The following is a 57,671-nucleotide window of genomic DNA, read 5'->3' as shown; positions in this document are numbered from 1 at the left end:
CCAGGACCTTCAATGTAAAGCATGCTCAAATCATATTTATTAATAACACGATTTAGATGTGCATAAATAAAGTTTTGGCCCGGAATTGTGCCCCAGTGTCCAATAGGCTTAACCTTCACATCTGAATCTTTTAAAGGCTCTCTCAACAAAGGATTATCTTTTAAATACAGCTGACCTACCGAAATGTAGTTCGTTGCACGCCAATATGCATCAAGTTTTTCTAAATATGTTTTAGATGAATAATCTGCTAACACGGGTGATAACGACATGGTGTCCACTCCCTAAGTAGTTTTGTTTGTAATTTATTTCCGGAAATTTCATCTACATGTACATCATAACGCTACGCTGATTAAATTCAACCTTTTTCACAAGTGATACGGTCCAATTTTGTGAAATTTTGAACATACTATGAAATATAAATTAAAAAGACAGTAAAAAAGCTCTTACATTAAAATATATAGAAGTATAAACCAATAAAATTTGCAATAAACGAGGTAATAGCAGGCTCCAATCCTTTTCTCAAAACCATAAAAAAAAGACCGGAGAATTCTCCAGTCTTATCATTAGTGAACCGATACAAAGGTGTTAAATTTCAAATATTTGTAATGAAATCGCATATGAGAAAACTCAAATGGCGTACCGTTATCTAAAAAGAACACACCTTCCATAATACCTACAGGCTCATTTTCATTTAAATGTAGTAGCTTTTGATCATTCTCTTGAGACGGTTCTGCAAAAATGGATAAAAAAGATTTGGTGACAGCCAAGTTCCGTGAGTCTTCCAAATAATTAAAAATGGACCCCTCGATAATGGTCTGATTTAAATTCTGGACAATTTTAATGGGGATATAGCCCGTTTCAATCATAAAAGGATCATCATCAAACAGACGTAAGCGAACAATTTTGTAAACAAAATCATGAGTCTCCAAGAACAAATCGCGCTGTAACTCTTCTGTTGGCGGAATGACCTCAAAACTCAGTACTTTGATTTTCGGCTTTTTACCATGCATTTGAAAATTATCAGTGACCCCTAGATTAGAGCCTTCGTAGTTAAAGATAGATTCATTTCTTATGTATAATGGATTAATAAATGTCCCGGAACCTTGTTTTTTGAAAATGATTCCGACATTCTCCATTTTAGTCAGAGCACGTTTAATTGAACTACGACTAACCTGGTAAGTCTCACTAAGACTACGTTCATCTGGCAATCTCATATCTGCAAACTTTCCAGCAAAAATTTTCATCTTGAGATCGTCAATAATTTGCTTATAGACAAATTGTGTCATATAGTACTCCTCTTTCAGGTCTTCTATAACTCTATATAGTTTACCATAACTTGCCCATTTCATCTCATGTTTGTTTCTGTATGCTGAGTGGGCTTTCAGCGGATCGGAAGCTTCCTTGCTTTTACTTTACATCTCTATGCATAATACCATGATTACACATACATAACACCACTGAACGTACCTGCAAAACAACAGAAGATACAGAACCCCCACCTTAATATCGGTAATAAGACCAAGCCTGTTTCGAACCTGGAGGGATGTTTGACTAGACCAGGCTAAAATCCTTGAATACATTGTTATTATTTATCTTGTTCAAGCGTTTTCTAATAAAAATGGTGGGGGGGAGATCATATTGGCTATCCGCTACAGCATCATCATTCCAACCTATAATCGAGCCCAGCAATTGTTGCTTACACTCGCTTCATTTGAGACACAAACCTATCCAAAGCAACTATTCGAAGTCATTGTAGCTGATGACGGTTCTACAGACGGAACAAAAGAAATGGTCGAAGGCTTCAAAGCATCCTATCCTCTTATCTATGTGTCACATCAGGAACAACGCGGTCGATCTGCCGTTCGAAATTTGGGACTGCGCCGTGCAAAAGGGCTGTACATCATCTTCTGCGACGCTGACTTTGTAGTATTACCGGAATTCATTAGGATCGTGAGCCGTTATCACCATAAATATCCCAAGTCCGTGCTTTCAGGCATTCCTCACTCGTGGGACGATGCTTTTACCCATTATTACCCTGACTTTTCCCCTGAAGAAAAAGAACAATGTCGCAACATACTTACGCAGTCCAACTTATGGAATGCTGACTATGAAGCAGCGAACGAAATTACTCCGATCATAACCCCAGAAGATATCCTTCACCAAACGGGTGCACTGTCTAAAGTAGTTAGTCCCACAAGGGTTCCTCCCAATACGCAGAAACAATTTGCCTCAACGGACGTAGCCCCCTGGATGCTGCTAGTTACTCGTTGTGTAGCCATCAGACGCAGTCACTTGATTCGTATTAGAGGTTTCAATGAACGGTTTGTGCTGTATGGACTCGAAGACTGGGACCTTGGCTATAGACTACATCGCTTGAAAATCCCTTTTTATTGCATCAAAGAGGTGGTCGGATATCATCAGGAACATCCAACCTATCTTAGAGGTAACGTGTTAAATACGGAAAATCTGAGAATCATGTATGAAACCTACGGATTCAATGACTCCTCGTTAAATTTATTCGCCCTTATCCCTCCATCCGAGGATTTTGAGACCTACAAAAATACATTGCGGGTATTGCGCAGGGGATTCCGCTCTAGGTTAACACGCTCATCAGCCATGTTGTTGAGAAAAACATTACGCATTGCAGCCAAACAGTTCTACGATCAAAGCCATACTCATGCATACAAAAAATCATTACACTTGATAAAAAAGAAAGCAGCGAACCGGAAAAGTCGAGTCGCTCATGTGTTACGAGAAATGCTAGTGAAGTCTGAAAAGCTGGTGGAATAATAGTTACTCATTTACAGCTTACAAAATCGTGTGTATTGCGTCCTCCTTACGGGATAAAAAAACTCCTCCATAAAGGTGCGAGCCCAACTTGGCAAGCAGCTTTATGGAGGAGTCGAGGCCCTATGCGGAGAAGACGACAAGAATTGTCGTTACTAGTTTTCTATTCCTCATGATAGTTCAGCATGCTTTCTGATTATTCATTACATATGAGTTTTACCTACTGCTAAGAACTCAATATTTTAATGCTATCATCGCACCAGCTAATTAAACTGCTAAACTGACTCTTACCATAGCTCATTGTGATCATCCAATATTTGTGGTTATGGTCTTTATGCTCTACGTTGATAAGCCAACGTTCAAGTTCTTCAAAAATATGCAAGCTTTCCACTAGCTTTTCTTTATACTCCTGTATGTGCTTTATAATCGTTTCAGGCGAAGAATTGCCGCCAAAAAACACCCTCAACAGCAGCTCATTTTTTTTAAGCATCACCACATGCTCCATTGGCTGAGAAAGCCAGTCTGACAACGTCTGCCTTCCCTGATCGGTAATGCTGTAGAGTTTCTTGTCAGGCTTGCCTTTCTGTCGAATGACCTCGACTGCAATATCTTTTCGATCCAGTAGCTCTGCAAGGCTGGGATAGATCTGACCATAGTTCTCATTCCAAAAATAACTAGTGCTCTGCTCCATATGTTGCTTTATATCATAACCGGTATGAGGACCCAGACTCAGAATGCCTAATACCGCAAACATTGTATTGGTTTTTCCTGACTGTCTCGCCATTGTATATTATGCCTCCTAGTACCTCTAGCAAATCTCTGTAGTATGTCATGCTTTCATTAGACTAGACATAATTATAGCCCATTTAAACTAGCTTCACATCTAATCAATATATTATATAAATATATATTATTATAATAATTAGTGTTGACAAGGGTTTATCACCGTTTTATATTAACGATATCAACAAATACCAATGAGCTTGCCAAGATGAAGCCTTGGATACAGATATCATAAAGAATTCCAAGACATCGCTTGGTTAAACCTCAATAAGGAGATATCAGACCATGACCATGATCAGTGTAAATTATCCAGTAGGCCGCATAACGCTTGAACAGCGTCGTCTTTTGGCAGAAGGTTTGACGGATGCAGTTCTCGTTCCAGAGGTAGGTCAATATTGTCCGCCAGCAAGAGAAGGGTTTCAGGTCCATTTCACCGAACGTCCAATAGATTACATGGCAATTGGCGGGCAATTGCTGTCGGATCAGCCAGAACGTGATGTAATTACTGTCAATGTTCTGGTGATGGATGGTGACTGGCCTAACGACGTTCGCAAAAAAGTGCTTGAAAATATTCTTGGCAATTTGACTAAAGTACTTGGTGTACCGGAACCATCCCCGACTTGGTGGGTATCCTTCCAGGTCATTGAAGAAGGCAGCTGGGGTTCTCGCGGCGGCGTGCTCTCCATTCTAGACCTGCTGGATTCAGGAGTCTTCACTGAGGAGAAAATTAAGGCTATCAAGCAAAATATTACACGGGAAACACCCGGAAATCTAACGAAAAAACACCCATAAGGGTGTTCAGATTGTCGAGAAACCCCCTGTTTTTTTGCAGGGGGTTTAAAACTGTCTTAGTGGTCTAAAAACTAGGGTCCTCAGATCGTTTTAAATCGATTTTTGTTTTAAAAGATGCGTCTCCCCATATAAAAATAGAAGTGTCGAAAAGTCCTCTGGACTTTCTCGACACTCTGAACACCCATAAGGGTGTTCTTCATTTGTCCAAAGTAACATCCTTCAGTTTACATCATCTTAATGGCTAGCCAAATCATGCTCCAAAGCTTGAAGAGAAAGGCTATCCCTCGTACTGCCTCCCTCTCCCGGTCTCATATCAAAAATACGATCGGCAAATCGATTGACATCCAGCAGCATTGCTTTTCGTTCCTCCGAGGTTACACGCGGCACCGAGTAAAGAAGCTTAATCTCAGCATCCGAAAACTTAGCGAACCCAAACAAATTATCGTTCGCCGCGTAGAGCATATCTTTCTGACGTGATATACGAATATAGTCTTCTGAAGATCCTGTTGTAAAAATCGAGTAGGCTCTCTTGCCCTCAAGCCCATATACACCATTAGAAGAGCGTATGAGTCCTGTTGTGAACACTCTATCTATGTATCCTTTAATAACAGCGGGAAATCCGCCCCACCATACCGGTGAAATAATAATCAAGGCATCTGCCCACAATAAATCCTCCTGTTCTTTTACTATCTCCTCTGGCAATACGTTAGTGACCTTAGCCTCTAAATCCTTTAAGCCTACCGTCGGATTAAATGACATTTGGATTAAGTCTTTTACCTTAACATTCGCCCCTCGTACGTTAGGATGAGCGATCACCTGCTCCAAAATCGCTTTGTTAAAGCTCTTAGGATAAGGGTGACCGTATAGAATATTAATGTTCATCTTCTTCGCCCCTAGAATATTTTCATATGGCTTGTCAAAGCCTTGATGCTAATGTTTCCTGATATCACACAAGCGATGTTAACCAAGCAGCTAAGAGAATTAGAAGAAGACGGGTTTGTGCATCGGGAAGTATTCAAAGAAATCCCTCCCCGTGTTGAATACTCGCTAACAGGTCACGGGGCAAATTTCGTCCCCATATTGCGCAGTATGTATGATTGGGGGGAGGTTCATCTGGAGCACTCGAAAAAATGAAAACCCACTATGACCAATTTTGTCAAAGTGGGTTTGATCCTGTTTCCTCTGGGGGCGAAACAGCAGCCGTTTCGTTTACTGTTGTTTTCCAGTTAATGTTCTCACTTTAATAGGATGCAGATTCGCCTCGATTTGAGCCCGCTGCGGTTCATACCACTCTGGCAGCATTAATTTCTGCCCCAAAGATTCAGCAGGTTCATCGTTAGCAAATCCCGGTGGATCTGTAGCAATTTCAAATAATATGCCGCCCGCTTCTCTGAAATATATAGCATTAAAATATTGGCGGTCTATGATTGGAGTCGGCTGATAGCCATAATGCTGGACTGCGCTTCTCCATTCTTCATGTTGTTCGAAATCTTTTGCACGCCATGCAATGTGATGTACCGTGCCTGCTCCACCAAAGCCTAGACCCATTTTGGCGAGTGGAACATCCACGATGTTGCCGATTTCTCCTACGGACTGAAAACGCGCATATTCGGCGTCTTTAGCGATTTTTGTAAATCCGAGTATGCTCTCCAATGCATCCATCGTTCTCTGTGGATTGACACTAAATAGCACGGCACCTCCAAACCCCTTAATTGCTTTATCGGCTGAAATGCCACCGTAAGACCAAGTACTATTCGCTCCCTCTTCACGTTCAACAAGCTCAAGACGTAAGCCCTCATTATCCTCAAATTGAAGATATTGTTCAGAAAAACGGCTCGTTTTCGTAACTTGAATATCAAAGCTTTGCAAACGATGCTGCCAAAAATCAAGTGAACCTGGGGGTACCACATACGAGGTTATGCCCACCTGGCCACCTCCGAATCGCCCTTTGGGAGTTCCTGGTGCAGGGAAAAAAGTAATGATCGTTCCAGGACTTCCTGCATCGTTGCCAAAGTACAAGTGGTAAACCTCAGGAGCATCGAAGTTGATCGTTTTCTTCACTAACCGAAGTCCCAGGACGCCGGCATAGAAGTCGACATTTCCCTGCGGATTACTGGCAAAAGCTGTAATATGATGAATACCTGTAGTTTGAAGTGACATATGAAACCCTCCTTTAATTGTAGAAACCTTTGTTTTTTTATTGTTGATGACTTTTAATGACCTAAGTTCATGTATTAATTAAGGATTGCATCAATGGAATATGAACCTGCTCCTGTCAACGCAATACCTATTACGACTGCAATAAGAACTAGCGGATATTCATAGCCATTAGCTGTTGCCCAGATCCCATTTTGGCCATGTACTTTGAAAATTGCTCCAAGCATAGTCGCCGTAATCAACAATGCAGCCAGTGGAGTGAGCAATCCTACAGCAAATAGAGCTCCTCCCAACAATTCCATCAACCCAGCAGACACTGCCATGAATACCCCGGGCTTAATTCCGATCGATTCCATCCAACCGCCAGTACCTTTTGGGCCATAGCCGCCAAACCAGCCAAACAGTTTCTGTGCTCCGTGCCCCACCAATAACAATCCAACTACCAAACGTATCAGTAACAATCCACTTGCCAACATAAAAATCACCCTCCATATTATATTTATTATTTTAAGATATTTAATTTAGAGATATTTGATAGAATTAAATTCATGGTTTAGCGATTTGAGCCTGTTCCTTTTTCAGTTTTTCAGGCGTAACATCGTCTCCATTCGGATCATAAATCGTAGCATTCAAGAGAATGCTTTGTACAGAGCCCCGAAAGATTTGAAGGTATTCTTTACGAAGATCCGTTTGTTCCGTTTTTTCAATTTCAGTCAACCCAACTTCTTTCGCTTTTTTTGCAAACTGATTAATTCTTTCTAAAATGGTGATCATGTGTATACCTCCCTATTCAAAATTGCTGATTGCTCTTATCTTTAATTTATTTATCTTGATATAAAGATATAATACTTTTTTATTCTTGTCAACACTTATTCAAAAGAAAAGCAGCCAGAACACTTAGAGACACCTTTAAGCTACAAGTTGTGTAAAACCTCTTCATCTCAATTACTAGAGCCATAATAAAAAGCCACCAACCAGAATCACTGGCTGATGGCTTTCTCGTCTTACTCAAATGGAGGCGAACCGTGGCTGTTCAAAACCACAATTCGCCGATGCGTGTTTCCTGTGTGAGAGCCACACAACTATCCATCTTTATACACTATGCCTGCCAAGTTGATCAGTAAGTGCCTTCGCGGCGGAATAACCGGAGCTCCAGGCCCAGGCTCTTGATCAATCTTCGCTTCCTTCAGCAGGACGGAGACAATTTTCTTGTGTAGAAAACCGACGAAGGACTCCGCGACCGTTCGGTGCGCGAACGTCCCCAGTTCGTCTCCAGAAATTCGATAACCTCTTCCTCCGTGCGGTTCGGCATCAAATCGATGGATAGGGTAACGGTGTCCCCTTTCGCGAGATGAACGGCTGCCTTCCGCTAAGCTGTAGGATCGTTGGACCGGAGAAGCCATAATCAGTGTAGTGTATTTCGCCTGTTTCACTGCGGGCGACTTTGCCGTTCACGAGGATGTCGGCTCGTCCTTGGAGTTTGATGCCGCTTAGTGCCTTCTGATATATATATTTCACTTTCAATTGTACGAGGGCCGGAACAGGCTCCACCAAGGAATGCCCCATTCGTTGGGCGATTGTATATCCGGACCCATCCGTCCCCGCATTCTGGCAGGTATGAACACCCGTACAGAGAAACAGATATTCGCTAGTGTAGACCACCTGCTCCTCTGTTTCCGTTCGGCATGTAATTTTAAATCGCGGATGATCTGCAGATACGGTGACATCGAGCACTTTGTTTTTTAGGTATACCGGAATGTTCAGCTCCTCTAGAGCAAGCTCGAAAATATCCACCACAGATGCCGCCTGTAGTGACATCGGGTACATTAAACCCTCTTTTAATTTCGTAAGCGGCAGCCCGAGCACATGAAAGAAATCAATGGTTTGATCGATGCCGAATTGTTGTAGCACAGGCAGCGTAAATTCAGCCTGCCTGCTGTAATACTTGCGCAACAAAGCCACCGCTTCGTTATCCGTATCCACCACAGTGGAATCGTTCGTAATATTACAACGACCGTCGCCTGTCATGGAGATTTTCTTCCCAATCCGGTCATTCCCCTCCAGAACGGCGGTATCAACACCTAAATCTCACGCATTAACGGCGGCCATGAGTCCTGATGCGCCTGCACCGATTATAATTAATTTGTGGTGCAATACAGCCTGGTCATCGTGTATAGTTAGCCAATGTACTCCTTGTCCAATGAATTTATATATAGAAACGTGAAGTTTGATTTTTCAAAAGATATTGTACTTATTAATTATAACATAGGAGTATGCACCGCATAATCCTGCTAAAGTTTTCCTGGCAACACGTCTATTACAATTATGTCCTAAATATAGCAAAAACACCATCCTAATAGATGGTGTTCAGGCTGGTGGAGGTGAACCCCGGCTTAGCAAAAATACAATTGGCGTCATCATATAAGCAAGGATTTACCTAATATGCAAAAGGACTTTGTGAATAGTCTTTAGAAATATCCTCCGCATTACGGTTGATATGGTCGATGATATCTAAAATTCCTCGAGCCTTTGGAAGCTGGTCCTTGAACACAACCATGATGCCACCTACTGAACTAAACGGATCTTGCTGCAATGCCTGGCGTTCTAATGTGCCATTCTTAACGATGTAGTCAATGATCAACTCAACGAATTTCGTTTGTTGTAAGTTCAAATTCTGTTCAGAAATAAACGTTGAAAATGCTTCAACAGCGGCTTCGCGGTCAAGACCTACGATTTTACGAACGAGCATTGTTACCGGGGTATCGCCATAATCTTTTTCGTACTGTTCTTTGGAACCAAGTTCACTCCACAAAATTTGCTCTAAGTATTCCACATCTTGCTTCGTTAATGGTTTGTTGTTACGCAGCTTATAAATCGCTAATGTATTCTCATGTTGATGCTCTTTTAAGTAATGCTCTACCTTTTTTCGATAGCTTTGTAAGTCATTCACATTATAAATCGACGCATTTTCTGCAACAGTTAACACTTCATCTTGGAAATCCGTGTAGTAGATTTTCTGATTCGAACGCTCAATATAGCGAATTAAATCACGTAGTGCAATACGTACCCTTTCTAGATCAGCAAGCGAAGCCTCTTCCCAGAATTCCATCGTTCGTACATCATCAATCACATCTTTTTGTGCTAATACTTGTGGAATTGTCCCTAGTTTTGAAAGTGCTTCGGCTGTATCAATAACTCGGCGAATTGGCTTTGTGGCATTATTTGACTGCAAACTTGCTAATTCAATCGTCAGCATTAACAGATCAAAACGTTTGGCTAACTCATCATCTTCAATCGGTGTAATTAACGGTGAAATGTTTTCTTTCACTTCATTGGTCTGCACGACCGATAACGCTTGCCAGGTCTCCTCATTTTGATACCTGTGCACATATTGTAAGTATTGGCGCACTCGGAAATTTTCATCATTTAATGCTCGAACGTCCGATACGATCTCCTTCAATAGCTGTTCTCGATAAGATATAAACGGTGCTTCTTGATATTGAAGCGATTGTAATTCACGTACAATGTCAACCTTTGTGTTAAATAGCCTTTCCGTTAATGTTTGAGTTATTTTGACCTCTTCACCTTTTTCATTCACACGGAAATATTCAAAATTTCTTAAATAATCAAATATTAAGAAGTAGCCCTTATCCAATCCTGGTCCAAATAAGTCTATACGGAGACGTGTTCCGCGACCGACCATCTGCCAGAACTTCGTTTTCGAGCGCACCTTTTTGAAGAAGACTAAGTTTAATACATCAGGCACATCAATTCCCGTATCTAGCATATCAACCGAAATTGCAATTTGTGGCATCTTGTCCGGAGTTGAGAAGTCATCAATAAGCGTCTGATAATATTCCACACTATAGTCGATTACCTCAGCAAAATTACCATCGTATTCAGGGAATTTCAAATCGAAGCGTTCTTTAATGGCCATCGCATGCTTGTGGTTTTTGGCAAAAATAATAGTCTTCCCTAACTTGTCCCCACCTTCAACCTTCAAGCCATATTCCATTAAATCATTTAACACGTGATCAATTGTGTTCTTGTTAAATACAAAATGATTAATGGCTGAGCTATCAATATCCCTTACTTGCGGTTCATCTTCAAAAATCTCTTCAAATTCTTCTTTTTCGTCCTCGGATAAATCATCATAACGAATACCATCATCTAAAATTTTCAACGTTGTTTCTCGCGTGCGATAATCAACTAAGTAGCCATCCTCTACAGCCTTCGCTAATTCATAGGCAAAGGTCGGTACGCCGTTTTCTAAATCAAAAATCGTGTACGTATTTTTATCAAGTTCATCCTTTGGCGTTGCGGTTAAACCAACAAGCATCCCATCGAAATAATCGAAAATGCTTTTATACTTCTGATAAATTGAACGGTGTGATTCGTCAATAATAATTAAATCGAAATGCCCTATCGTAAATAAACGGTTGCCGTCCTTACGCTTCACTTCATCAATCGCATTCATCATCGTTGGATATGTCGAGAACACCATACGAGCAGCTTCAGGGTTCGAATTTTTTTCAAGCATATTGCTTAATGATAAGTTCGGAAGCAGTGTGTTGAAGTTACGAAAAGCTTGCTTCACTAAAGATGTACGATCCGCAAGAAACAGTACATTTTTTACCCAATAATTTTTCGTTAACACATCGACTAATGAGATCGCTGTACGTGTTTTACCACTGCCTGTTGCCATTACGAGTAAGCCTTTTCGTTGGTTGTTACTGAACGTATCACAAATCGCTAGAATCGCTTCTTTTTGATAATATCGGTTCGTAATATCATCATCTATTTCAATATTTGTTAAAGGCTGCTTGATTTGGCGACGGTCGATTAACAATTGTAGCTCATCTTGTGTATAGAAGCCTGACACTTTACGTGCTGCATAGTGTTCATGCCAAATATGCGTTTCAAAGCCGTTTGTATAAAAAATGACAGGTCGTATCCCCTGCACCTGCTCCACACAATCCGCGTACAGTTTTGCTTGGTTACGCCCTTCTTTGGGATCACGTGAAGTACGTTTTGCTTCAACAACAGCTAAAATTTTACCGTTCGTACCGCGTAACACATAATCTACGTAACCTTCGCCTTTTGCATTTGGCATACCTGTTACCGGATATTCTATCTCAACGTTTTTGCCAATTTCCCAACCAGCTAACTTTAAGTCTAAATCGATATAGCGTTTACGCGTCTCAAACTCTGAAATCGCATCGACATCAAAATCGTAATCTCGTTGTGAATCTACACGATTAGCCGTTAGTTGTGCCCGGAGTTCTTCATTCTGCTTACGAAGCTCTTCAAGTGACTGATCCTTAGCACTTAGCTTGTCATATAAATCACTTAGTTCCTCTGGACGCTCTCGCTTGTATACTGCATCATACAGTAACGCCTCATCAAACGTAGATACAGTATATTCCTCGGCGTAACAATAATCAATCCATGCCACAAACTGATGTAAATTATGTAAAGACAATACCGCTTCATCACGAGTAATTGCCACATTCGTATGTACAGCTGCATTACCAAGCTTCACCACATATTTCATCATCGGCAACAGTTCTTCATCAATGATGCCCAAAAAGTGACGATTATGAATCAAGCTTGAGAGGTTATCTTGATAGGGTATTCTCACATCATTATCAAACTGATACACCCATTTGACCGCAAGCTCAAGCGCACGGCGCGATAAAATCGCAACCGTGGCTGGGCTAACTTGCATCGCCTTTTCCGCTTCAAAACAGGCATTGGCAAAGCTAGTGAATAACTGTTTGTCCTTTAAAAAATCGAAGTTCAACATATACTTGTCTCCTATGCGAGATCGTTATTGTTCTGGAAATAGTTCACCTTTGAAGGCTTTTTGGAGTAGGGAATTGTATAAAGTATTCATTTCATCAAGACTATATTCTAACAGTTCTTTTTGTTTATTAATTTTTTTGATTTTCCCTACAAATTCACGCTGTGACTCAATTGCCGGTACTACAATAGACAAATCACTTATTTTTTTTATTGTTAACCGTTTTATGGCACCACCACTCATATTACTTAGAACATTTTCTTTCACACGTTGATTATTTAAATAATATACCAAGTAATGATTATTTAGTTGTTCGTCATTAGTTCTAATTAAAGCTAAACTTGATAACATGCTAAACTCAAAATTGTAATGATTTATACCTGCAATTCCCGTTGTGGCTCCATCTTTAATATATAAAACATCACCTTTAATCGGATCGCATCTCTTGTATATTTTGTCATGATCTTCTTTAGAAATATATGAAGGATTTGAATAAAAATCTAAGTATCCTTTGCCCAAATGTTTTGCAGAAATATATGGAATACCGGTTTCAACCATAGGAGGAGAATGATGTGTCCCATCAGTTATTTTAATACATAAATCCTTCAATGTTTTTAACGAATACTTTTTAGGATTCATGACTGGATCTCCAAACATCTCTAAAAACAAACTATGTCTTAATTTATCTAATGCTGTGATTTGGGATTGGCGTTTTTCTATAATATTATTGAGATTATCCAATACCATTACTACTTGTCTTTGCACCTCAATACTAGGGACAGGAACTTTAATTTCTTCAACGATTTTTTTAGAAATTTCTTTAAATGTAGCACCTCTTCCAAGACTATTTAAAAACTCTTTTTTATTTGATAACCAATATGCTAAATATTTAGGAATTACTTTATTCTCGTCACAAACGATATTTTTGAATCCTTGATTTGTACAAAATTCACTCCCTGCTATCGCGACCTTACCAATTGGCGCTCTGGAAGTAAGCAAAATTGTATTTTTAGGGAGTAGAGGTATGCTCTTTTTCCTTCTAGCTTCTTCGGTGATCTTTCTTTCAGAATGATATACATATTCCGGTTTTATACCATTGATCTCTGCAGGGGTATACCAATTTATTTCCCCTAAAAAGTTTTCACTACTCTTAGTATCTGGAGTTGTCCCTGAATAAACTGTGGCTACATCTTTAATTTTTAGAACTTCTATTTTACTCATTCTCTAACAACTCCTTAAGAACATTTAGATCATTAAGAACTTCTGTCTCAAGAGTTAGAATTTCATTAATAATAACTTTAGGCTTTTTATACTCCACTTCCTCATACTCAACCTCTTTATACTTATTAATCGACAAGTCATACACTTGCTCACGAATCTCATCCACTGGCACAAAGAATGATTGCTCTGTACGTTTACGTTCTACTTCACCTTGTAAGTTACTGAACCGTGTAATAATATCTTCACTATCATTCGCTTCAATTGGTGCGCGTTTATCATCTAATGAGTATCCATCAGCCTTCATATCATAGAACCATACGTGATCCGTTCCACCTGTACCTGTTTTCGTGAAAATCATAATACCTGTTGAAACCCCTGCATACGGCTTGAATACGCCACTTGGCATTGAAATGATCGCTTCTAACTTATTGTTATCGATAATTTCTTTACGAATGGCTTTATGCGCATTTGAACTGCCGAACAAAACGCCATCCGGTACGATCACAGCAGCACGTCCACCGGCCTTTAGCGTACGTAAAATAAGCGACACGAATAATAACTCTGTTTTCTTCGTTTTCGCTACTTTTAACAAGTCATTCGATACAGCATCATAGTCTAATGATCCTTTAAATGGTGGATTCGCTAGCACTAATGTGTATTTATCCTCATCTTTATTTTCCTCAGATAGTGAATCACGATAATCAATATTTGGAGCGTCTACCCCGTGCAACATCATGTTCATAGCTCCAATACGTAGCATCGTTGTATCCATATCATTCCCATAGAACATGTGGTTATGGAAGTGCTCGTTTAACCCTTGTACTAAAAACAGGTCTTGATGGTTCTTGCGTAAAAATTCACTTGCTGAAACAAGGAAACCCGCTGAACCCATTGCCGGATCGATAATGATATCTTCTGGTGACGGCTTCATGAGTTCTACCATCATATTGATAATATGGCGTGGTGTACGGAATTGACCGTTTGTACCCGCTTGTTGTAGCTTCGATAATAAGTACTCGTAAATGTCCCCTTTTGTATCACGCTCTTCCATTGGGATGCTATCAAGTGCTGTTACTACTTTTTGTAATGTAGCAGGTTTATTAATTTGGAACATTGCATCTTTCATGTACTTTGAGAATGCAGATTCTTCTTTACCACCTAACGTTTTGATGAATGGAAAAATCGTACTCACCATTACTTCATACATTTCTTGGGCAGGTAAGTTCTTAAACTGTGTCCAACGCATCATTGGCCAGTATTTCTTTTGCACTTCATTGAAGTCTGCTGGCATTTCCGAGAAAATCCCTTTATATTCAAGCCCTAAAAATTCCGCTTCGTTTTCTTTTTTTAGTTCACCTTCATCTAAGCCTTTAATGAAGAGTAAATATGTTAATTGCTCAATATTTGTTAAAGGGTTTGTATTTCCCTCTGTCCATAATGTTGTCCATATAATATCAATCTTGTTTTTGATCTCACCTGTAATCATGTTGTAACCCCCATTATATTAAGGTACCTATTGCAGACACCTTCTCTTACGATCTATTTTAAACTAAATGTGTGACCAGTGCCATTTGATTATAATCAATCATCTTGTACTATGTAAAAATCTGTTATAGTTCATTTTCAGCTCTAGTTCTTCTTTGAACAAGTCCTTGACGATTCCTTGTTGTTTCTACATCCAAATTACATTTCATCACTCATTATTAATAAATAAAACCCGCTCAGTGAGCGGGTTTTTAGAATGGAGGCGAGGGGAGTCGAACCCCTGTCCGAAGATAACGACACATAAGCTTCTACGGGTGTAGTGACAGTTTTGATGTCACCCTAGAAACTCCCTGTCACCGGATTCCCTTCGGGTCAGCCTGATTATCTTCTTCAGCTCACCGCAGGCGGAGATGAGACAGCGTATTCCACTATTTGTTAGCCCCTATCCCAGTCACATGGACGATGCTGGGTAGAAGCACGCACACAGTTTCTTAGGCTGCGAAAGCGTAGTTGTTTTGTTGTTTGCCGTTTAATAGGCTTTAGCGTTGATGAAGCGGACGCGTCCCCACTACCCGCTACCCATGCTCGAACTATCCCCGTCGAATCCATAAACGCCCCCTTATTATAAAAGGGCTCCACGGATAAAACCGGAAATACCGGAGCATAAGCATGCATAATATCAAAAGCTGAATCCTAGGATTCAACACTCGAACAAAGTTAAAAGCTTTAAAACTGACTACTTCGTTAGTATACCATATTACAGGTCATTACGAAACGAAATGAAGCTATTTAAGCCTTATAAAATAGCACCATTACAGGAACAAGTAACTTCTCCACGTAATTTGTACCATACCCAATAATACAGCAACTTATCTTGCAATTTTCTGCTTCTCGCGCAAAGCACGTTGGATATCACGCTGTGCATCGCGTTTAGCGGCAGCATCACGTTTATCATACTGCTTCTTACCTCTACCCAGTCCGAGCAGAAGCTTGGCATAACCATTGCGAACATAAATCTTTAACGGAACAATCGTGTAGCCTTCCTGTTTGGACAATCCGATAAGCTTGCGAATCTGTTCTTTATGCAACAGCAGCTTACGTGTACGGGTCGGATCGGTAGGATTATTACGATTGCCTTGCTCGAAAGGACTGATATGCATATTGTGAATATGAATTTCGCCATTACGGATCGTAGCAAATGCATCACTTATATTGGAGCGACCATTCCGTAGAGACTTAATTTCTGTTCCCGTAAGCACCATGCCCGCCTCGTAGGTGTCCTCAATAAAATAGTCATGGGAAGCTTTTTTGTTCTGGGCGAGCACTTTCCCGTCTGCCTTCTTACCCATGAATACCACTCCTTATGAATAACGTAATTCACTCTTGAAATCCAAGCATCAAAATCCGGCTACAAAGAGCCACCTAGAAATATATTGTAACAAATTTCAGATGGTAAAAGCAAGAAAGGTCAAGCCTTCTACATTTCAAACTGCACTTATATCACACTTAAAACCAAGCGGCTTCCATCCAATACAGCAGACAGAAACCGCCCGTATAACCTATGCTTCAAAGTCAGCTTCATTCACTGCAATGGAAGCTCCACCCTTCAAAGTAAGTAAACTCTAACTTCCTACTTCTTCTTTTTCCGCACAAAGCCCGCGGTGCTATTGCCGCCACTTCCGCCCTTATTCTTCCGCTTGCGCCGTGCTGCGCCTTCACCGTTTGGTCTGGCATCACTCCCTGGTGTAGCTGCTCCGCCGATGAAAATACCGCTGGCAGACGTCTTCTTCCGTCGCTTGCTTGCCCCGGATGCTGGCGAGTTATACCCGCCCTTGCCACTGCCAAAGCCGAAGTTGCTAGCTGAGCCGGCTCCAGCTCCGTTTCCGCCGCCGCGCCCTGAACGACCTGCGGTGCTAATCCCTCCGTTACCAGCGCCAGCTTCTTTTGGCTTCCCGGTAACATCACGACCGCCTTTACGCTCATTGCCAGTCTTGTCCTTGCCGCCCTTGCGGTCACGCCCTTCTCGGCCTTTGCCTTTACCACGGCTCTCGCCACGCGCAAAGTCTCCACCTTGTCCTGTACCGCCAGTCCGTTCACGGCGTTGCCGTTGCTTCATATCGACAAGTTCAAAGTCAATTGTGTAATCTTCCATATTCACACGCGCGACGCGAACTTTAACCTCATCCCCAATGCGGAACACCTTGGAGGTACGTTCGCCAATCAACGCCATATGCTGCTCGTCAAAATGATAATAGTCGTCCGTAAGCGCACTCAGACGCGTCAGGCCCTCCACTGTATTGTCCAGCTCAATGAACATCCCAAAGCTGGTTACACTGCTGATGATCCCCTCGAATTCCTCGCCGACCTTGTCCAGCATGTATTCAGCCTTTTTCATCTGCTCTGTATCACGCTCTGCATCCACAGCTACGCGTTCACGCTCGGAAGACTGCTGCGCAATATCAGGCATACGTGCAGTCAAATATTCCTGACGTTCGGCTGGTAAAGCTCCGCCATTCTCCAATACCTCACGAATGACACGGTGAATCACCAAGTCAGGGTAACGACGGATCGGCGATGTAAAATGAGAGTAATACTCCGCTGCCAATCCAAAATGTCCTGTCGATTCCGCATCATACTTTGCCTGCTTCATCGAACGCAGCATCATCGTGCTAAGCACGGTTTGCTCTTTCGTACCCTGGATGTCTTCTAGCAACGTTTGCAGCGCGCGCGGATGAATGGAATTTCCTCTACCTTTGATCTGATGCCCAAAATTGGCTGCGAAAGCCATAAAGTTTTGCAGCTTCTCTGGATCTGGGTCCTCATGAATCCGGTACAAGAAAGGTACTTTGAGCCAATGGAAATGTTCGGCTACCGTTTCATTGGCCGCCAACATAAACTCTTCAATAATTTGTTCAGCTATCGTACGATCTCTCTTTACAATATCGACAGCTTTGCCTTCATTATCCACAATCACTTTGGCTTCATCAAAGTCAAAATCAACCGCGCCTCGGCGCATTCGATTAGCACGCAGCTTCAATGCCAATTCCTTCATCGTGCTGAATACATCAATGAGATCCTTGTACCGTTCCATCAGTTCAGCATCTTCCTCTTCGAGGATTTTGCGAACGTTAGTGTACGTCATCCGTTCCTTCGTTTTAATCACACTGGTGAAAATATCATGCTTTACAACCTTCATATGCTCATTGAATTCCATCTCACAGGATAGAGTCAGTCGATCCACCTGTGGATTCAAAGAACATATTCCGTTCGAAAGTCGATGTGGAAGCATAGGAATGACACGGTCTACTAAATACACGCTACAACCGCGGTTATATGCCTCCTGATCCAGCTTGGAGTTCTCACGCACATAATACCCTACGTCGGCAATATGAACGCCCAGACGGTAGTTTCCGTTCGGCAAGCGCTCTACATTGACAGCATCATCCAGGTCTTTGGCATCCTCACCATCAATGGTAACAATGATCTTATCACGCAGATCGCGCCGTCCCTGACGAACAATCTCTTCTTCCGTAATCGCGTCGGGAGCATTCTCCGCTTCCTCTGTCACTTCATCTGGAAAAGCTTCTGGAAGCTGATGCTTACGGATAACTGACAAAATGTCGACGCCTGGATCATCCTTATGACCCAAAACCTCCAACACTTCGCCTTCCGCTGCTGCTCGTCCTTCTGGATAGCTCACAATACGCACAACGACCTTTTGACCGTTTACAGCTCCATTGAAGCTTGTTTTTGGAATGAAAATATCCCGGTTAATGCGCTTATCATCCGGCAAAACGAAACCGTATGCTTCGTGGCTCTGAAACACGCCTACTACTTGAAGCACTGCGCGCTTCACGATCCGTACAACTTCACCTTCTAGTCGACCGCCCGCAGGTCCCTTCGATGACACTCTTACCAGTACCGTATCTCCATTCATCGCACTCTTTAAATCGTTGGCATGAATATATACATCCGGGTGCTCCCGGTCCTCTGGAATCAGAAAAGCAAATCCCTTGGCATGAGCTTGCAAACGCCCACGCTGCAAATCCATTCGTTCCGGCACACCATAACGGTTTGTGCGGGTCAGCAGAATTTTCCCCTCTTCCTCCAAAGCATTCAAAAGCTTAAGAAATTCACGGAAATCTTCCGCATCCTTAATATCAAAGTGCTGCTCCAGCTCCTGGTAAGTCATGGGTTTGTATGCGGTCTCGCGCATAAAATCGAGTAGTTGTTGCTCTGTTATCATAATATTGTCCACCTCGGGTGACCTTTAATTTTCAGTAATAAATCCGCATGTCCTTGTTCCTTGTTCCTGATACAAGGCTCTTAATATACTCATACCCTAGTATACACGAATTTAATCGACGGCATCCCTGCCTGTCCAAAATCTAAAAAAAGCCCCCGTTTCCCGCGAAACGAAGGCTTAAGGTACATATTTATCTTATTTTGCAAAAAATGCAACTAAAACAGAAACGATCATGAAACCCGCACCCAGTACAGCAGTTGCGCGTTGTAAAATCAAATCCATACCGCGAGCTTTTGTCTTGCCGAACAGATGCTCAGCACCGCCAGAGATGGCACCGGACAAACCTGCGCTTTTCCCCTTTTGCAGTAAAACAACCGCAATAACAGCAATCGAGAACACAACGAGCAGCACTTTCAAAAAGATTTCCATGAAAAATCCCACCTCCTGAGCTTATACATCTGTTTTGCAAAACAACACGGCCTCTTTTATGAAAACATGTACATATCATGTTATAAATAGCCGGAAATTAACGCAAAACACTATTTTTATTCTACCACAGCTTCCAGTAGATAACAACAGCTATAGCAAGTCACTCAGCCATTAAGCCTTTGCAAAGTTATAAATTCTCATACACATCCATAATAACAAAAAAACAGACCTGCTCGCGGTGGCGAGTAGGCCTGTTTTATTCATGCGAAAAAGCTTTGAGCGTTCAGACTTCATGATCATAAACCATGAGTCAAGAGACGCCATCAGCATTTTTGCGCAATATTATTTTTTCAGGTTGTAGAAAGATTTCAGGCCGTGGTATTGAGCCAGTTCACCCAGTTGATCCTCAATGCGGAGCAATTGGTTGTACTTCGCAATACGGTCAGTACGGGAAGGAGCACCTGTTTTAATTTGGCCTGCATTTGTTGCAACAGCGATATCAGCGATTGTGCTGTCTTCGGATTCACCGGAACGGTGAGAGATAACAGCTGTGTATCCTGCACGTTTAGCCAATTCGATAGCATCGAATGTTTCAGTCAGCGTACCGATTTGGTTTACTTTGATCAGGATGGAGTTACCGATGTTTTCATCGATACCTTTAGCCAGACGCTCTGTGTTTGTTACGAACAGGTCGTCACCAACCAATTGGATTTTGTTGCCCAATTTTTCAGTGAGCAATTTCCAACCTTCCCAGTCATCTTCGGAGCAACCATCTTCAATAGTGATGATTGGGTATTTATCAACCCAAGAAGCAAGCAGGTCAACGAACTCAGCAGAAGTGAAGGATTTTCCTTCGCCTTCCAAAGTGTATTTTCCATCTTTGTAGAACTCAGTGGAGGCAACGTCCATACCGAGGAATACGTCAACACCTGGTTTGTAACCAGCTTTTTCGATCGCTTCGATAATAGTGGACAGAGCTTCTTCGTTAGATTTGAAGTTAGGAGCAAAACCACCTTCATCACCAACAGCTGTGTTCAGACCTTTGGAGTTCAGTACGGATTTCAGGTTGTGGAAGATTTCTGCGCCTACACGCAGAGCTTCTTTAAATGTAGGAGCGCCTACAGGCAGAACCATGAACTCTTGTACGTCAACGTTATTGTCGGCATGAGCGCCACCGTTAACGATGTTCATCATTGGTACTGGCAATTGTTTAGCATTGAATCCGCCCAGGTAAGTGTACAGTGGCAAGCCCAGAGCTTCAGCAGCAGCGCGAGCTACAGCCATGGATACTGCCAGAATTGCGTTTGCACCCAATTTACCTTTGTTATGTGTACCATCCAATTTGATCATCAGCGTGTCGATTTCTACTTGGTTCACAGCATCCAAGCCGATTACTTCAGGAGCAATAATTTCGTTCACGTTTTTAACAGCTTGCAGAACGCCTTTACCCAGGTAACGGGATTTGTCGTTATCACGAAGCTCTACAGCTTCGTGAGCGCCTGTGGAGGCACCGGAAGGAACGATAGCACTACCGATAGCACCGGATTCCAGATAAACTTCAACTTCAACCGTAGGGTTACCACGGGAGTCGAGGACTTCGCGAGCGTACACGTCAGAAATAATAGTCATTTGTACTTAATCTCCTTTGTGAATCATGATTTATTGGTCAAGCCTATACTTATTAAATCAAGCTTACTTGCGGGATGCAATCATAGATTTTCCTGTCATTTCCGCAGGTTGCGGAAGTTGCATCAAATCCAGAAGCGTTGGAGCTACGTCAGCCAGTATTCCATGCTCACGCAAAACGATATTTTCGTCAGTCAAAATGAACGGAACCGGATTAGTTGTGTGAGCTGTGAACGGACGTCCCTGCTCATCAATTTCCATATCCGCGTTACCATGGTCAGCAATGATAATAACCACGCCACCTTTGGCTTTAACCGCATCTACAACACGTCCAACACACTCATCCGTCGTCTCTACCGCCTTAATCGTTGGCTCCAGCATACCGGAGTGTCCAACCATATCCGGATTGGCAAAGTTCAGGATAATCGCATCATGCTTGTCGGCTTCGATTTCCTTAACAGCAGCATCCGCTACTTCATACGCACTCATTTCCGGCTGTAAGTCATATGTAGCCACTTTAGGCGAGTTGATCAAAATACGAGTTTCGCCAGGAAGCTCCACATCACGTCCGCCACTGAAAAAGAAAGTAACGTGCGGATATTTTTCAGTCTCAGCAATACGCAATTGCTTTTTGTTGTTTTGAACCAACACTTCACCAAACGTGTTATCCAGGTTTTTCGGTTCGTAAGCTACAAAGCCTTGAACCGTTTCGCTGAACAACGTCAGGCACACAAAGTGCAAATCTTTAGGCCATTTCGGGCCACGGTCAAAACCACGGAAGTCCGCGTTTGTAAATACCTGAGACAGTTGAATCGCACGGTCAGGACGGAAATTGAGGAAGATAACAGAGTCATTGCTTTCGACCAGCCCTACAGGACTGCCGTCAGCCTTCACAATAACCGTTGGCTCCACAAATTCGTCGAACACTGATTTTTCATACGATTCTTTCAATGCTTCCATTGGGTCTGTGTATTGAGGACCTTCTCCGTACACGATTGCACGGTAGGATTTCTCTACACGTTCCCAACGTTTGTCGCGGTCCATAGCATAATAGCGTCCTTGTACAGTCGCAATTTTGCCTACGCCCACTTCTTGAATTTTAGCGATCAGCTGCTGCATGAAGCCTACGCCGCTGTCAGGCATAACATCGCGTCCATCCATGAAAGCATGAATGTACACTTCTGTTAAACCTTCTTTTTTCGCCAAGTCCAGCATAGCGAACAGATGGCTGATATGGCTATGCACGCCGCCGTCGGACAGAAGTCCGTACAGGTGAAGTTTCGTGTTGTTCTTCTTGGCATGTTGCACTGCTTTAACCAGTGTTTCATTGTCGTAGAATTCACCTTCACGGATGGACTTCGAAATACGAGTCAAGTCTTGATATACAATTCGGCCTGCGCCGATGTTCAAGTGACCTACTTCGGAGTTACCCATTTGTCCTTCAGGCAGACCCACTGCTTCGCCAGAAGCCGTCAGCGTTGTATGAGGATACTGTTGTAAATACCGGTCGTAATTCGGTTTGTTGGCCTGCGCAACCGCATTACCTTCTACGGTGTCACGCAATCCGAACCCGTCCATAATAATTAAAGCTACCGGTTTTGGTGCTGTCATCTTACTTCGCCCCCTCAACAAGCGCGATGTACGACGCCGGTTGAAGACTGGCACCGCCCACGAGCGCGCCGTCGATATCGCTTTGACCCAGGTACTCAGTAACATTTTCAGGTTTTACACTGCCACCATACTGAATACGTACAGCATTTGCTGTATTTTCATCATACAGCTCTTTAATCAGACTGCGGATATAGGAAATCACTTCATTCGCGTCCTGCGAAGTGGAGGATTTGCCTGTTCCGATGGCCCAGATTGGCTCATAAGCAACAACTACTTGTGCAGCCTGATCCTTAGCCAAACCAGCAAAAGCTGCTACAGTTTGCACTTTTACAACCTCTTTGGTTTGTCCAGCTTCACGATCTTCCAGCTTTTCGCCTACACACACGATTGGAGTCAGGCCATGACGGAATGCCGCATGAACCTTTTTGTTCACCGTTTCGTCTGTTTCATTAAAATATTCACGGCGCTCGGAGTGTCCGATCACAACGTAATCTACACCCAGATCTTTCAGCATTCCACCGCTAATTTCACCTGTAAATGCACCATCTTCTGCAAAGTGCAGGTTTTGTGCGCCAATTTTAATAGACGTACCTTTTACTGCTTCAACCAGAGCAGGAAGATTCGTAAATGGTGCGCAAATCACGCTCTCCACTCCTGCAACCTCTGCTTTGCCTTTGATCTCTTCGATGAAAGTTTTAGCTTCTGGTACGGTTTTAAACATCTTCCAGTTACCCGCGATAATCGGTGTTCTCAATGGTTTCAACTCCTAACTATTAGGTGCCCTAAAGCTTTATTCACGCATAGTGCGTTTGATTATTTATCGTTCAGTGCAACAACACCCGGAAGTGCTTTGCCTTCCATAAATTCCAGTGATGCTCCGCCGCCAGTGGAGATATGATCCATTTTATCAGCCAAGTGGAATTTTTCAGCCGCAGCCGCAGAATCACCGCCACCAATGATGGTGTATGCTTCAGTTGTTGCGCAAGCTTCCGCTACTTCACGAGTACCACCAGCGAAAGGCTCGATTTCAAATACGCCCATTGGTCCGTTCCATACAACCAGTTTGGAGTTTTTGATCACATCTGCATAGATTTTACGTGTTTTCGGTCCGATGTCCACGCCTTCCCAATCTGCAGGAATGCCGTCGATATCCACAATGTCCGTGTTCGCCGTAGCACTGAAATCGTCAGATACAACAATATCAACCGGAAGATAGAAGTTTTTGCCGAGTTTCTTCGCTTTTTCAATAAATCCAAGAGCTACGTCCAGTTTGGATTCATCCAGCAAAGATTGACCCACTTCATGACCTTGAGCTTTGAAGAATGTATAAGTCAAACCGCCACCAATGATTACGTTATCTGCAATGTTCAGCAGGTTGTCGATCACGTCGATTTTGTCTTTTACTTTGGAACCGCCGATAATGGCTGTAAAAGGACGGTCTGGATTCGACAAAGCTTTACCAATGACAGACAATTCTCTTTCCATCAGCAAGCCAGAAACAGCCGGAAGAATATGAGCGATACCTTCAGTGGAAGCATGAGCACGGTGTGCTGCACCAAATGCATCATTCACGAAAACGTCGGCCAGTTCAGCAAATTGCTTCGCCAATTCAGGATCATTCTTTTCTTCTCCTGCATAAAAACGTACATTTTCAAGCAACAGCACGTCGCCGTTTTGCAGTTCAGCCACTTTCGCTTTAACAGCTTCGCCTACCGATTCGTCCACTTTAACTACTGGCTTTTTCAGCAGCTCAGACAAACGTACGCCAACAGGAGTCAGACGCATGGATTCAACAACCTGACCTTTTGGACGTCCAAAGTGACTCGCCAAAATAACTTTTGCACCTTTTTCAATCAAGTAGTTAATGGTTGGCAAGGTTTCACGAATACGCTTGTCATCCGTAATTTTACCGTCCTCAACCGGAACGTTAAAATCTACACGAACAAACACCCGTTTTCCATTCAGTTCTATATCACGTACGCTCTTTTTGTTCATCTCCATATTCCTCCGCACCCTTATAATTTTACGAAACAGGAATTTAAGGCACATTTGATATATAAAGAGCGGAAACAATAACCTGTTTCCGCTCTATGTTATTGCTCAATAAGAATGTTCTTATTTAGCCAGTTTTGCGAAGTATTCCAACGTGCGGATCAATTGTGCAGTGTAGGACATTTCGTTGTCATACCAAGCTACAGTTTTCACCAGTTGTTTGTCGCCAACAGTCAGAACTTTAGTTTGAGTTGCATCAAACAAAGAACCGAAAGTGATACCTTTGATGTCGGAAGAAACGATTTGATCTTCAGTGTATCCAAAAGTATCAGCATCAGAAGCTTCTTTCATTGCTGCGTTGATTTCTTCAGCAGTTACGTTTTTCTCCAGAACTGTTACCAACTCAGTCAGGGAACCAGTTGCTACTGGAACACGTTGAGCCGCGCCATCCAGTTTACCTTTCAGTTCAGGAATTACCAGACCGATGGCTTTTGCAGCACCAGTTGTGTTAGGAATGATGTTTTCAGCTGCTGCGCGAGCACGACGGAAGTCACCTTTAGCATGTGGAGCATCCAAAGTGTTTTGGTCGCCAGTGTAAGCGTGAATTGTAGTCATCAAACCTTCGATGATACCGAATTTGTCTTGCAGTGTTTTAGCCATAGGAGCCAAGCAGTTTGTTGTGCAAGAAGCACCGGAGATTACAGTTTCAGTACCGTCCAGAATTTCATGGTTTACGTTATAAACGACAGTTTTCATGTCGCCAGTAGCTGGAGCGGAAATAACAACTTTTTTAGCGCCGCCTTTCAAATGTTTCTCAGCAGCTTCTTTAGTTGTGAAGAAACCTGTGCATTCCAGAACGATATCTACACCCAGGTCTCCCCAAGGCAGTTCTTCAGGGTTGCGGTTAGCCAAAACTTTAACTTCTTTACCATTTACTTTGAAGAAGCCGTCATGTACTTCTACTTCTCCTTGGAAAGTACCTTGTGTTGTATCATATTTCAACAAATGTGCCAACATTTTGGAATCTGTCAAGTCATTGATTGCTACTACTTCAATACCTTCCACGTTTTGAATCCGGCGGAAAGCAAGGCGTCCAATACGTCCGAAACCGTTAATACCAACTTTAACTGTCATGAGTGAGTTCCTCCCAAAGTTCGTTTAGTTTAGTTTTATATATTCAAGACAGACCCGAAAGCCCGTCAAGACAACACCATTCATAAATCCATCTTAACCATTTAAATAATGACTTACAATCTCGGCAGCAGCGCCTTCGTCGGTGACTAGAATGTCTTCTTGTCCGAAACGCAGTACCGCATGAATAGCGGCCGCCTTGCTCTTGCCTCCAGCTACACCTAGAACCGTATCGGTACGCCTGATGTCCTCTAATCGAAGTCCAAGCGTCAGCATTCTGTGAACAACGACGCCATCTTCGTTAAAGTAATAACCAAACGATTCGGCAACGGCCCCCTCACTGCTGATCTGGGCAAAGGTTTCGGGATCAAGTTTACGTCTATGTGCCATCGCTATGGCGTTGCCTATCCCGTGAATGATGATACGACTCTCGCGAATCAGGTTCAATATATCCTGAATGTTCGTATCTTCAAGCAAGGAGTTGTAAGCATGATTGCTGAGCAAATCCGGTACATGGAGCAGACGGTATTGAGCGCCTACCTTGCGAGCCATTGTGGAAGCAATTGTGTTGGCCTGCATTTCCATGCTTTCTCCCAAACCCCCGCGTGCCGGTACAAACCACCCACCTTTAAGTGGGCCATTAGAAGGTAGTGCCAGTTGTTCCGCCACGTCGGCAATCGTCGTGCCACCTGTTACAGCGACCACATCCTCGTCGTCCATAACACTCAGCAACGCTTTTGCTCCAGCGCGCCCCAGCTCCTGCTTTGTTAACGGAGAAGCATCCGAATCCCCTGGAACGACAACCACCTTCCTCAAACCATAGGCTTGACGAATCTGGTCCTCCAATTGGGACAGGCCGAACAAGTTGTTCGCAATCGGCTCCAGCTGTTCCAGCAGATCCAGTCCTGCTTTGCTCACCTTCATGCCTACACTCTCAATCTCAATTAGCCCTTGAGCTTTAAGAAGATCGGTTTCGGCGCGCAACACGCGCTCAGTCATGTTCAGTGAAGCTGCCAGTGTTCTGCGTCCAACAACATCGGACAGCATAATCTGATGCAGGATCGTGTACCTTTTTTTCAAAACATCCATGAGGTCGGGCAGAAGCTGCTTCTGTATTTCTAATATCTTTCGCATGCTTTCCACTCCCGCACACTTCTAAGTTCTGTCTCTAATGCTCTATCTCTAACTGGTCTTAAAACGTCCCGGGATAACTTTTTAAGTCCCACGTATATCTTAACCAATATTTGCTCCACATGCAAGTCTATCTGAACCTATATTTCTCAACCATTTGCCTGAATATGCGCATTTAATAAAAGCTTGCAATTCACTGCTGTATATCATATAATCATCTTTGTTTCCAATTAGCTGTTTAATTAGTTAGTTGTTTGCATTGATTGAACTATGCGCCCGTGGTCCAACGGATATGACGTAGGCCTCCGGAGCCTGAGATCGAGGTTCGATTCCTCGCGGGCGCGCCATTTTAAATGAACGCATAAATGCTTCTACATAATGTTTTAACCAATGAGAGCGCTGAGGGCTCTTTTTTTTAATCATTAGTTTGACTTTCTTTGACTTTTTGTTTGAAATTGTTTATCATGTGGTTAATACGGTAACAGTTTATAAATAAGGGACGTGTAATCGGCATGTCCACCAAATCCACTAACGATATTTAAGGGAGGTTTTTTGACGTGAGCTATGTTCCTATGGTAGTAGAACAAAGTAACCGCGGCGAACGCGCCTATGACATTTATTCCAGACTGTTGAAGGATCGCATTATTTTGTTAGGCTCGGACGTCAATGACGTTGTAGCCAACTCTATTATTGCGCAAATGCTGTTTTTGGCTGCCGAAGATCCTGAAAAAGATATTCACTTGTATGTTAACAGTCCTGGCGGTTCCATTACAGCTGGTATGGCCATTTTCGATACGATGCAATACATTAAACCTGACGTATCTACGATTTGCGTAGGTATGGCGGCTTCCATGGGCGCGTTCTTGCTGAATGCAGGCGCCAAAGGTAAACGTTTCGCTTTGCCAAACAGTGAAATTATGATTCACCAACCACTGGGTGGTGCACAAGGCCAGGCAACGGATATTGAAATCCGTGCACGCCGCATTCTGAAAATGCGTGACAAATTGAACCGCATTCTCGCAGATCGCACAGGCCAACCACTGGAGCGCATTGAAAAAGACACAGACCGTGACTACTTCATGTCCGCTGATGATGCCAAGGAATACGGTATTATTGATAAAGTGCTAACTAGCTCCTCTCCAGAAGGTGTATAAGAGAAGAAATTTGCCTCTCGATAGCTGGTAAATGGAAAAGCTGCCCCGGATGTTTTATCCGGTAGGCAGCTTTTTTTGCTTTATTGTTTTTTAGCTTATAGACAATTGGAATTGTTTACTCCTACTATTCATGCTGTCCCGCAAAAGGCTTTCCGCCTTGAGGCAGCAGTTGACCGAACGAGTAGGTAAACTCCGGAATTCCATACGCGTATGGCGCATAATCATACAAATCAAACACAATTGTTACTCCACTGCTCGTCACATAAAAATTCTGATCTGCCGCCAGCTCTTTAAATTTGCCGAATCCTTCGCCAGCCTGAAGCGCATCGATTTTTTTCTTCAAATCAGCATTGAGGAACTTTTTGTAGTTCGGATTTGCCTTCAAAACGTCAGACAATTGCAGCAGTTTACCATCAGCGAGCGAGAACGTATATCCTTTACGTGCCGTCATGCCATGTGCGCCACCCGTATACGAGTAATCCTGCATAATCACACTCAGAATACCATTTTTGTTATAGGCAATCGCAAAATCATTTCCGAACTCATACGGTCTTTCTGTTGTAGCCTCTCCCTCAGCCATCATCTTTTTACCTGCTGCCAATATACCCTCTGCATGCTTTTTAAGCACATTGTTAATGGCCTGTTGAGCCTCAGGATTTAGCTGGCTGCCGTTGATTTGCGGGTACTTAATTTTGTAGGACACCTTCGCATTACTCGATGCTGGAAGTGTTTGAGACGCAATGGTGATCGGATTTAACTGGCTTTTACTCAGCGTTACTGTTTTCTGAGCAGCATTCCATTGTGCATCTATGCCTAGATAGTCTTTCAGCAGACTCATAGGAATGTATAGCTTCCCAGCGATCTGTTTGGCATCCATGCTACGTGTATTGATTCCATTGACGTTGACGTAGGCATCCGAGGAAGAAGCTATAATGTAAAGTTTATTGTACCCGCTACCTACGGTATATGTCGTTGTTTTCGCCTCATAGCTTACTGGAATCCCCAGGCTGTCACGCAGTGCGGCCACCGGAATCATTGTACTCCCGTTCACTTGAACACCTTTAGCGGGCAACGTTTTACCATTCCATTGGATGGTGATTCCCGGTTGCTGTGTTGTCGCTTGTTTGGTCGATGCTGCCTGGATATAGGAAACGGGAACAGCTGCGACTCCTGCTAAAATCCCTGCTGCCAGCAGTGCTGAACCCCATTTTTTTGCATGCTTACTCATATTAAGTATTCCTCCTGTTAATGATCTGTATTGTCTATGTGTGATAACTACTTTTATTATTATATCTATACCCTATTGTATGTAGTTTACAATCTGTACACTCTCCGATTTCAATATGTACACCTAATAACCCTTAGCTATGACAGACTCATTACAAAAAGGTTTCGGTATACAAAAAAAGCCAGCAAGCCAGCCTGCACATGATGCAGGCCGCTTGTGGCTTCGTTTGATGATCTGTATTAGTTCATTTCGTACTGAGCCGACACCTGAACTTTCACTGTTACTTGTCCTGATTGGATCTCTGTCCCGCCACCTGCTACGTCCAAGAGCGATTTTGACATGGCATTTTCACGTTGTGTAAAGACCTGTGCTTCTCCGCCATCTACCGTCACACTCACAAGGACACCTAACCCGCGTTTGGCTGCTTTAGCTACAGCACTCGCTTTAGATTGTGCGCTTCCCAATGCCTTAGTAATGGCTTCCTCTTCATAAGTCGAAGGATCTTCCACGGAAAAAAGTACATTATCTACGTTATTGGCTCCAGACTTGGTCGCCTCATCCAATAACTGACCAATTTTATCCAAATCTCGGTATTTGACGGAAAGTGTATGGTTGGCAGTGTAGCCTTTGAGCTTCTGCCCTTCTTTTTCGTTATAGGTGAAGTTAGGCTGTACATAAAACTGGCTGGTCTGAATGTCATCTGCGCTGATGCTCCACTTTTCTTTCAGCAGTTGTGTAACCTTGTTCAATTTTGTAGCATTGGCTTTTTGAGCAGCCGCTGCCGTATTCCCTTCCGATTGTACACCGATAGAGAGATAAGCAATATCGGGCTTCGCCAATACTTCCCCGCTTCCAGTCACATTAATTACACCGTTTACCGTCGAAGCTGTTGACGCAGCATAGGCCCGATCTGCCCCTGTCCATAATCCTCCTGCTACTCCCCCTGCCATTAATGCTCCTGCGAGAACTGCCGTGGCTACTGTTTTTGTCCAAAGTCTCATTGAATTCAACCTCTTTCTTGTAAATGTTTGTACCTTCCAGACGGAAAAGACGGAAAAAGGTTGCAGCCAAGCATACAAATTTCCGAAACAGGGCATGACCACGGGAATCTAATTATTTATAACTTGAACTTAATACGGTCTCTATATTCAACAAATCCACACATAAAACAGCTAACTAACGGAGGAGCGTTCGAAGACTTTTTTCTGGATACAAAAAAAAGCCCCAAAGGGGGCTTTTCACTAAGAGCATACACCATATTACAAAGCAAATCTTTGTTTATTGATTTTCCAGCTCTACCTTACTAACCAAACTTACTAAAGCGTTTACAGCCTGTTCAGCGTCCGCACCTTCAGCACTAATATTGATTTCAGTACCTGTACTGATCGCAAGACTCATAATACCCATGATGCTTTTGGCATTAACCTTTTTGTCTTCTTTTTCCACAAAAATCTCAGATGAATATTTATTCGCTTCCTGTACGAACAACGCAGCAGGTCTGGCGTGCAGTCCTGTTTTCAAGCGTACGACTACCGGATGTTTTGACATGTCAGCTTACCCCCTCATCAAATAAATCTGGACACTACTTACTCCATTTTATTTATCACATTATAACATTAACCCGGGACAGACACTAGAAAAAAAACTAAAAAAACCGGGGCTAAAAGCCCCATGGACACTCTTTTTACGGAATCAGGCCATTTTCGCCCCTAATTTTGTCAGCCATCTCATCAATTTTGCGAAGCCGATGATTTACACCCGATTTACTCACGACCCCTTTGAGCATTTCTCCGACTTCTTTCAAATTCAAATCGGGATGAGCGAGCCGAATTTCTGCCACTTCACGCAGTTTATCCGGCAAGGTCTCCAAACCAACTTCCCTCTCCAGCAACTTAATATTCTCAATTTGCCGGACAGCAGCTCCGATCGTCTTGTTCAAATTAGCCGTTTCACAATTGACAATGCGATTTACAGAATTGCGCATATCACGCATAATGCGTACATCTTCAAATTTGAACAAGGCTTGATGCGCCCCAATGATGCTAAGCAGCTCAATGATCTTCTCGCCTTCCTTGATGTAGAGAATAAAACCTTTTTTTCGCTCAATACAGCGAGCATTTAGATGAAATTCATTCGCAAGATCAACGAGTGCCTGACAATGCTCCTCATACATCGAAGAAATTTCAAGGTGGTAAGACGATCCTTCAGGATTGTTGACAGAGCCACCTGCCATAAAGGCGCCCCGCAAATAAGCCCTCTTACAACAGTTTTTCCGAACGATATCCCGATTAATCCCGTCAGTGAATAAGAAACCTTCTGTAACGATATAAAGATCCTTTAGCAGTTGCTGCACACCATTGGGAATACGGACAATGTACACATTATTTTTTTTCAAGCGCATTTTTTTCCGTACAAGCAGTTCGATATGAAGTTGAAAATGCTTCTTGATCAAGGAGTAAATCCGCCTTGCAATCGCGGCATTTTCTGTGGACACGTCCAATATCACCCTTTTATTCGACAGTTGTACGGATCCGAGCATACGTATAAGTGCAGATAGTTCCGCTTTCTCACAGCAGGACTGGCTTTCAATCATCGTAAGCTCTTTTTTCGTTTGTGCCGCAAAGGACAAGGGACTCACCTCCTTCTTAATATCCAATTTTGTACCAATTGGTAAATATGCTGGCTCAATTTGTCGGCATCATGCCGTAAATACGTGCGGAACAGAACTAATGTATCTGCCACCACTTTATATCCCCGGTCGGTCAGCTCGCCCATGTCTACTTGAACTGGCTTGGCTCCCTGCTCGGCATACATTTCCTGTACTTGGGGTGGAATTTCTCCGTTATTTACAATGACATAGTCGAAGAGATGATGCCCTACATGCTCAAAAATAGCTTGCAGGTGATCTCCTACCGTATAACCATCGGTTTCCCCAGGCTGGGTCATAACGTTACAGACAAATATTTTGATAGCGTCTGATTTTACTACAGCTTCAGCGAGTTTAGGTACAAGCAAATTTGGTAATATGCTGGTATATAGACTGCCGGGGCCAATCAAAATCGCATCGGCTTCATTAATGGCCTCTACAGCCTCAGGCAACGGCTCCACGTGAGTCGGTTCAAGAAAGACGCGTTTGATGCGTCCGCCCGCTTCCGGGATCTTGGACTCCCCGGTAATCACCGTGCCATCCTCCATCTCGGCGCTTAGCACAACGCCTTCCTCGGCTGCCGGTAGCACACGTCCCCGGACAGCAAATACACGGCTAAGCTCACGTACCGCCGTTACGAAATCTCCCGATATATCGGTCATCGCTGCTAAAATCAGATTACCCAGGCTATGGCCTGACAATCCTGATCCCGCACCGAAACGGTATTTCAGCATATCTGACATCACTGGTTCCACGTCAGCCAAGGCAGTCAGCACATTGCGAATATCCCCTGGAGGAGGCATCTGCAGCTCACTGCGCAAAATCCCGGAACTTCCGCCATCGTCAGCGACTGTAACAATAGCCGTAATATCTAGCGGCTTTTGCTTTAAGCCCCGCAGCATGACGGACAAGCCGGTTCCGCCGCCCATAACAACAATACGTGGGCGCTCCCGTTGTGATCCGGTCTCTTTCATGATTTCACCTCATTAATGCCGGTCCCGATCAGCATCCCGATGCGAAACAGAAACAGATTCTGTCTCGCTGGCACCTAGCATTTTTCCTAAATACTCCGATATTGCAACAGAACGATGCTTACCGCCAGTACAGCCAATGCCGATAATGACCTGGCTTTTGCCTTCTTTGCGATATTGCGGAATCAAAAAGTGTAACATATCCAGCAACTTGGTCAAGAATGCCTGAGTCTCAGGCCATTTCATGACATAATCATATACATCGCTATCCTGTCCCGTGTGGGGACGTAGTTGGTCCACGTAGTGGGGATTAGGCAGGAAGCGCACATCGAATATAAGATCGGCATCAATGGGAATACCATACTTGAAGCCAAAAGAAGTAATGTTCACGGAAAGCATACTGCTCTCCAAATGAGAAAATCGTGAAATAATCCTCGCCTTTAAGGTTGCAGGCTTCATCACACTTGTATCAATAACCTGTGTAGCTGAGCTTTTTAGTTCTTCCAACATCTTGCGCTCCAACCGAATCCCATCCAAAGGCATGCCGTCTGGAGCCAACGGATGACGTCTACGGCTCTCCTTATACCGCTGTACGAGAACGCCATCATTCGCATTTAAGAATAAAATTTCACAATGAATCGTAAAATGATCTTTAATATAATTCAAAGATTCCGACAAGGCAGTGAAAAATTCTCGTCCGCGTAAATCAATTACGAGTGCCACCTTGCCTATTTTACCGTTCGACTGCTCAATCAACTCGGCAAATTTGGGAATCAGTACAGGGGGCAAATTATCGACGCAGAAGAAGCCCAAGTCTTCCAGGCTCTGAACCGCAATGGTCTTCCCTGCGCCTGACATCCCCGTAATAATAATGAGCGTTGCCCACGGCGCAGCATTTTTTAGGTTGTCTGTCATATGGACTTCCCTCTCCTTTTGCTTCTTCGCTCTATACCAGTACCCGTATTATCAATAACCTGTGAATCAGGAGCGTAGCAGCAACCCTGCAGCCCCTACGATACCTGCGTCATTGCCTAACACCGCTGGTACGATATATACACCCTTTTGAAGCGGTTCAGGTGCCAGTTTGGCGTATACGCGACGCATCTCTTCAAATAAAAAGTCGCCTGCTTTAGAAACACCGCCGCCTATAATAAACAACTCTGGATTAAGCACAGCGGCAACCGCTGCCATGGATTTCCCCAAATAAAAGGCAGCCCGGTTCACGATACGCAGCGCGACTTCATCTCCAGCTTTAGCAGCATCAAATACTTCCTTGGCAGCAATTTGATCTTCCAGCGCCAGAGAGGTCCGGTCGCCACGTTCCACAGCGTCCTTGGCCATGCGAATGATGCCTGTTGCGGAAGATACAGTTTCCAAGCAACCCATTTTGCCGCATCCACACTGAATAGCCTCCAGATCAGGTACGACACTGATATGGCCAATTTCTCCGGCCATGCCCGAAGAACCTTGGTATATTTTACCGTTTATAATAATACCGCCACCTACTCCTGTTCCCAGGGTATAGCATACGCAGTTTTCGATGCCTTTGCCTGCACCAGCCCAAGCCTCACCCAGCGCAGCAACATTCGCATCGTTGTCTATTTTCACAGGCTTGCCAATCCGGTTCTCTAGGAGCGCACGGATCGGTACGTCACGAAAGCCAATATTAGGAGCGAGGACAATAATACCATCACGAACATTCGTAAAACCTGCAACGCCTGCACCGACACCCTTTAGTTGATCCCACTCATAAGGAGATTGCTCAACAATATGCCGCACATATTTTTCGATATTACCGATGACAACGTCTACACCTTTATCGGTTTCGGTTGGTCCCTCATATGTGTGCAAAAGCTGTCCGTTTTCATTACAAATGCCGACTTTAATCGCGGTACCGCCCAAATCGACACCTACATAGATACTTTCAGACATGTTCCAAGCCACCTTTGTGTTTACTTAAAAACCTGGTATGAAATATATGCTTACAATTCCTACTTCATAATAGTAATCCTACGTTCCAACTATAATTGAAGCCCCCGTTACGGTCAAGGACACTTCCTTGTTGAAAAGTGTACGATTAGCGGAACTTTTAACCTCATGCACCCATAAAAAGGAGAAAGCCTGTGCAAACGCAGCAGGCTTTCTCTTCCTGAACAAAAGATACGGCATAACAGAGGCTTCCTTCGCTCTCCCGTTAGCCTTTTTGTGTACGATAGACACTCTTTTATTGATCCAGTGTTTCGCTCCAGTCGTGAACAGCACTGCCTTCGAGATACTTCTCGCAGTCCATAGCCGCCATACATCCCGTTCCCGCAGCCGTAATAGCTTGACGGTAACGGTTATCCTGTACATCCCCACAGGCAAAAACTCCGGGGATATTCGTTTCTGTTGTGCCTGGCTTCACCACAATATAGCCGTGTTCATCGGTATGGATTTGTCCGTTCAGGAAACCTGTGTTCGGTGTATGCCCGATGGCTACGAATACGCCATCTACCTCAATCAGCTCATCCTGATTGGTCTCATTATTGTGTACCTTCAAACCCTTTAAGCCAGCTTCTCCCGTCACAACTTCCAGAGGAGTCCGGTTTAATGCCCAATGTACTTTTTCGTTCTCACGCGCGCGATCTTGCATAATTTTGGACGCCCGCAACTCATCGCGACGATGGACCAAGGTTACACTGGAAGCAAAACGGGTCAAGAAGCTCGCTTCCTCCATGGCTGAATCGCCACCGCCAACCACGACAATCTTTTTCCCGCGGAAAAAGAAGCCATCGCAAGTTGCGCAAGTGCTGACTCCGCGACCTACATTGTCTTGCTCACCCGGGATGCCTAGATATTTGGCGGACGCACCTGTAGCAATAATGACCGACTCCGCCTCAATGATGCCTTTACCCTCTACCTTCACTTTAAAAGGACGTTTGCTGAAATCCACTTCCTCAACCCAACCGGAGGTAAATTCAGCGCCAAAACGTTCAGCCTGCTTGCGCATATTATCCATCAGTTCAGGCCCGAGGATACCTTGCTCAAAACCCGGGAAATTTTCAATTTCGGTCGTTGTAGTAAGCTGCCCACCGGGCTGCATCCCTTCAATGATCAGCGGATTCATGTTAGCGCGTGCCAAATAAATAGCGGCTGTGTAGCCTGCAGGACCTGTACCAATAATTATGGATTTATACATACGTTTGTTGCCTCCTTTAAGTGATGTTTGGAGCAGGTCTCAGACCTGCTTTTTAAACGTGGAGAGCGGCTGCTTCAGCTTCTGTTTGATACCACACACGCTGTCAATCTGGCGTGCATAGCGGCTTACGGTCGATACGGAAATACCATAACGATCGGCTACTTCCTGATAGGTGACTGAATGATGATGCATTTTAGCTGTCAAATATTCCAGCGCCGCTGCCCATCCCTCAGTATGCTGAACCATCGGAACTTCCGGGGCAAGCCGATCCAAATACTCCAGCCAAAGCGATCTCAAATCGTGCTGCATGGCCGGATCTGATGGCTTGCTCATGACGGTCAGTACCTTATCCAGCACTGCCTGCCATTGTGGATCGACCGGGGAAGCAGATACACCACCTTCAATTGTATGCGGATCGTTCTCAACCTCCAACTGATCAGAATGTTCCGTTTCCGGGTACATTTTCTGCTCACCCTGCTCCGCCATTTCTTGCAATACTTGCAAGGCACGGCGTTTCAGCTCATCCTCCTGGTCCGGGTCTTCTACGAAGGACTCCAGTGCCTGACGCACCTCATCATCACCGATCAAGCTTAACGCCTGAATGACCTGAAGCTGAGTCGCCCGATCCCCGTGGCGCAAGGCCCAGAAGAAGGATGACCGGATTAGCGGGTCCTTCTTCATACTATCAGGCACCTGGTCAGCACCAAACTTCTCCCACATGCGGAATTGCTCCTCAAACGGGAGATGATAATGATAGCTGAGCACTTGCAGCGGTGTACCCTCCTGCTGGAGTTCCTCCAGTCGGGACAGGAAAAACCGCGGAACTTCCGAGGAAGCATCCTGTTTTTGCAAATGACTCCACAACCGCCGAGCTTCCGCATATCTTCCGGTATTGCTAGCAGCTACCGCCGTGTAATGGTACAAAGAAGCATCCGCATTGTTCTCTCCATCGCCATGAAGCAACCTGCGGAAATGTCTGTAGGCCTCCTCATGGCGTCCGAGAATCCCCATAGTGGTCGCCAGCTTGAATACCTGCTCCTCCTGAAACGGTATAGTAACCGCCAAAGTCTGCACCAGACGATCCAATTCCGGGCCGCCGCCCTCGTGCTGATAAAAGATCGCCAAGTTGCACAATGCGTGTAAATTACCCGGCTCATCCTCCAGCACTTGAATAATGGTAGCCTTAGCATTTTGGAACAATCCCATGTAGTAATACGCCAGCGCCAGATTATTCCGTGCAGCGAACATATCCGGTTGTTCCTCTGAAATTTGCTTGAGCAACTGGGCTGCCTGAGCAAATTTCCCCTCCTCCAGCAGGACACGAGCCTGATCATGCTCTACTACTCCCTGCCGGGCCTTAATGCGGTTCAGCTTCGTTGGACGGTCCAGCTCATAATAGAGCAGCTCCATCATTTCCTCCGCTTCATCAAGAAACTGGCCTTCTTCGTCCTCCTCCAGGTACGTGACCAATGCTTTCTCCGCTTCTTCAAACTGCTCCATATTAGCGTAATTATTCGCCATATAGAAATAACACTCTGTCATCGACGAGTCTACGTCACTCAGAACAGAGGACAGGATCTCATTCGAACCTGCATAATCCCCCATCTCTGATAATATACCCGCCATATTGCAATGATTCACCGGATTATCCGGTTCATATTCAACGGCTTTGCGAAAATATTTCAATGCCTTGTCATAATGATTGCGATCAAGCGAGCGCACAGCTTTCTCAAAAAAGAAAGATGCGTCGAAACGCAAAGCAATAATTTTAGGGCTAGGTTCCGATACTCGCAGATGTTTCCCTTTCATAAATAACCAAGGCACCTCCTTTAAAAGTAACTGGCATGTTCATACCCTTCAGTATACCACAACTTCAAAACGACTTGACAGTCGATCCTGCCTCATTCCAAAAATCGGATACACTCTTGTATACCTATAGATATGTATATAAGAATACGCTAAATAGCCGAGCGCTTTTTCCCTGTATAAATAGGGGGCGTTCGGCTAACCACTGGAAATGATACTTAGACCCAATAAACGTATAATTAAAGCGTCAGCGGCACCAGCGAGCGCTCGCGATGCTGAAATACGGCAAGCTCGCGATAGCCGACTTCATATAGAAGCGCGCGTGCCTTCTCCAAGTGCTCGGACAGCTTCGCCGGATCATGAGCATCCGATCCTACGGTCAGCGGGATGCTTAGCGAAAAAGCTTCTTCCAGCATGCGGCGGCTCGGGAACATCTCGGCACAGGGCTTCGAAAGCCCTGATGCATTCAGTTCCATCGCCCGACCGCTTCGGGCAACGGCTGAAATTGCGGCACGCTCCAGTTCACGCAGCTCCTCCATTTCCTCCGGCCTCGGATGATAGCCGAAGCGCTTAATGACATCCAAATGACCCATGATGTCATACAAACCGGTAGCTGCCGCCTTGGAAACCGCATCATAATACGTGCGGTACACCTCAAGCACATTTTTGCCTTCCCAATGGTGTACCTGACGGAAGTCCGTGACATCCCATTCACCGAGAAAGTGGACGGAACCAATCACATAATCCCAGGGATACGCGGTGATGATGTCTTCGATTTCTCGTTCCCAGCCCTCGATGTAGTCGCCTTCCAAGCCAACACGAATATCAATTTGCCCTTTAAAACGTTCCTTCAGTTCCAAACATTCTTCCACGTATCGGGGCAGCTCCTCCATAGGCATTGCCATTTCCGGGTAATAGTCAGCCGGTTTTACATGCAGTAGTGGCATGTGATCGGACAAGCCGAGCTGATCCAGCCCTAGCCGAATTCCCTGCTGCACATACTCTTCCAGACTCCCTATGGCATGCCCACAGCGGGCGTGATGCGTATGATAGTCAATTTTCATGCGGCTCCCCCCCTTTCAACACTACAACAAACCGTACTAATCACGACGAGGACGTTCATGGCGGCGATTCAACTCAGCCAGCACGTCATCGAGCGGTAGCTTACGCTCCTGCAACAGCACCAGCAGGTGATAAATCAAATCGCTGACCTCCAGGCGCAGTTCGTCATTATCTTTATTTTTGGCGGCAATGATTGTCTCGGATGCTTCTTCGCCAACCTTTTTCAAGATTTTATCTACACCTTTATCAAAAAGATAAGTCGTGTAGGCCCCTTCAGGACGTGTCTCTTCGCGCTCCTTAATAATCGCCTCCAGCTGGGCAAGTACCTCAAAGCGGTCTGCTGAAGCACTGGAAACATCATTTACCAACGTGTGGTCTCCTGCATTTCCTGCAATAGGTGCTACAGCCGTTCCTGGCGCGGAAATATTACGAAAAAAACAGCTCGTTGCTCCTGTATGACAGGCAGGACCGCTCGGAGTGACACGTACCAACAGGGCATCACCGTCACAATCCAGCTGGATGGAGGTGATTTTTTGTGTATTCCCCGAAGTAGCCCCCTTGTGCCACAGCTCCTGTCTGGAACGTGACCAGAACCAGGTCTCTCCCGACTCCAAAGATAGTTTCAGCGACTCGCGGTTCATGTAGGCCAGCGTAAGCACCTGAAGCGTAGCATCATCCTGCACAATCGCCGAGACAAGTCCTGCCTCATTCCAGCGTACATTATCCAGTATCTGCTCCAGAGATAGCTGTTGGTTCAATTCGTTGCTCATCGTATCTCCACTCCTCTGCGCTTCAAATCCCGTTTTAGCTCAGGGATTCCTATTTCTTTATAGTGAAAAATCGTTGCTGCTAATCCAGCATCCGCTTTGCCCGCCGTAAACACGTCATAGAAATGCTCCTGTTTGCCTGCTCCACCAGAAGCGATAACTGGAATCCCGACGGTATCCGATACCGCGGAAGTCAGTGGCAGGTCAAAGCCGTCCTTGGTTCCGTCCGCATTCATGCTGGTCAGCAGAATCTCACCGGCTCCCAACTGTTCAGCTTCCTTGGCCCAAGCCAAGGCTCGGATACCAGATGGCGTGCGGCCTCCGTGCGTATACACTTCCCACTCGCCCCACGCCCCGTTGTACTTGGCATCAATGGCAACAACGATACATTGTGAGCCAAAGCTGCGCGCACCCTCCGCAATCAGCTGAGGGTTACGGACAGCTGCCGTATTTACGCCAATTTTATCAGCTCCGGCACGCAAAATGCGTTTCATATCATCGACATGAGATATCCCGCCACCTACGGTGAAAGGAATGGCAATCTCCCCGGCTGTCTGACGAACTACTTCTTCCATGGTGGCACGCCCTTCAACTGAAGCAGAAATATCCAGAAATACGATTTCGTCCGCCCCTTCTCGATCATAAAGTGCCGCCAATTCCACCGGATCGCCTGCATCGCGTAAGTTCACAAAATTAACGCCCTTAACCACCCTGCCATCCTTTACATCCAAGCAGGGAATAATACGTTTAGCCAACATGCCTACTCCCCCTATGCCTTTGCTACAGCTTGTACCGCGACCTGTAAATCAATGCTGCCCGTATACAATGCCTTACCCACAATAGCACCGCCTACACCCTCTTTCGCATAGGTGCTCAGCGTGATTAGATCGTCCATCTTGCTGACACCGCCGGAAGCGATCACGGTTCGTCCACTGCTTTTCGCAAGCGCTACGATCGCCTCCACATTCGGGCCTTGCATCATTCCGTCGCGGGAAATGTCTGTAAAAATGAAGGTTTCCGCTCCCTTGGAGGCCAACTCAGCAGCCAATTCGTCCGCTCGAACCTCCGAGGTTTCAAGCCATCCGCGCGTGGCCACATAGCCATTCCGTGTATCCAGACCAATGGCGATCCGATCACCGTAGGTACCCAATACTGCTTCCGTAAAAGCACGGTCCTCAATCGCTGCCGTACCCAAGATCACACGGCTCACGCCCAGCGACAACAGTCGCTCTACATGTTCACGTGTACGCAAGCCGCCACCCACTTGTACAGGCACTTGCACCGCAGAAGCAATGCGCCCAATGAGCTCATCGTTCACCGGTTGACCTGCTTTAGCACCGTCCAAATCAACCAAATGAATGTAAGAGCCGCCCAAACGCTCCCATTCTTGGGCAACCTCCACCGGGTTTTCGTTGTATATCGTCTCCTGGTTATAATCTCCTTGTACCAGTCGTACACATTTGCCATCGCGAATATCAATCGCCGGGTATATCGTGAACAAAGTATGACCCCCCTGTGAGCTATTCAACATCTATATGCCTTTACATCCATCAACGACCAAAGTTGGCGTACCACCAACTGCATACTCACGAATCGTTACGCTCGCTTTTCTACTTCCGCTAGTTCTAAAAACTGACGAAGCAGTTGCATCCCCATTTCCCCGCTTTTCTCTGGGTGGAACTGCATGCCATATACATGGCCTCTGCCCACGATAGCCGTTACGGGCCCACCATAATCGGTCACCGCCAGCAGGTCACTTTCGACCTCCGGCTTCGCATGATAGGAATGCACAAAATACACATGTCCTTCCTCCAAGCCCTGTAACAACGGGTGGTCCGGCTGAATCATACACAGACGATTCCAGCCCATATGCGGCACTTTAACCCCCAGATCAGGAGCAAATCGAACGACCTCGCCTGGTAAAATATTAAGCCCTTCGTGACTGCCGTATTCTTCACCACGAGTGAACAACAGTTGCATTCCTAGACAAACACCGAGCAGTGGTTGTCCAGCGCTGGCAACCTCCTGAATTACCCGATCCAATCCGCTGGAACGCAAATGCTCCATAGCGTCCCCGAATGCCCCTACACCTGGCAAAATCACACCGCTGGAGGAACGAATCACTTGGGCATCTCCCGTTACTACAGCCTCATAGCCAAGACGTTCAACGGCCTTGCTCACACTATGCAGATTGCCTCTGCCGTAATCCACAATGGCAATGGACATGGGCTACAGCACTCCCTTCGTTGAAGGCACTCCCGTCACCCGCGGATCAATGGATGTCGCTTCATCCAGTGCACGTCCCAGCGCTTTGAACACCGCTTCAATCATATGGTGGGTATTTTGCCCGTAGTGAACGATGACGTGTAGCGTCATGCGAGCCTCCAACGCAAATTTCCACAGAAATTCATGCACCAGCTCCGTCGAAAAGCTCCCTACCTGCTGTGACGGATACTCCGCACGATACTCAAAGTGAGGGCGGTTACTCAGATCAATGACAACCTGCGCGAGCGCCTCATCCATCGGTACAAAGACGCTGGCATAGCGCTTGATTCCTTTTTTATCACCCAACGCTTCCAGCAAGGTTTGCCCCAGACAAATACCAATATCCTCTACGGTATGATGATCATCGATATCAACATCCCCTCTGGCCTGTACATTCAGGTCAAAGTGTCCGTGCTTGGTGAATAAATCCAGCATGTGATTCAGAAACGGAACATCCGTTTCAATCTCAGCTTGCCCTGTGCCGTCTACTGCAAAAGATAGCTGAATATCCGTTTCGTTCGTCTTTCGGCTGACGCTGCCTGTACGTTCTGTTACGTTATTTTCGTTCCCCATCGCCATCCACCGCCTTCTTTTCATTGTCCAATCGAACTTGTATCGCCCGTGCGTGTCCTTCCAGCCCTTCATGGCGGGCAAGCTGCATAATCGTCTCTCCATTGCGCAGCAGTGCTTCCTTGCTGTAATAGATCATACTCGACTTCTTGATAAAATCATCAATATCCACTGGCGAAGAAAACCGCGCCGTTCCATTCGTCGGGATAATGTGGTTAGGTCCGGCAAAATAATCGCCTACTGGCTCCGAGCTGTATGCTCCCAGGAAAATAGCTCCCGCGTTTTCAATCAGACCCACATGCTCCATCGGCTGCTCTGTCATAATTTCCAAATGTTCCGGCGCCAGTCGGTTTACAATATGGATGCCCTCTTCCAAAGTGTCGACGACAATGATAGCCCCATATGCCTCCACCGATGCAGCAGCAATATCTCTGCGCGGTAGCTCTGCCAATTGGCGCTGTACTTCAGCTGATACTTCTTCGGCCAAGCGTTGCGAAGGCGTAACCAGTATGGCTGAGGCCATTTCGTCATGTTCTGCCTGTGAAAGCAGGTCAGCTGCTACATAAGAGGCATTTGCTGTATCGTCAGCCAACACGACAATTTCACTTGGTCCCGCTATACTGTCGATATCCACCGCGCCATATACCTCGCGCTTCGCCAGCGCTACATAAATGTTGCCGGGACCACAAATTTTATCGACTGGCTCAATGCTATGTGTTCCGTAAGCGAGAGAGGCAATCGCCTGCGCTCCGCCAACCCTATATATTTCCGTTACACCAGCCTCTGCCGCAGCTACCAGTGTATATGGATCTATCCCTGCTTTGCCGCCTGTCGCCGGGGGTGTCACCATAACAATCTCCGGTACACCAGCCACCTGAGCGGGAATGACATTCATCAGCACTGAGGATGGATAGGCTGCTTTACCGCCCGGAACATACACGCCTACACGTTTCAACGGTCGGATAATTTGACCGAGCAAGCTACCATCTGGCTGTAAGTCCATCCACGAATTACGTTTTTGCTTCACGTGAAAAGCACGGATATTATCCGCCGCCTCTCGAATCGCCTGTAAAAATGAAGGCTCTACCTTATCATATGCCGCCTTCAATTCTTCCTCCGTCACACGAAGTTGCTCTGCTATCAGCGATACACCATCAAACGATTGCGTATATCGCAGGACAGCCTCATCCCCCTCTTGGCGTACCGACTGAATAATGGTACGCACAGCCTCATTTTGCTCAGGTGTGCCGTAATCCACCTCCCGTTGGAGACTGAAATCACGGGCTGATACGATCTTCATTTGTCCATTCCCCCTTACTTGCAGCTTGCAGAATGCCCCTTTAACCCTTGGCTTATTCCTTTAGTCCATTTACTCCCGGGGTGCCACCGCATTTGGAATCACCTGATGCAATCGATCACACAATGCCTGAATCGAGCTGTTTTTCATCCGGTAGCTGACCCGATTGGCAATCAGACGACTGGTAATATCCAGTATGCTGATCTGCTCGACCAATCCATTCTCCCGCAAGGTCTGACCCGTTTCCACCATATCAACAATGCGGTCTGCCAGACCAATTAACGGCGCCAGCTCAATGGAGCCATTCAGCTTAATAACCTCTACCTGCTGGCCTTGCTCCCGAAAATACTGGGAAGCCACGTTCGGATATTTTGTAGCGACCCGCTGACGAATACCTGGCTGCCAATCTGGTAAAGCAATCACCGACATCCGACAACGGGCAATCCCGAGATCCAGCAGTTCATACACATCCTTGTTTTCTTCCAGCAAAACATCCTTGCCCACAATGCCAATGTCCGCCGCCCCGTACTCCACATACGTAGGAACATCAACGGGCTTCGCCATAATAAATTCCATGCCCAGTTCGGGCAGTGGGATGACCAGCTTGCGCGTCTCGTCCACATCCAGCGGAATGGGAACCCCCGCTCGGCGAAATAGCTCAGAAGCCTGCTTATAAATCCGTCCCTTTGGCATGGCTACCTTCAATGTTTCCGTCACGGCAATTCCCTCCTTTGTACTGGCTGTCTTCCTTCAGCTGTATAGCTGTATACCTCTGCGTACAGGCCCTGCTGCTCACGACGTCGATCTTCCGGTCCGTCCGTGAGCCCTGTCACCACAGTAAGACCTGTTGCGCGTAGCTGTGCCGCTACGGATAACGCCTCTTGGCGTCCCTGTTCGTCATAGCGGATAAGTATAGGAAGCTTCGCCTCCATTTGAATACCATCCACACCATCGACGATCCGGTTCGTTTTCAATGCAAATCCTGTTGCAGGTACGGATCGACCAAACTGCTGAAGCAGATTGTCATAGCGGCCTCCGTTGCATACCGGGAACCCAATCTCCGCCGCATAGCCCTCAAAAGTCATTCCTGTATAATATGAAAAATCCCCGATCATGGTAAGGTCGATTAACACATGCTCAGATACGCCGTAAGCCTCCAGCACTTCCCACACCTCGCACAAATGTGCAATGGATTGAATCGTCTGCTGCTCCACACTAAGACGGGTAGCCTGGTCACAAATTTCTTTTCCACCGCGCAACCGAAGAATAGCTTCCAACTTATCCCGATGTTCGGGAGCCAAGCACAAAGCTTCGATCGCTGTTCGGTAGCCCACTACATCACGACTGAGCAACAGTTCCTTTAGCGCTTGTTGTTCAGCCTGGCGGCCTGGAATGATTTCCTCAAATAAGCCGTTCAGGAATCCCACATGCCCCATCGCAATTTTAAAAGAGGTCACCCCTGCTGCCTGTAATGATGCAATTGCCAATGCTACAACTTCTGCATCAGCCTCAGGCGAATCATCACCCACCAGTTCCACACCCGTCTGAAAAAACTCCGCTTCTCTTCCTGCCTCTTCCTCAATCGCCCGAAATACATTTGCGTGATAGGAAAGTCGGAGAGGTACTTCCTCTTCCTTTAGCAACGAAGATACCACCCTTGCAATTGGAGCGGTCATATCCGATCGCAGCACCAACGTGGTGCCCCGGTTATTGAGTAATTTAAACAGCTTCCGATCGGAAGTAGAACTAGCCACTCCCACCGTATCGTAGTATTCCATCGTAGGCGTCATAATCTGGCGGTAACCCCAACGCTCCATGCATTCGAGTACATTCAGTTCAATGGCCCGCAGCTTCGACACTGCACGCGGAAGATAATCTCGAACCCCTACAGGGATCTCGAATCCTTTTGGCTTAGACATCTCTATCACCTCATGATTTCACAATATCTTTATCATGGTAAAGTGCTAACAAACTAAAGTATATTCGATATATTATCATGCTCTACTTGTGAACGTCAACCGAACGGCGCAGCCCTTTTTTACAGATTCGCCAAGCTGCTACCCCTCTCTATATTTTATCCAATGCAAAATACATGAATCCTATATGAAAAACATCTATCAACGTATTTTCACGGAGCAAGACCGCGCCTACGTTAATTTTTTTGTGCATATAGAGTTGTTCAGCTCCACTGAAAATTTAAAAACTCTATACTCTAAAAAAAGACTGCCAGCTTTAAGCTAACAGTCCAAATCAAAATATTTAGCTATTCACCTGTTTATCTTTACGCCGGAAAGGAAACTTCGGAACCGTGCCCAAACCGATCCATGCAAATGGAACATATCGAAAACACAACGTCACAATCAGCCATGAGCCAAACAGCGCCAACAACCATCCACCGGCAACGGAGAAGATATATTCTATCGGTGTTCCATGCAAATCTAACTTGCGATACACCCGCAGTAACGCCGGGTGAAGTAAATAAATACCGAAAGAACATGCCCCCAACCAACTGATTAACATTCGCAGCCTATCATTAGTATGACGATATAATAAAACCGAGCACTGAAACAACACTAATGCAGATACGAGGGCATGTGCATTACGGAGTAGTTCATAGATCAGTGAGTCTGCATAGATGCCTTTGCGATATGCTACAAACCATATTTGTACATAAGCTATACCCACGAGTAGCCAAGCCGCCCACAACCCCCACCAACTGATCAACTGACCACGTCTAATTACTGTACCTGACACTGGAAAAAGCCACTTTTTAAACCCTTCATATCCAATCGCTACAGCTGCGCCCAAGGCAAAATAACTGATATACGTAATCGCAAGACTTCCTCTTTCCTCTTGCCAAACGTATTTGTTCAGCAATACAAACCCCCATTGAATGACTAACCCTACTGCCAAAATGATACAGGCTGCTCTCCTTGGACTCGATATCCAATGACATAAGCGCTGCACTCCCCACAACAACAGCGGGAAGACCAAATAAAATTGGATGATGATAATGACATAATACAAATGCGTATACGCCTTTCCCGTTAACAGCACGAGTGGAAGATCACTGAGCGGCATTAACCCGCGTGTTACCAAGGTCAAATAATACACAAGAGAAAACAAAACGTACGGTAACACAATAAACATCAGTCTTTTTCGGAAAAACACTAGCATATTCTTACCACGAAGCGGCCTATCGACATAATTGTAAAATAAAACAAACCCGCTCACAAAAATAAATACTGGCACCGCAAAGCTACTAAACATATTTAAAAATAGAAAAGGATAAAACAATAGAGAATGACGCGCATCAATTAAAGCCATTGAAGTCGCATGAATGGTAACAACGGCTGCAATTAATATTCCCCGGTAAATATCAAGCTCTGGTATACGTTCTTTTTTGACCAAATCAACACGCTCCCATATCGCCTTGCAAATATGTCTTTTATCAATTTTTAAACATAATCAACATGCATTACCCCACTTATTATACAGAAAAACAACACAAGAAAGACCCCTTAATACATAAGGGGCCTTCCTTATTGTGCTATTTACTACTCATCCACACCAGAGCGTCTTAAATCACGCAACGGATTGCCACCCACAAATGCACCTGCGGGCACATCTTTATGCACGACCGCTCCAGCCGCTACGATAGCTCCGTCACCAATGGTGACACCCGGCAGAATGGTTGTGTTGGCGCCGATCAGCACATGATCACCAATCACCACTTTACCGATACGATACTCCTCAATGAGGTATTCGTGAGCCAGTATCGTCGTGTTATATCCAATGACCGAATTGTCCCCTATCGTAATATGCTCCGGAAAAAAAACATCCACCATCACCATCAGGCCGAAGGCCGCATGTTGCCCCACCTTCATTCCCAGCATTCTGCGGTAAATGACGTTTTTCAGAGAAAGCACAGGACAATACCGGGCAATCTGTATAAAAATAAAGTTCTTAATGCCTTTCCAGCGGCTCACCGTCCGATAAATCTGCCACAACGCATTGGGACCTTCTACAGGATAGCGGTTCACCTTTCTCACGATACGTTGACACCTTGAAGCTCCAGCTTCAGCAAATCCCGCATATCATACAACATGTAGTCAGGCCCATATCCGCGCAGAGTTTCCTCGCCCTTGAGCGACCAAGCTACACCAGCCGATTTCACACCTGCTGCCTGAGCTGACAAAATATCAAAAGAACTGTCTCCGACCATCAATGTATGCTCTGCTTCAGCATTCAAGCCTGCTAAGGCCTTAAGGACTGGCTCAGCGTGTGGCTTAGGATGCTCTACATCGTCCACCGTCACAATATAATCCATAGAGGAAGTCAGATTGAACAGATTAAGTACACGTATCGTGGATGGTCGTATTTTAGTGGTCACAACCCCTAGCTTAATTCCTCTCGCACGCAACTCCTGAATAACCTCAATGACATATGGAAATGGCTTCACCATTTGATCATGATGAATCTGATTATAAGCACGGTAGTCCTTAACTAGCCCAGATACATCCGTTAATCCCGAAAAAGTACGGAGTTGATCGTCCAGCGTTCCACCCATATGAGGAATAATATGCTCCCGCGTCAGCGGATCAGCATCCGGATGATTCAAAATGTGTAGAAATGTGCTAATAATCAACTCATTCGTATCCATGATGGTGCCGTCTAAATCAAACAAAATCGTATTTATCATAGATGCTCCTTCTTGTCCTCGTCCGTGTCTTCCTTAGGTAGCTTATCCGCCGTAGCTGTTGGAGGAACCGCATCTTGTCCTGGACGGGATACCTGTTCTGGCGTCACGTCAGGTACCTGATCAATCCCCGCTTTGCTAGAGATAATCGGATCGCTATACCGAGCAACAGATGTGCCCTTCCGGCGACGAACCAAAATGAAAATCACGGCAGCCACCACAATGAAAATAGGCAGCAATTGTGATATCCGTACGTTACCGTAACTTGGGTCCAGATGCCCTGGTTCAAACCCTAACCATACCATAGGAGACCACAGGGCATTTACAAAGGAAGCGAGCCAATCCGGTCCCTGAAAAGCCAAACTGTCCGTCCGTACACGCTCGATGAAAAAACGACCAATCGAGTACCAAATGAAGTAAAACGCAAACATTTCGCCTGCACGTACAAATTTCATACGACGAATGACGAGCAGCAAAATCACACCTACAATACTCCACAGTGATTCATATAAAAATGTAGGGTGATGAAACACCCCGTTAACGTTCATCTGATTCACAATGAAGTCCGGCAGATGCAGTTGATTTCGCAAAAAAGTCTCTTCCGTCGGTCCACCGTAGGCTTCCTGATTGACAAAATTACCCCAGCGTCCAATCGCTTGACCGATCAGTAGGCCTGGTGCACAAATATCAGCGATACGCCAGAAGTTATACCCTTTATACCGGAAATAAATGACCGCACATATAATGGCCCCGATCAAGGCACCGTATATCGCAATACCGCCATTCCAAATTTTAAAAACATCCCATAGATTATCTCGGTAGTCTTCCCATTTGAAGGCTACATAATAAATACGCGCTCCAATAATAGCTGATGGAACACCCAGAAGCAGCATATCCATAAAAAAGTCCTGCGGAATACCGAATCTTTTTCCTTCACGGATGGCGAGATATAAACCCACAAGCGCCGCCAGCCCCAAAATAAGTCCATACCAGTGGACCTTGATTGCCCCGATTGAAAAAGCGATCGGATTCAGCAGTAATGTTGCCGTTGACATATGTTTCTCTCACTCCTCGTTCTTCCTTGCAAACGAACTAACCAACCTTAATCCATCTCTTCCATATCTTCAGAAATCGTAGCAGTCAGCTTGTTTGTAAATTGCAGGGCAGCATTAACGCCCATTTGTTTCAAACGATAGTTCATCGCCGCCACCTCGATAATAACAGCCAAGTTTCGGCCCGGACGAACTGGGATCGTAACCAGTGGAACATCTGTATCAATAATGCGTGTCGTTTCCTCATCAAGACCAAGACGGTCATACTGCTTGTCCTGCTGCCATGCCTCCAGACGGACAACCAATGTAATCCGTTTGTTATTACGAACTGCACCAGCACCAAACAGCGTCATCACATTAATAATGCCCACGCCACGAATTTCCAACAGGTGACGGATCAGCTCAGGTGCTGTACCATGCAGCTGAAAATCGGACGTTTGCCGAATTTCTACCGCATCATCTGCTACCAAGCGATGTCCACGTTTAACCAGTTCCAGTGCTGTTTCACTTTTACCAATTCCACTACTTCCTGTGATAAGCATTCCCACGCCATACACGTCACACAGTACACCATGAATAGTCGCCGTAGGAGCCAGCTTTCTTTCGAGAAAGCCTGTGATGCGGCTTGATAAAATCGTCGTCGCCATATTAGTGCGCAGTACAGGAATATCCCGCTCTGCACTCGCCTCCACTAACTCAGCTGGTACCTCCAGACCACGTGTGATGATAATACATGGAGTCAGCTCTGTACACAGACGCTCCATCCGATCCCGTCGCTCCTCAGGAGGAAGCATCCCCAGAAAAGCCAACTCAGACCTTCCCAGAAGCTGTACCCGCTCCTGTGTATGATATTCAAAATACCCGGCCATCTCCAGACCTGGGCGATTCAAATCATCCACTGTGATCAGTCTTCGCAGACCTTTTTCACCAGAAATAACTTCCATTTGAAACTGCTGTACAAGCTCGGATACCTTTACCTGTTTAGCCATTGTATTCTCCCCTTCATCTGCAACACCGGATTCTATACGTCATTTGATTTATGTAGCTTTACCCTATTAACCAACAGCCCAACGCCAGTCTATGCTGCACTGCATCAATCCACACTCCACTTGATTTAACACTATGGTTCCAGGCTAACTCTATTCCGACAGCAGGATTGATCCCATCTAGGACCCTTGCCAACGAACCTTGCCTGCATCTAGACCTGTACCATTGTACCCATCGTATCGGAATTTTCCAATGAATGCAATGCCGAAGCTAGTAGCCGTATGCGATATACAAAAAGAGTCGCAGTTCTCCGCTTGGGGAAAACTACGACTCTCTTCCAGAGGCAAATTTTATTCGCCAACCAGAATACTCAATTCCGATTCCTTATCAAAAATATGAACCTTGTTCATATCAACAGCCAACTTCGCTTTGACACCATCACGAGTATTGGAACGTCCGTCTACACGAGCAATAATCGTATCATTTCCGGCACCGCTCAGGTACAACAGCATTTCATGACCGAGATTTTCCGTTACATCCACAGTGGATGTAAAGATCGTATTCGGAGAAGCCTCCAAGAATACAGGCTCTTCATGAATATCCTCAGGACGGATACCCAAGATCACATCTTTGCCGATATAGCCCTTCGCTTTTAAAATCTGTCCTTTACCTTCTGGTACGAACAGGTCCAGACCTGGCGCAGTAAAATGCAATGCACCTTCTTTTTCAACCAGCTTACCTGTGATAAAGTTCATCGTAGGAGAGCCGATAAAACCAGCAACGAACAGATTCACTGGACGGTTGTACAGTTCATCTGGGGATGCAGCTTGTTGGATAATACCATCCTTCATAACTACAATCCGATCACCCATCGTCATGGCTTCAATCTGGTCATGTGTTACATAGATACAAGTGGTTTCAAGGCGTTTAACCAGTTTAGTGATTTCAGCACGCATTTGACCACGAAGTTTAGCATCCAAGTTGGAGAGCGGCTCATCCATCAGGAAGACTTGAGGATCGCGGACGATCGCACGGCCCAGAGCGACACGTTGGCGTTGACCACCGGACAGCGCCTTAGGTTTACGTTCCAACAAGTGCTCGATATCGAGGATTTTGGCAGCTTCGCGTACTTTCTTGTCGATTTCTTCTTTCTTAACTTTGCGCAGTTTCAGACCAAACGCCATGTTCTGGTACACGCTCATGTGCGGATACAGGGCGTAGGATTGGAATACCATCGCTATATCGCGGTCCTTTGGAGCCACGTCATTCACAACGCGATCCCCAATGTACAATTTACCATCTGAAATTTCCTCCAGACCAGCAATCATACGAAGTGTAGTAGACTTCCCGCAACCGGAGGGACCAACCAATACGAGGAATTCTTTATCTCGAATGTCCAAATTGACATCAACAACCGTAGCTTTATCTGCACCCGGATATTTTTTGAAAATATGCTCTAAACGTACACCAGCCATAGCATTTGCCTCCTAAGATCAAGTTATGAAATCGAATACATTTCTTACTTGTATCTTACCTTAGTCCTTGTAGCGTGGCTATTCGCAAACTGCACAAAGATGCTATTTCCTTTTTGTCACTTTGTACAATAGCAGATAGAGCTTGACCAAAACTGCATCATTAAACGTCCGCACGTCCAATCCGGTCTCCTGTTTGATCTTGTCCAAACGGTAAATCAATGTATTTCGATGCACATAGAGACGCTTAGCTGTCTCACTCACATTACAATCCAGTTGAAAAAAGATATCTAATGTAGCCATCGTTTCTGAGTCTTCCAGTATGACAGATGATTTCATTACCTGCTCTAAAAATAGTACGCGTTGTTCCTTGGGAATGCGGTTTAACAGCCTTTCCAAATGAAGCTCCCATGAAAAGTGGATGTGCTCTGTTACATGAAAAATCTTGCCCAGATGTATCGTCTCCCATAACAAATTCAGCTCTTGGGGAAGACTTTGCAAAGGGATCGAAGGCTTAGAAACCGCCAAATGGAATACACCCACCCACTCATTCGCAATAAGCTCATATAGGCCCAAGCTAAAGGCCGTAAGAACCTCCTCCAGCGATTCCGTAAAATCTGCATCCCTGGATTCAGTGTCTTTATCCCGTTCATCGTCCGCTCCTAATAAAAGCTCCTTTTTAGCCATAATCAGCCAAGACTGTTCGTCCAATGAAGTAAGCAGCACTTCCCCTCCAAAATAGCTCGCGAACAATCGATGGAGCTGCGTATAAGTAATAGCCCCCTCCTGTGTTCCCTCGCCATTCAGTAAAATCGGGACCATGCACGCTGATAGCGAATCACGAAGCTGCAATTCATCAGGAACCTCTTCTTCCCTGTTTAGATTGGCAGCCTGCTGTATGAGCCATTGTCCAAAACGATTCATCCGCTCTTCCTCGCTATAAACTGGGTTATCCGACAATTGTGGACCGTTCTGCCAGACCTGCTCCATGTTCCCCAATAGCGCTTCTACCAGTTTCCGTTCTCGATCCGTCAAATATCTGGCCTCTACCACAAAGGCAGCCAGTTCACCTGCCGACGCACGAAACGGAAAATATAGCTTGTTGTCATAGACAAACGATCTATCCGGTATAACTGAATCGGCTGTCTCTCCCTCTGCCATCATTTCCGGGTACCAAGGCACTATGGTAAAAGGCGCTTGAATAATATTCTGAAGCTGTTGTTGAATCCATTCTGTATCCAGAGTCACGCGATCACCACTTCACTTTTTTAGAATATAGAATAAGCACTAAGCGAACATAATGAACTCATTATAACCTGTCGATACCGTAAAATAAAAAAGCTATATTAAAACATAACTTAAAACAATACAAAAAAAGCCATCAACTATAGGTTGATGACTTCTGATGAGCCATGAAGGACTCGAACCTTCGACACCCTGATTAAAAGTCAGGTGCTCTACCAACTGAGCTAATGGCTCGTAAAACTGGTGGAGGATGATGGATTCGAACCACCGAACCCGTAAGGGAGCAGATTTACAGTCTGATGCGTTTGGCCACTTCGCTAATCCTCCATATAAAGGTGGCTCGGGACGGAATCGAACCGCCGACACGAGGATTTTCAGTCCTCTGCTCTACCGACTGAGCTACCGAGCCATATCCATTAACAAAAAAATAAAGTGCGGAGGGATACCCCTTCCCACTTTAGTACGGTAAAACTATTGAATTGAAAAATGGCGGAACTGACGGGATTCGAACCCGCGATCTCCTGCGTGACAGGCAGGCATGTTAGGCCTCTACACCACAGTTCCCTATATTTTTCAAAATTCAAAAATGGTGCCGGCGAGAGGACTTGAACCCCCAACCTACTGATTACAAGTCAGTTGCTCTACCAGTTGAGCTACACCGGCACAATGGTGGAGGCTGAGGGGATCGAACCCCCGACCCTCTGCTTGTAAGGCAGATGCTCTCCCAGCTGAGCTAAGCCTCCTGGGTATGTATGGTAGCGGCGGAGGGGATCGAACCCCCGACCTCACGGGTATGAACCGTACGCTCTAGCCAGCTGAGCTACACCGCCATAACATAATATTTCGCTAGCTTGTCCTAAATGGCGGAGAGAGAGGGATTCGAACCCTCGCACCACTTTCGCAGTCTAACCCCTTAGCAGAGGGTCCCCTTATAGCCACTTGGGTATCTCTCCATATAAATGGACTCGCTTAGCAAAACTTCGCAAGTTATTCTTTAACTCACCAAAGTGATTTGGAATATCAAGCGCAATTTCAAGGTTACACCCTGAAAACTGGATCCGAAACTCATTTGCGTTTTATTCTTTAGGATAAGCCCTCGACCGATTAGTATTGGTCAGCTCCATGCATTACTGCACTTCCACCCCCAACCTATCTACCTCGTCGTCTTCAAGGGGTCTTACTAATTGGGAAATCTCATCTTGAGGGGGGCTTCACGCTTAGATGCTTTCAGCGCTTATCCCTTCCGTACATAGCTACCCAGCGGTGCTCCTGGCGGAACAACTGGTACACCAGCGGTACGTCCATCCCGGTCCTCTCGTACTAAGGACAGCTCCTCTCAAATTTCCTACGCCCACGACAGATAGGGACCGAACTGTCTCACGACGTTCTGAACCCAGCTCGCGTACCGCTTTAATGGGCGAACAGCCCAACCCTTGGGACCTACTTCAGCCCCAGGATGCGATGAGCCGACATCGAGGTGCCAAACCTCCCCGTCGATGTGGACTCTTGGGGGAGATAAGCCTGTTATCCCCAGGGTAGCTTTTATCCGTTGAGCGATGGCCCTTCCATGCGGTACCACCGGATCACTAAGCCCGACTTTCGTCCCTGCTCGACTTGTAGGTCTCGCAGTCAAGCTCCCTTCTGCCTTTGCACTCTTCGAATGATTTCCAACCATTCTGAGGGAACCTTGGGGCGCCTCCGTTACTCTTTAGGAGGCGACCGCCCCAGTCAAACTGCCCACCTGACACTGTCCTCGCACCGGATCACGGTACCAAGTTAGAACCTAGATACGATCAGGGTGGTATCCCAAGGATGCCTCCTCTCAAGCTGGCGCTCAAGATTCTACGGCTCCCACCTATCCTGTACAGATCGTACCCAAATTCAATATCAAGCTGCAGTAAAGCTCCATGGGGTCTTTCCGTCTTGTCGCGGGTAACCTGCATCTTCACAGGTATTAAAATTTCACCGGATCTCTCGTTGAGACAGCGCCCAAGTCGTTACGCCATTCGTGCGGGTCAGAATTTACCTGACAAGGAATTTCGCTACCTTAGGACCGTTATAGTTACGGCCGCCGTTTACTGGGGCTTCGGTTCATAGCTTCGCTCTTGCGAGCTTACCACTCCCCTTAACCTTCCAGCACCGGGCAGGCGTCAGCCCGTATACTTCGCCTTGCGGCTTCGCACAGACCTGTGTTTTTGCTAAACAGTCGCTTGGGCCTTTTCACTGCGGCCCCCTCGGGCTATTCACCCTACCGAGGCACCCCTTCTCCCGAAGTTACGGGGTCATTTTGCCGAGTTCCTTAACGAGAGTTCTTCCGCGCGCCTTAGAATTCTCTTCTCGCCTACCTGTGTCGGTTTGCGGTACGGGCACCTTCTCCTGGCTAGAGGCTTTTCTTGGCAGTCTGAGATCATGACCTTCGCTACTACAATTTTCGCTCCCCATCACAGCCCAGCCTTAACGATGTGCGGATTTGCCTACACACCAGCCTCACTGCTTAGACGGACATCCATCAGTCCGCGTCACTACCCTACTGCGTCACCCCATCGCTCATAACGGATTACGGTGGTACAGGAATTTCGACCTGTTGTCCTTCGACTACGCCTATCGGCCTCGCCTTAGGTCCCGACTTACCCTGAGCGGACGAACCTTCCTCAGGAACCCTTAGGCTTTCGGCGGATCTGATTCTCACAGATCTTTTCGTTACTCATACCGGCATTCTCACTTGAATGCAGTCCAGCGCTCCTTACGGTACACCTTCAACCCGCATTCAACGCTCCCCTACCCCTGATGCAAAGCATCAAGCCATAGCTTCGGTGGTGTGTTTAGCCCCGTTACATTTTCGGCGCAGAGTCACTCGACCAGTGAGCTATTACGCACTCTTTCAATGGTGGCTGCTTCTAAGCCAACATCCTGGTTGTCTGTGCAACTCCACATCCTTTCCCACTTAACACACACTTGGGGACCTTAGCTGATGGTCTGGGCTGTTTCCCTTTCGACAATGGATCTTAGCACTCACTGTCTGACTCCCGGAACTAAATCTATGGCATTCGGAGTTTGACTGAGCTTGGTAACCCTTGCGGGCCCCGCACCCAATCAGTGCTCTACCTCCACGATTCTGTTTTCCGAGGCTAGCCCTAAAGCTATTTCGGGGAGAACCAGCTATCTCCGGGTTCGATTGGAATTTCTCCGCTACCCCCACCTCATCCCCGCATTTTTCAACATGCGTGGGTTCGGGCCTCCAGTGCGTGTTACCGCACCTTCACCCTGGACAGGGGTAGATCACCCGGTTTCGGGTCTACGTCCACGTACTCAAGTCGCCCTATTCAGACTCGCTTTCGCTGCGGCTTCAGCTCTTCACCTTAACCTTGCACGGGAACGTAACTCGCCGGTTCATTCTACAAAAGGCACGCCATCACCCATAGATCGGGCTCTGACTTCTTGTAAGCACACGGTTTCAGGATCTATTTCACTCCCCTTCCGGGGTGCTTTTCACCTTTCCCTCACGGTACTGCTTCACTATCGGTCGCCAGGGAGTATTTAGCCTTGGCAGATGGTCCTGCCGGATTCATACGGGGTTTCACGTGCCCCGCACTACTCGGGATCCGTCTCGGAGGGAACAAGTTTTGAACTACAGGGCTTTTACCTTCTCTGGCGGGCCTTTCCAGACCTCTTCATCTAACCGGTTCCTTTGTAACTCCATGTGAGACGTCCCACAACCCCAAGGAGCAAGCTCCTTGGTTTGGGCTAATCCGCGTTCGCTCGCCGCTACTGACGGAATCACTATTGTTTTCTCTTCCTCAGGGTACTTAGATGTTTCAGTTCCCCTGGTCTGCCTCTATTCTGCCTATGTATTCAGCAGAAAGTGACTGTCGATGAAGACAGCCGGGTTTCCCCATTCGGACATCCCCGGATCAAAGCTTGCTTACAGCTCCCCGAGGCCTTATCGTTGTTCGCCACGTCCTTCGTCGGCTCCTGGCGCCTAGGCATCCTCCGTGTGCTCTTTGTAGCTTAACCTAGTATTTACATCGTAAATACGATTTGCTTTGAATTTCGGTTCAACACTTACGTGTGAATGAA

General features: G+C 45.5%; 49 protein-coding genes, 9 tRNA genes, 1 rRNA gene and 1 other RNA gene (1 of these 60 only partly in view). 5 read left to right on the top strand and 55 right to left on the bottom strand.

What is annotated here, in order from left to right:
- Positions 1–269: the beginning of a phosphoketolase family protein gene (locus tag ACYCSE_RS10360; RefSeq protein ID WP_459702184.1), read on the bottom strand. Its footprint begins 2,116 nt before the window's first position; only the first 269 of its 2,385 coding nucleotides appear in the window; it begins with the start codon at positions 267–269; its stop codon lies beyond the left edge, outside the window.
- 294 nt (positions 270–563) lie between these two features.
- Positions 564–1,286: a GntR family transcriptional regulator gene (locus ACYCSE_RS10355; protein ID WP_023986502.1), complete on the bottom strand. Its 723-nt coding sequence runs from the start codon at positions 1,284–1,286 to the stop codon at positions 564–566.
- A 352-nt stretch (positions 1,287–1,638) separates the two neighbouring features.
- On the opposite strand from ACYCSE_RS10355, the gene ACYCSE_RS10350 reads away from it, so the two are divergent.
- Complete coding sequence (locus ACYCSE_RS10350; protein WP_459702183.1) at positions 1,639–2,790, top strand: glycosyltransferase; 1,152 nt, start codon at positions 1,639–1,641, stop codon at positions 2,788–2,790.
- A 223-nt stretch (positions 2,791–3,013) separates the two neighbouring features.
- On the opposite strand, the gene ACYCSE_RS10345 is transcribed toward ACYCSE_RS10350, so the two are convergent.
- Positions 3,014–3,571: a PadR family transcriptional regulator gene (locus ACYCSE_RS10345; protein ID WP_023986500.1), complete on the bottom strand. Its 558-nt coding sequence runs from the start codon at positions 3,569–3,571 to the stop codon at positions 3,014–3,016.
- Positions 3,572–3,855: 284 nt separating this feature from the next.
- Between ACYCSE_RS10345 and ACYCSE_RS10340 the strand changes: the two genes are divergently transcribed.
- Complete coding sequence (locus ACYCSE_RS10340) at positions 3,856–4,362, top strand: tautomerase family protein (protein WP_459702182.1); 507 nt, start codon at positions 3,856–3,858, stop codon at positions 4,360–4,362.
- A 234-nt stretch (positions 4,363–4,596) separates the two neighbouring features.
- Here ACYCSE_RS10340 and ACYCSE_RS10335 read toward each other — a convergent pair whose 3' ends face one another.
- Entirely contained in the window at positions 4,597–5,244 is a 648-nt protein-coding gene (locus ACYCSE_RS10335) for an NAD(P)H-dependent oxidoreductase (protein WP_459702181.1), read from the bottom strand.
- 45 nt (positions 5,245–5,289) lie between these two features.
- On the opposite strand from ACYCSE_RS10335, the gene ACYCSE_RS10330 reads away from it, so the two are divergent.
- Positions 5,290–5,496, top strand: coding sequence for a winged helix-turn-helix transcriptional regulator (locus ACYCSE_RS10330; protein ID WP_459702501.1), 207 nt, complete (start codon positions 5,290–5,292; stop codon positions 5,494–5,496).
- Between the two features lie 75 nt (positions 5,497–5,571).
- Here ACYCSE_RS10330 and ACYCSE_RS10325 read toward each other — a convergent pair whose 3' ends face one another.
- From ACYCSE_RS10325 to ACYCSE_RS10245, 17 genes are all read right to left on the bottom strand, one after another.
- On the bottom strand, positions 5,572–6,522 hold the full coding sequence (locus tag ACYCSE_RS10325; protein ID WP_459702180.1) for a ring-cleaving dioxygenase: 951 nt from the start codon (positions 6,520–6,522) through the stop codon (positions 5,572–5,574).
- 74 nt (positions 6,523–6,596) lie between these two features.
- Positions 6,597–6,995 (bottom strand): DoxX family protein, encoded by a 399-nt coding sequence (locus tag ACYCSE_RS10320; protein ID WP_025718852.1) that lies wholly within the window; start codon positions 6,993–6,995, stop codon positions 6,597–6,599.
- A gap of 70 nt (positions 6,996–7,065) precedes the next feature.
- Entirely contained in the window at positions 7,066–7,293 is a 228-nt protein-coding gene (locus tag ACYCSE_RS10315; RefSeq protein ID WP_459702179.1) for a DUF896 domain-containing protein, read from the bottom strand.
- Between the two features lie 537 nt (positions 7,294–7,830).
- Positions 7,831–8,547: an NAD(P)/FAD-dependent oxidoreductase gene (locus ACYCSE_RS10310; protein WP_459702178.1), complete on the bottom strand. Its 717-nt coding sequence runs from the start codon at positions 8,545–8,547 to the stop codon at positions 7,831–7,833.
- A gap of 409 nt (positions 8,548–8,956) precedes the next feature.
- A complete protein-coding gene (locus ACYCSE_RS10305) occupies positions 8,957–12,325 on the bottom strand; it encodes a DEAD/DEAH box helicase family protein (RefSeq protein ID WP_459702177.1) in 3,369 nt (1,122 codons plus the stop codon).
- 24 nt (positions 12,326–12,349) lie between these two features.
- Positions 12,350–13,543 carry a restriction endonuclease subunit S gene (locus tag ACYCSE_RS10300; RefSeq protein ID WP_459702176.1) on the bottom strand — a complete coding sequence of 398 codons (1,194 nt, stop codon included), beginning with the start codon at positions 13,541–13,543 and terminating at the stop codon, positions 12,350–12,352.
- A complete protein-coding gene (locus tag ACYCSE_RS10295) occupies positions 13,536–15,029 on the bottom strand; it encodes a type I restriction-modification system subunit M (RefSeq protein WP_459702175.1) in 1,494 nt (497 codons plus the stop codon). The genes ACYCSE_RS10300 and ACYCSE_RS10295 overlap by 8 nt, the downstream gene beginning before the upstream one ends.
- Before the next feature lie 253 nt (positions 15,030–15,282).
- Positions 15,283–15,647, bottom strand: a transfer-messenger RNA (tmRNA) gene (gene ssrA / locus ACYCSE_RS10290).
- 250 nt (positions 15,648–15,897) lie between these two features.
- A complete protein-coding gene (gene smpB, locus ACYCSE_RS10285; protein WP_013308270.1) occupies positions 15,898–16,377 on the bottom strand; it encodes an SsrA-binding protein SmpB in 480 nt (159 codons plus the stop codon).
- A gap of 281 nt (positions 16,378–16,658) precedes the next feature.
- Complete coding sequence (gene rnr, locus ACYCSE_RS10280) at positions 16,659–19,274, bottom strand: ribonuclease R (protein WP_459702174.1); 2,616 nt, start codon at positions 19,272–19,274, stop codon at positions 16,659–16,661.
- A gap of 195 nt (positions 19,275–19,469) precedes the next feature.
- A complete protein-coding gene (gene secG, locus ACYCSE_RS10275) occupies positions 19,470–19,703 on the bottom strand; it encodes a preprotein translocase subunit SecG (RefSeq protein WP_013308268.1) in 234 nt (77 codons plus the stop codon).
- Between the two features lie 342 nt (positions 19,704–20,045).
- On the bottom strand, positions 20,046–21,332 hold the full coding sequence (eno, locus tag ACYCSE_RS10270) for a phosphopyruvate hydratase (protein ID WP_459702173.1): 1,287 nt from the start codon (positions 21,330–21,332) through the stop codon (positions 20,046–20,048).
- A gap of 63 nt (positions 21,333–21,395) precedes the next feature.
- Positions 21,396–22,940, bottom strand: a complete 1,545-nt coding sequence (gene gpmI / locus ACYCSE_RS10265; protein WP_459702172.1) for a 2,3-bisphosphoglycerate-independent phosphoglycerate mutase — start codon at positions 22,938–22,940, stop codon at positions 21,396–21,398.
- A gap of 1 nt (position 22,941) precedes the next feature.
- Complete coding sequence (gene tpiA / locus ACYCSE_RS10260; protein ID WP_013308264.1) at positions 22,942–23,694, bottom strand: triose-phosphate isomerase; 753 nt, start codon at positions 23,692–23,694, stop codon at positions 22,942–22,944.
- Between the two features lie 59 nt (positions 23,695–23,753).
- Positions 23,754–24,935 carry a phosphoglycerate kinase gene (locus tag ACYCSE_RS10255; RefSeq protein ID WP_013308263.1) on the bottom strand — a complete coding sequence of 394 codons (1,182 nt, stop codon included), beginning with the start codon at positions 24,933–24,935 and terminating at the stop codon, positions 23,754–23,756.
- A gap of 120 nt (positions 24,936–25,055) precedes the next feature.
- On the bottom strand, positions 25,056–26,066 hold the full coding sequence (gene gap, locus ACYCSE_RS10250; protein ID WP_322161917.1) for a type I glyceraldehyde-3-phosphate dehydrogenase: 1,011 nt from the start codon (positions 26,064–26,066) through the stop codon (positions 25,056–25,058).
- A 93-nt stretch (positions 26,067–26,159) separates the two neighbouring features.
- The gene (locus ACYCSE_RS10245) at positions 26,160–27,197 is read right to left on the bottom strand and encodes a sugar-binding transcriptional regulator (protein WP_013308261.1); all 1,038 of its coding nucleotides are present in this window, start codon (positions 27,195–27,197) and stop codon (positions 26,160–26,162) included.
- A gap of 269 nt (positions 27,198–27,466) precedes the next feature.
- Here ACYCSE_RS10245 and ACYCSE_RS10240 point away from each other — a divergent pair.
- Positions 27,467–27,541, top strand: a tRNA-Arg gene (locus tag ACYCSE_RS10240).
- 210 nt (positions 27,542–27,751) lie between these two features.
- Entirely contained in the window at positions 27,752–28,348 is a 597-nt protein-coding gene (gene clpP, locus ACYCSE_RS10235; protein ID WP_025686039.1) for an ATP-dependent Clp endopeptidase proteolytic subunit ClpP, read from the top strand.
- Positions 28,349–28,472: 124 nt separating this feature from the next.
- On the opposite strand, the gene ACYCSE_RS10230 is transcribed toward clpP, so the two are convergent.
- The 34 genes from ACYCSE_RS10230 to ACYCSE_RS10065 all read right to left on the bottom strand — a co-directional run bounded on the left by ACYCSE_RS10230 (position 28,473) and on the right by ACYCSE_RS10065 (position 57,608).
- Positions 28,473–29,576, bottom strand: a complete 1,104-nt coding sequence (locus tag ACYCSE_RS10230; protein ID WP_459702171.1) for a PdaC/SigV domain-containing protein — start codon at positions 29,574–29,576, stop codon at positions 28,473–28,475.
- 239 nt (positions 29,577–29,815) lie between these two features.
- The gene (locus ACYCSE_RS10225) at positions 29,816–30,577 is read right to left on the bottom strand and encodes an SIMPL domain-containing protein (RefSeq protein ID WP_459702170.1); all 762 of its coding nucleotides are present in this window, start codon (positions 30,575–30,577) and stop codon (positions 29,816–29,818) included.
- Between the two features lie 277 nt (positions 30,578–30,854).
- On the bottom strand, positions 30,855–31,124 hold the full coding sequence (locus ACYCSE_RS10220; protein ID WP_013368811.1) for an HPr family phosphocarrier protein: 270 nt from the start codon (positions 31,122–31,124) through the stop codon (positions 30,855–30,857).
- Positions 31,125–31,260: 136 nt separating this feature from the next.
- The gene (whiA, locus tag ACYCSE_RS10215; RefSeq protein WP_061830212.1) at positions 31,261–32,205 is read right to left on the bottom strand and encodes a DNA-binding protein WhiA; all 945 of its coding nucleotides are present in this window, start codon (positions 32,203–32,205) and stop codon (positions 31,261–31,263) included.
- A gap of 5 nt (positions 32,206–32,210) precedes the next feature.
- Entirely contained in the window at positions 32,211–33,197 is a 987-nt protein-coding gene (locus ACYCSE_RS10210; RefSeq protein WP_023986485.1) for a gluconeogenesis factor YvcK family protein, read from the bottom strand.
- Positions 33,198–33,209: 12 nt separating this feature from the next.
- Positions 33,210–34,109 carry an RNase adapter RapZ gene (gene rapZ / locus ACYCSE_RS10205; protein WP_013308254.1) on the bottom strand — a complete coding sequence of 300 codons (900 nt, stop codon included), beginning with the start codon at positions 34,107–34,109 and terminating at the stop codon, positions 33,210–33,212.
- 66 nt (positions 34,110–34,175) lie between these two features.
- On the bottom strand, positions 34,176–35,126 hold the full coding sequence (locus ACYCSE_RS10200; RefSeq protein WP_013308253.1) for an ROK family glucokinase: 951 nt from the start codon (positions 35,124–35,126) through the stop codon (positions 34,176–34,178).
- 292 nt (positions 35,127–35,418) lie between these two features.
- Complete coding sequence (trxB, locus tag ACYCSE_RS10195) at positions 35,419–36,372, bottom strand: thioredoxin-disulfide reductase (protein ID WP_013308252.1); 954 nt, start codon at positions 36,370–36,372, stop codon at positions 35,419–35,421.
- Positions 36,373–36,411: 39 nt separating this feature from the next.
- The gene (locus tag ACYCSE_RS10190) at positions 36,412–38,181 is read right to left on the bottom strand and encodes a tetratricopeptide repeat protein (RefSeq protein ID WP_459702168.1); all 1,770 of its coding nucleotides are present in this window, start codon (positions 38,179–38,181) and stop codon (positions 36,412–36,414) included.
- 236 nt (positions 38,182–38,417) lie between these two features.
- A complete protein-coding gene (hisJ, locus tag ACYCSE_RS10185; protein WP_446675882.1) occupies positions 38,418–39,242 on the bottom strand; it encodes a histidinol-phosphatase HisJ in 825 nt (274 codons plus the stop codon).
- A gap of 36 nt (positions 39,243–39,278) precedes the next feature.
- Positions 39,279–40,010, bottom strand: coding sequence for a bifunctional phosphoribosyl-AMP cyclohydrolase/phosphoribosyl-ATP diphosphatase HisIE (hisIE, locus tag ACYCSE_RS10180; protein WP_322174221.1), 732 nt, complete (start codon positions 40,008–40,010; stop codon positions 39,279–39,281).
- Positions 40,007–40,765 (bottom strand): imidazole glycerol phosphate synthase subunit HisF, encoded by a 759-nt coding sequence (gene hisF / locus ACYCSE_RS10175; protein WP_250267161.1) that lies wholly within the window; start codon positions 40,763–40,765, stop codon positions 40,007–40,009. Before hisF ends, hisIE begins: the two co-directional genes overlap by 4 nt.
- An 11-nt stretch (positions 40,766–40,776) precedes the next feature.
- Positions 40,777–41,508 (bottom strand): 1-(5-phosphoribosyl)-5-[(5-phosphoribosylamino)methylideneamino]imidazole-4-carboxamide isomerase, encoded by a 732-nt coding sequence (gene hisA / locus ACYCSE_RS10170; protein WP_459702166.1) that lies wholly within the window; start codon positions 41,506–41,508, stop codon positions 40,777–40,779.
- 95 nt (positions 41,509–41,603) lie between these two features.
- On the bottom strand, positions 41,604–42,233 hold the full coding sequence (hisH, locus tag ACYCSE_RS10165) for an imidazole glycerol phosphate synthase subunit HisH (protein WP_459702165.1): 630 nt from the start codon (positions 42,231–42,233) through the stop codon (positions 41,604–41,606).
- Positions 42,234–42,236: 3 nt separating this feature from the next.
- A complete protein-coding gene (hisB, locus tag ACYCSE_RS10160; RefSeq protein WP_061830248.1) occupies positions 42,237–42,845 on the bottom strand; it encodes an imidazoleglycerol-phosphate dehydratase HisB in 609 nt (202 codons plus the stop codon).
- Complete coding sequence (hisD, locus tag ACYCSE_RS10155; protein ID WP_250267159.1) at positions 42,829–44,142, bottom strand: histidinol dehydrogenase; 1,314 nt, start codon at positions 44,140–44,142, stop codon at positions 42,829–42,831. The genes hisB and hisD overlap by 17 nt, the downstream gene beginning before the upstream one ends.
- Before the next feature lie 69 nt (positions 44,143–44,211).
- The gene (gene hisG / locus ACYCSE_RS10150) at positions 44,212–44,856 is read right to left on the bottom strand and encodes an ATP phosphoribosyltransferase (protein ID WP_061830205.1); all 645 of its coding nucleotides are present in this window, start codon (positions 44,854–44,856) and stop codon (positions 44,212–44,214) included.
- The gene (locus tag ACYCSE_RS10145; protein ID WP_250267158.1) at positions 44,853–46,058 is read right to left on the bottom strand and encodes an ATP phosphoribosyltransferase regulatory subunit; all 1,206 of its coding nucleotides are present in this window, start codon (positions 46,056–46,058) and stop codon (positions 44,853–44,855) included. Before ACYCSE_RS10145 ends, hisG begins: the two co-directional genes overlap by 4 nt.
- Positions 46,059–46,398: 340 nt before the next feature.
- Positions 46,399–47,550 (bottom strand): acyltransferase, encoded by a 1,152-nt coding sequence (locus tag ACYCSE_RS10140; protein ID WP_440723306.1) that lies wholly within the window; start codon positions 47,548–47,550, stop codon positions 46,399–46,401.
- A gap of 146 nt (positions 47,551–47,696) precedes the next feature.
- The gene (locus ACYCSE_RS10135; protein WP_250267156.1) at positions 47,697–48,191 is read right to left on the bottom strand and encodes an acyltransferase; all 495 of its coding nucleotides are present in this window, start codon (positions 48,189–48,191) and stop codon (positions 47,697–47,699) included.
- A complete protein-coding gene (ppaX, locus tag ACYCSE_RS10130; RefSeq protein ID WP_250267155.1) occupies positions 48,188–48,841 on the bottom strand; it encodes a pyrophosphatase PpaX in 654 nt (217 codons plus the stop codon). The genes ACYCSE_RS10135 and ppaX overlap by 4 nt, the downstream gene beginning before the upstream one ends.
- Positions 48,838–49,893: a prolipoprotein diacylglyceryl transferase gene (gene lgt / locus ACYCSE_RS10125; protein ID WP_061830200.1), complete on the bottom strand. Its 1,056-nt coding sequence runs from the start codon at positions 49,891–49,893 to the stop codon at positions 48,838–48,840. The genes ppaX and lgt overlap by 4 nt, the downstream gene beginning before the upstream one ends.
- 47 nt (positions 49,894–49,940) lie before the next feature.
- On the bottom strand, positions 49,941–50,879 hold the full coding sequence (hprK, locus tag ACYCSE_RS10120; protein WP_013308232.1) for an HPr(Ser) kinase/phosphatase: 939 nt from the start codon (positions 50,877–50,879) through the stop codon (positions 49,941–49,943).
- 348 nt (positions 50,880–51,227) lie between these two features.
- Positions 51,228–52,352 carry an ABC transporter ATP-binding protein gene (locus ACYCSE_RS10115; protein ID WP_250259927.1) on the bottom strand — a complete coding sequence of 375 codons (1,125 nt, stop codon included), beginning with the start codon at positions 52,350–52,352 and terminating at the stop codon, positions 51,228–51,230.
- A gap of 102 nt (positions 52,353–52,454) precedes the next feature.
- Positions 52,455–53,597, bottom strand: coding sequence for a PucR family transcriptional regulator (locus tag ACYCSE_RS10110; protein ID WP_459702161.1), 1,143 nt, complete (start codon positions 53,595–53,597; stop codon positions 52,455–52,457).
- A 158-nt stretch (positions 53,598–53,755) separates the two neighbouring features.
- Positions 53,756–53,828 (bottom strand) — tRNA-Lys (locus tag ACYCSE_RS10105).
- A 7-nt stretch (positions 53,829–53,835) separates the two neighbouring features.
- Positions 53,836–53,921 (bottom strand) — tRNA-Tyr (locus ACYCSE_RS10100).
- Positions 53,922–53,930: 9 nt separating this feature from the next.
- Positions 53,931–54,003 (bottom strand) — tRNA-Phe (locus ACYCSE_RS10095).
- Between the two features lie 78 nt (positions 54,004–54,081).
- A tRNA-Asp gene (locus ACYCSE_RS10090) sits at positions 54,082–54,158 on the bottom strand.
- 23 nt (positions 54,159–54,181) lie between these two features.
- A tRNA-Thr gene (locus tag ACYCSE_RS10085) sits at positions 54,182–54,257 on the bottom strand.
- Between the two features lie 4 nt (positions 54,258–54,261).
- A tRNA-Val gene (locus ACYCSE_RS10080) sits at positions 54,262–54,337 on the bottom strand.
- Between the two features lie 10 nt (positions 54,338–54,347).
- Positions 54,348–54,424, bottom strand: a tRNA-Met gene (locus tag ACYCSE_RS10075).
- Between the two features lie 31 nt (positions 54,425–54,455).
- Positions 54,456–54,547, bottom strand: a tRNA-Ser gene (locus ACYCSE_RS10070).
- 131 nt (positions 54,548–54,678) lie between these two features.
- Positions 54,679–57,608 (bottom strand): 23S ribosomal RNA (locus ACYCSE_RS10065).
- Positions 57,609–57,671 lie beyond the last annotated feature (63 nt).

This window comes from Paenibacillus sp. SEL1 (assembly GCF_054602535.1).
This window is presented reverse-complemented; position numbering and strand designations above follow the sequence as displayed.

What these genes read in the sequence shown, in the direction of transcription:
- ACYCSE_RS10355 (WP_023986502.1), bottom strand. Translation starts at nt 1,286, where the DNA reads ATGACACAATTTGTCTATAAGCAAATTATTGACGATCTCAAGATGAAA.
- ACYCSE_RS10345 (WP_023986500.1), bottom strand. Translation starts at nt 3,571, where the DNA reads ATGGCGAGACAGTCAGGAAAAACCAATACAATGTTTGCGGTATTAGGC.
- ACYCSE_RS10340 (WP_459702182.1), top strand. Translation starts at nt 3,856, where the DNA reads ATGACCATGATCAGTGTAAATTATCCAGTAGGCCGCATAACGCTTGAA.
- ACYCSE_RS10335 (WP_459702181.1), bottom strand. Translation starts at nt 5,244, where the DNA reads ATGAACATTAATATTCTATACGGTCACCCTTATCCTAAGAGCTTTAAC.
- ACYCSE_RS10330 (WP_459702501.1), top strand. Translation starts at nt 5,290, where the DNA reads ATGCTAATGTTTCCTGATATCACACAAGCGATGTTAACCAAGCAGCTA.
- ACYCSE_RS10325 (WP_459702180.1), bottom strand. Translation starts at nt 6,522, where the DNA reads ATGTCACTTCAAACTACAGGTATTCATCATATTACAGCTTTTGCCAGT.
- ACYCSE_RS10320 (WP_025718852.1), bottom strand. Translation starts at nt 6,995, where the DNA reads ATGTTGGCAAGTGGATTGTTACTGATACGTTTGGTAGTTGGATTGTTA.
- ACYCSE_RS10315 (WP_459702179.1), bottom strand. Translation starts at nt 7,293, where the DNA reads ATGATCACCATTTTAGAAAGAATTAATCAGTTTGCAAAAAAAGCGAAA.
- ACYCSE_RS10310 (WP_459702178.1), bottom strand. Translation starts at nt 8,547, where the DNA reads ATGACAGGCGACGGTCGTTGTAATATTACGAACGATTCCACTGTGGTG.
- ACYCSE_RS10305 (WP_459702177.1), bottom strand. Translation starts at nt 12,325, where the DNA reads ATGTTGAACTTCGATTTTTTAAAGGACAAACAGTTATTCACTAGCTTT.
- ACYCSE_RS10300 (WP_459702176.1), bottom strand. Translation starts at nt 13,543, where the DNA reads ATGAGTAAAATAGAAGTTCTAAAAATTAAAGATGTAGCCACAGTTTAT.
- ACYCSE_RS10295 (WP_459702175.1), bottom strand. Translation starts at nt 15,029, where the DNA reads ATGATTACAGGTGAGATCAAAAACAAGATTGATATTATATGGACAACA.
- smpB (WP_013308270.1), bottom strand. Translation starts at nt 16,377, where the DNA reads ATGGGTAAGAAGGCAGACGGGAAAGTGCTCGCCCAGAACAAAAAAGCT.
- rnr (WP_459702174.1), bottom strand. Translation starts at nt 19,274, where the DNA reads ATGATAACAGAGCAACAACTACTCGATTTTATGCGCGAGACCGCATAC.
- secG (WP_013308268.1), bottom strand. Translation starts at nt 19,703, where the DNA reads ATGGAAATCTTTTTGAAAGTGCTGCTCGTTGTGTTCTCGATTGCTGTT.
- eno (WP_459702173.1), bottom strand. Translation starts at nt 21,332, where the DNA reads ATGACTATTATTTCTGACGTGTACGCTCGCGAAGTCCTCGACTCCCGT.
- gpmI (WP_459702172.1), bottom strand. Translation starts at nt 22,940, where the DNA reads ATGACAGCACCAAAACCGGTAGCTTTAATTATTATGGACGGGTTCGGA.
- ACYCSE_RS10255 (WP_013308263.1), bottom strand. Translation starts at nt 24,935, where the DNA reads ATGAACAAAAAGAGCGTACGTGATATAGAACTGAATGGAAAACGGGTG.
- gap (WP_322161917.1), bottom strand. Translation starts at nt 26,066, where the DNA reads ATGACAGTTAAAGTTGGTATTAACGGTTTCGGACGTATTGGACGCCTT.
- ACYCSE_RS10245 (WP_013308261.1), bottom strand. Translation starts at nt 27,197, where the DNA reads ATGCGAAAGATATTAGAAATACAGAAGCAGCTTCTGCCCGACCTCATG.
- ACYCSE_RS10230 (WP_459702171.1), bottom strand. Translation starts at nt 29,576, where the DNA reads ATGAGTAAGCATGCAAAAAAATGGGGTTCAGCACTGCTGGCAGCAGGG.
- ACYCSE_RS10225 (WP_459702170.1), bottom strand. Translation starts at nt 30,577, where the DNA reads ATGAGACTTTGGACAAAAACAGTAGCCACGGCAGTTCTCGCAGGAGCA.
- ACYCSE_RS10220 (WP_013368811.1), bottom strand. Translation starts at nt 31,124, where the DNA reads ATGTCAAAACATCCGGTAGTCGTACGCTTGAAAACAGGACTGCACGCC.
- ACYCSE_RS10210 (WP_023986485.1), bottom strand. Translation starts at nt 33,197, where the DNA reads ATGAAAGAGACCGGATCACAACGGGAGCGCCCACGTATTGTTGTTATG.
- rapZ (WP_013308254.1), bottom strand. Translation starts at nt 34,109, where the DNA reads ATGACAGACAACCTAAAAAATGCTGCGCCGTGGGCAACGCTCATTATT.
- ACYCSE_RS10200 (WP_013308253.1), bottom strand. Translation starts at nt 35,126, where the DNA reads ATGTCTGAAAGTATCTATGTAGGTGTCGATTTGGGCGGTACCGCGATT.
- trxB (WP_013308252.1), bottom strand. Translation starts at nt 36,372, where the DNA reads ATGTATAAATCCATAATTATTGGTACAGGTCCTGCAGGCTACACAGCC.
- ACYCSE_RS10190 (WP_459702168.1), bottom strand. Translation starts at nt 38,181, where the DNA reads ATGAAAGGGAAACATCTGCGAGTATCGGAACCTAGCCCTAAAATTATT.
- hisJ (WP_446675882.1), bottom strand. Translation starts at nt 39,242, where the DNA reads ATGAAAATTGACTATCATACGCATCACGCCCGCTGTGGGCATGCCATA.
- hisIE (WP_322174221.1), bottom strand. Translation starts at nt 40,010, where the DNA reads ATGAGCAACGAATTGAACCAACAGCTATCTCTGGAGCAGATACTGGAT.
- hisF (WP_250267161.1), bottom strand. Translation starts at nt 40,765, where the DNA reads ATGTTGGCTAAACGTATTATTCCCTGCTTGGATGTAAAGGATGGCAGG.
- hisH (WP_459702165.1), bottom strand. Translation starts at nt 42,233, where the DNA reads ATGTCCATTGCCATTGTGGATTACGGCAGAGGCAATCTGCATAGTGTG.
- hisB (WP_061830248.1), bottom strand. Translation starts at nt 42,845, where the DNA reads ATGGGGAACGAAAATAACGTAACAGAACGTACAGGCAGCGTCAGCCGA.
- hisD (WP_250267159.1), bottom strand. Translation starts at nt 44,142, where the DNA reads ATGAAGATCGTATCAGCCCGTGATTTCAGTCTCCAACGGGAGGTGGAT.
- ACYCSE_RS10145 (WP_250267158.1), bottom strand. Translation starts at nt 46,058, where the DNA reads ATGTCTAAGCCAAAAGGATTCGAGATCCCTGTAGGGGTTCGAGATTAT.
- ppaX (WP_250267155.1), bottom strand. Translation starts at nt 48,841, where the DNA reads ATGATAAATACGATTTTGTTTGATTTAGACGGCACCATCATGGATACG.
- lgt (WP_061830200.1), bottom strand. Translation starts at nt 49,893, where the DNA reads ATGTCAACGGCAACATTACTGCTGAATCCGATCGCTTTTTCAATCGGG.
- hprK (WP_013308232.1), bottom strand. Translation starts at nt 50,879, where the DNA reads ATGGCTAAACAGGTAAAGGTATCCGAGCTTGTACAGCAGTTTCAAATG.
- ACYCSE_RS10115 (WP_250259927.1), bottom strand. Translation starts at nt 52,352, where the DNA reads ATGGCTGGTGTACGTTTAGAGCATATTTTCAAAAAATATCCGGGTGCA.